Source organism: Streptomyces sp. NPDC101152, assembly GCF_044768275.1.
In the GTDB taxonomy this organism is placed as follows: Bacteria; Actinomycetota; Actinomycetes; order Streptomycetales; family Streptomycetaceae; genus Streptomyces.
In genome coordinates this window covers 1-54,144 of record NZ_JBIWPO010000024.1, presented here as the reverse complement: position 1 = coordinate 54,144, position 54,144 = coordinate 1, and the positions used below count along the sequence as shown (strand labels likewise).

Here is a 54,144-nt window from a genome sequence, read left to right as displayed (position 1 = left end):
GAGCCGCTTCACGGGTTTGCCGAGCGAGGCCCGCCCCGGTTCGGTGGCGTAGCGGGTCTTCTTGGCGGCCTTACGGGCCTGGTGCAGGGCCCTGTCACGTTCCGTGCCCGGAGGCAGCTCCAGGACGTGTGCCACCCGGGCCGCCAGCCTGTCGTACTCCTCGAGGACCGCCTTCGCCAGGACCTTCTTCGGCTTGCGGGCGGCCTTGCGGCGCAGTGGGGGCCGCTCGGTGAGCTCGGCCAGCGAGCTGAGCAGCGCCAGGTAGCGGGGGGTGTGGAGGGCGTCGAGGGAGCGCTGGTGCGCCGTGGCGCTCTCGGCGACGTTCCATGCCTTCAGCCGGGCGGCGACGGGACCGAGGACGAGTTCCCGGGGCGCGACCGCGAGGCGGGTCTCGAGCCGCTGCATGAGGACTTCCTGGTCGCGCTCCGCGCCCAGTTCGCCGCCGAGCCACTTGAGGTCCGCGCGGATCGGATCGGTGACCTCGCGGTCGAGCACCGAACGGTAGGTGCGCAGGGTGCTGCGCATCCGCCGGCAGGCGACCCGCATCCGGTGCACCGAGTCGGGCACGTCGCGTCGCACCGCGGGATCGAGGTCCACCAGGGTGCGTACCTGCTCGTCGAGGTACGTGAGGATCTCGTCGCCCGCCGAACCGGCCACGACGCTCTCGGCGCGGGCGTCGGGCAGGCGCGGTGCGCCGACTCCGGTCTCCGCCAGGGCCCGGCCGAGCTTCGAGGGGTGTGCCGCACGTTCGATGCCGTTCTTGCGCAGCGTCTTGTCCACGGCGTCCAGCAATGCGGGATCCGCGCCCTCGGCGAGTTCGACCTCCATCTCGCTCCAGGCGGCCCGGGTGGTCGCGGCGCCCAGGGAGTCGGCGCGGACGCCGTCGACGGTCACCTCGGCCAGGACCGTGCCGTGGTCGTCGACGAGTTGGTGTGTGCGGCGCGTCGACCGGATGCGGACGACCGGGGTCAGGTCCGCGTCCCGGGTGCGGGAGAGGGCCAGCGCGCGCAGGCTGTCGGGAACGCTGTCGGACAACGGGGCCCGCACCTCCTCCCGGCTGTCCCCGGCCAGGGGCAGCTTGAGGTGCCAGCCCGCGTCGGGGCCGCCCGTCCTGCGCCGCAGCGTGGCCGACGCACCCGCAAGGCGCAGGTCCTCGGTGTCGTAGTAGAGGGCGTCGAGTTCTTCGGTGCCCTGGTCCACGACCGACGCGATGCCCGCCACGCCGGTGAGCTCCGCGAGCCACGAGGTGTCGTCGGCCGGCGGGGCTTCGTACTTTCGTTCTGTCTCACGTTGGGACTGGGTCATGTCCACCGCGTACACACCTGGACGACACTCAAACACCCAGCAATAATGAAGTAAGTTCAGTTCAGGTGACGCGGAGCTCGGGAGTCGACTCATGATGGGTTCCTTGGACGGCAAGACAGGGCTCGTCACCGGCGCGGGGCAGGGCATCGGGCGGGCGATCGCCGTGCGGATGGCCCGGCAGGGCGCGTCCGCGGTGGCCGTCGCCGACCGGAACGAGGAGACGGTCACCGAGACCGCGGAACTGGTCCGCGCCGCCGGGGCGCGGGCCGAGGCGATCGTCTGCGACCTGCGCGTTCGGGACAGCGTCGCCGACATGGTCACGGGTGCCGCCGAAAGCCTCGACGGACTCGACGTCCTGGTCAACAACGCCGGGGTGATCGAGACAGCGTTCACCACCGCGGCGCGACGCGGGGTCGACTCGCTCTCCGAGGAGGTCTGGGACGCCGTCTACGAGGTCAACCTCAAGGCGGTGTGGCTGACGACCAAGTTCGCCGCCCCGTATCTGCGCCGCTCCACGCGCGGGCCCGCCATCGTCAACACGGCCTCCGTCTCCGGCCTCACCGGCTTCCCCAACGCCCCCGCCTACGGCGTCACCAAGGCCGGCGTCATCCAGCTGACCAAGGTCACCGCCGTCGACCTGGCGCCGGTGCGCTGCAACTGCTTCTGCCCCGGCGTCATCGAGACCCCGCTCGCCCGCGACTACATCGCCGCCGCCGAGGACCGTGACGCCATGGAACGCGAGCTGACCGCGCCCCAGTTGGTGGAGCGGCTCGGACGACCCGAGGAGGTGGCCAAGCTGGCGTGCTTCCTGGCTTCCGACGACGCCGCGTTCATCACCGGCTCGTCCTATGTGATCGACGGCGGTGCCCTCGCCTGGCTCGGCGTACGGGACTGAAGAACACCGGAGGAGATGCGTATGCAGTCGAGGCTGGCCGGGAAGACGGCGCTGGTGACGGGTGCCACGGGAGGCATCGGCGAGGCCGTCGTGCGGCGCCTCGCGGCCGAGGGCGCGGCGGTCGTGGTGACCGACCTGGACGCCGACCGTTGCCGCAAGCTCGCCGAGGAGGTCGGCGGCGGTGCGCTCGGGCTTCCCCTGGACGTCTCCGACGAGTCGGCGTGGCGCGAGGTCGTCGCGTCGGTGACCTCAGCCCTGGGTGAGCTGTCCGTGCTGGTCAACAACGCCGGCATCGCCACCATGCACACCGTGGAGACCGAGACCAGGGAGTCCTGGGACCAGGTCCTCGGCGTGACCCAGACCGGTGTCTGGCTCGGCATGAAGTACGGCGGCCCCTCCATCGAACGCTCCGGCGGCGGCTCCATCGTCAACGTCGCGTCGATCTTCGGCACCGTCGGCGGCTTCGGCGCCCAGTTCTCGTACCACGCCGCCAAGGGCGCCGTACGCCTCATGACGAAGAACGCCGCCCTGCACTGGGCGGAGCGCGGCGTCCGGGTGAACTCGCTGCACCCCGGTTTCATCGAGACGCCCCGGTCCCGCGAGCTGTGGCGCGGCACAGCCCGGTTGACCGCGATGGTCGAGGGGACGCCGCTCGGCCGGCTCGGCACGCCCGAGGAGGTCGCCGCCGCCGTGGCCTTCCTCGCCTCCGACGACGCCGGCTTCATGACCGGGTCCGAGCTCTACGTCGACGGAGGCTGGACGGCTCGGTGAGCGCCGCCGGACCTGTCTCAGGCAGCCAGGTACCGGTTGACCCCGTCGGCCTGCGTGCACGCGGCCCGTCCACGGGCCACCAGTACGTCGAGGTGTGCCGCGGTCTCGTTGACGGCGAGCATCTGGTCGAAGGCGCCGAGCTCGGAGAACGACACCTTGCGGCGGGTCCAGCCCAGCTCCGTCGCGACCTCGTGCGCGGTGCGCGTACGGCCGCCGAGAGCGGCGAGCGTCGCGGCGAGCCGGTCGTCGTGGTGGGCCAGGAGCTCACCCACCCGCGCGTGCACGCTGTCGCCGACCGGGCCGTGCGCGGGCAGCAGTTGCGTGTCGGCGAACGTGGTCATCAGGTGCAGTGAGTCGAGGTAGTCGCCCAACGGCAGGGCGGGGCCGCCGAGTTCGAAGCCGATGGACGGGGTGATGTGCGGCAGGACGTGGTCCCCGGAGAAGAGCAGTCCCCGCGCCCGGTCGAGGTAGACGACATGGCCCTGGGTGTGGCCGGGAGTGGGAACGACCGTCAGTCGTGTGTCACCGAAGCGGAGTTCCTCCGCCTGGAGCCAGCGGTCGGGGGCTTCCCAGACGGTGGGGTCGAAGCCGCCGTCGTACATGCCGGCGACACGCTCGGCGAGGTCTTGGGCGCCGGCCCGGCGCAGGGTGTCCAGCGAGCTGACCGGCTCGTCGGTGCGCACCTTCCCCAACTGCTCCAGGCCGCGTCGCTCGCCGGCGCCGAGGTAGACCCTGGAGCCGAGCAACCTGCGCAGTTCGACGGCCTGGGTGTAGTGGTCACGGTGGATGTGGGTGACCAGGACATGGCTGATCTCGGCGAGGTCGTGGCCGAGGTGGGCCAGGGCGTCCTCGAGTGCCTTGCGGGACTCGGGGATGGACCAGCCGCCGTCGATGAGGACCAGCCCGTCCGTCAGCCCCTCCAGCGCGTAGACGTTGACGGCCCGCAGCCCGTCCTCCGGCAGCGGGAGCGGGATGCGGTGGACGCCGGGACGGACGGTCTCGGGTCCCGGGTGTGCCCATCGGCCGCGGTCGAGACGGGGGGTGTGGGTCGTGGGGGTGGTCATGCATCTCCTTGCCGGCGCTGTCGGGGCTGTGCGGCGAGCCGCGCGTGCAGGTCGTGGGCGAGCGTGCGGGCTCCCGAGCGGTCGAGCTTGCCGACGGTGGTCTGCGGCAACTCGCCTACGGTGAAAGCGAATTCGGGCCACTTGGCCTTGGACAGGCCGGTGCGGGCGAGGTGCTCGGTGATCTCGTGCAGGCCGAGTTCGGCGCTGCCGTCCTCGACCACGAGGAGCACGGCGGCGCGTTCCCCGAGGAGCGGGTCCGGCACGGGTGCCACACAGGCGCGGGCCACCGCCGGATGGGTGGCGACGGCACGCTCGATCTCGGTGATGTCGAGGTTGCGGCCGCCACGGATGATCACGTCCTTCTCCCGGCCCATGATCGTGACCGTGCCGTCGTCGCCGGTCACCAGCAGGTCGCCGGTGGGGAAGAAGCCGTCCGGGGTGAGGGCGGGCGGTTCGACCTTGCCGTCGCGGGCGTAGCCGAGGAAGAGGGACGGGCCGCGGACCTGGGCGCGGCCCGTCGCGCCGGGCCCGAGGACGGTTCCGTCGGCGGCGACGGCCCGCAGGTCGGTGCCCGGGAAGGGGCGTCCGTCGCGGCCGAGCCGGATCTCCTCGGGGTCGTCGGGCCGGGGCGAGGTGTGGCCCAGACACTCGGACATGCCGAAGACGCGCAGGATCCGCGTCCCCAGGGAGCGCTCGGCGCGGGCGAGGGCGCCGCGGTCCATCGGTCCGCCGCCGACGGTGACGGAGCGGACGGAGTCGAGGACCTTGGAGCCGGCCGCGGCGGACCCCATCTGCAGGGCCATGGTCGGCACGCACATGGTCCAGCGCACCTCATGGGCGGCCATCCGGGCGAGCGCCTCCTCGCGGTCCCACCGGCCGGACAGGACGAGCGGTCCGCCGAGCATGAGCGAGAGGCAGACCCCGAAGCAGTAGGCGGCGGTCGAGGAGAGCGGGACGACGGCGGCCACCGCGTCCCCCTCCCGCAGGCCGTTGATGTCGACCGTGCAGGAGCACGCGTAGCGCAGGGCGCTCTCGGACTGCACGACACCTTTGGGCCGTCCGGTGGAGCCGGAGGTGAGGCCGATGAGGGTGCCGCCGGACCAGCGGGAGACATCACGGGGACCGCGGCCGGCCAGCACGGTCCAGCCGTCCAGAGACTCGGCCGTCCGCGCCCCCGGCAGGGACGCGGCGCCGTCCCATTCCCGCATCGCGGACGGTTCGGCGATCACCACGTCGGGCCGGATGTCCTCCATCGCGGCGGTGAACTCGGCACGGGTCGTGTGCCGGTTGACCAGGGCGAGGACACCTCCGGTCAGCCCCACGGCGAGGGTCGCCGCGACGGTCCGCCACGAGTTGTCGGCCTGGAGCAGCACCGTGCCACCCGGTGTGCCGTCCGGGGTCATCGCTTCGGCCAGTTCCGTCGCGCGGCGCAGCAGGTCGCGCGCGCCGTGGCGTCCGTGGTCGTCGACGACGGCTGTGAAGTCGGCCTGTTCGGACCGTTCGTGGAACTCCCGCACTGTCTGTCGCATCCGCTTCCTCGCCTCGTTGCGAAGGGGGCTCGGCGCCCCGCCGTGCTCAGTCCGCGTACATCTCCAACTCGCCGCCCATGACGGCGATCCGGCGTCCGCGCATGTCGCCGACCTGGGCGACGGCCGCCGCCCACTCGGGGCTCTGCAACGCCTTGCGCAGGTCCTCCGCGCTGTCGAAGCCCAGGACGGAGACGCCGTCCCAGCCCTCCGAGCGCGGTTCGAGGGCCGCGTCGACATCCGTGTGCCGCCAGGACCTGAGTCCGGGCAGCCGGCGGGTCAGTTCGGCGTGTTCGCCGCGCCACCAGGCGATGAACCGCTCGTGGGTCCACTCGGGCGGCCTGGCCGCCAGCAGGACGAGGTTGTACATCGCGCCTCCTCGGGCATCGCACTGCCTCAGGTGAACAGGACCGCGGGCGAACGCCCGATCAGCAGCCGGCGTACCCGGCCGTCGTCGTCGAGCCGGGCCGAGGCCACGAAGGTCGCTTCCGGTGCGCCCGACCTGCGTACCTCGCCGAGATACAGCTCGTCTCGGCCGACGGTGGAGGCGGTGAGCAGGTGGTGGGTGCGGACGCCGACCTCGCGCTGGGCGAGGTAGCCCTCCATCTCGGCCCGGCCGCCGTGGAAGTCGGTGCCGGCGTCGCCGCCGGTCGAGAACAGGATGGAGAAGGAGAAGTCGTCGCTGATGAGGTCGAGGATCCGGTCGGCGTCGTCGCTGTCCAGGATCCCGAACCAGGTGGTCAGGAACGGGGCGGCGGAGGTGGACGGCGCGCTCATGGCCGGTCCACGAGGTCGAAGTCGGTGGTGAAGAAGGACTGGTAGCGCGCCATCAGACCGGCCGGCGACACCTGTGCGGCGGACAGGAAGGCCCCCGTCGTCACACCCTCGTCCACGACGAAGCCGTACGCCGTCTCGACGTCGCCGTCCGCCGAGTAGCGCACGATCTCGTGCCTGCGGTCCACCGCGTTGCGCCCGGCGATGTACCCGGCGAACTCCTCGCGGGAGCTGCCGGTCCGCTGACCGCCCGGGAGGGCGATCAGGAACCGGAAACCGGGTTCCAGCAGTTCGAGGGCCTTTTCCGGATCCTGGCCGTCCATCCTGGCCATGTATTCGCGAAGCACCATTGCCGATCGCTCTCCCTCAGCGCCATTCACCATCATGACATCAGCACTATGAAACAACCTGAGTTCAGTTCAATTTGACTGTAAGCGAGTCGCCCCGCCGCCGACAAGGGGCGGGGCGTGACCTCGAGTGGCGCTACTCCGCGACCATCCGCACCACACACCCCTCGATCATCTCGCTGATCTCCGGCAGGGGGATCGCGCCGGTGGGGCGGTACCACCGCCAGACGCTGACGATCATGCCGAGGACCGCGAGCCCCAGCGTGTGCGCGTCGCGTACCGGGAAGGCGCCCGTCGACATGCCGCGCATCAGCAGGCTCGTCCAGTCCCGCTCGACCATCTGGACCAGCTGGCGGGCCGCGACGCGCTCGGTCTCCTCGCGCTTGGACTTGCGCGGGGTGGCGAGCAGGGACATGTTGGCCTGCAGGATGCGCATCTGGCGGATCTCCTGCTCGCTCACCGCGAACGCGGCCCTGACCGCGGCACGCAGTTCCTCCACCGGGTCGGTCGGCTCGTTCGTGGCCTCGACGAACTGGTCGTGGGAGCGCTGGAGTTCGAGGCGCATGATGGTGAGCAGGCAGTGGGCCTTGGACTCGAAGTAGTGATACAGGGCGGTCTGTCCGATGCCGACCCGGTCGGCGACCTCCGACCACTTGGTGTTCTCGTAGCCGTCCTCGCCGAACCGCTCCACGGCGGCCACGAGGATCGCGCCGCGCTTCGACCGGGGCCCCTCCTCCGGATCCACGATCCGCGCCCTCGCCATCGTCTCTCCCTCTCTGTGCGGGCGGCGTCGATCACCGTCCGGTCGTCCGAGAGTAGACCCAAGTTCAAGTCGGGTACGAATCAGGGATCGGGCGTGGTCCCTCCCCCAGCTCCGCGAAGTCGGGCCGCCGCCCTTGGAGGAACGCCGCCACGCCCTCGCGGCCCTCCGTGGACACCGCGGCGGCGACCAGGTGGCGGGCCTCGGTGTCGAGGTGGTCGGCGAGGTCGGCGCCGAGCGCCCCGCCGACCAGCCGCCGCGTCGCCCCGTATGCGGCCGTGGCCCCGCGGGCCAACGCGCCCGCTGTCCGCTCGGCCTCCTCGTACAGGTGCTCCGGCGGGACGAGCCGACTCACCAGACCCATCTCGAGGGCCTCTGCGGCCCCGACGCGCCGGTTGGTCAGCAGCAGGTCCAGGGCCCGTCGCGGTCCGACGAGCCTCGGCAGGGACCAGCTGACCCCGGCGTCCGGCGTGTAGCCGATGGCGGTGTACGCCGCCGTGAAACCGGCGTCCGTCGCCGCGAGCGCCACGTCCGCCGCGGCCAGCAGCCCCAGCCCGGCCCCCGCGACGGATCCCTGTACGGCCACCACCAGCGGGGCGTCCAGTCCGGAGAGGATCCGCAGCGCGCCATGGAGCGCGTCGGTGACCTCCGCGAGATGCCCTGCCAGGCGTTCCCCGTCGAGTTCGGCGAACTCCTTCAGATCGCCGCCGACGCAGAAGGACCGTCCCCGTCCGGTCAGCAGCACCGCCCGCGCCCGCGCCTTCTCGCACTCCCGGGCGGCGGCCAGCAGCGACCGGGCCGTCGCCAGGTCGATCGGGTTGCCCGATCCACGGCAGAGCTCGATCCGTGCCAGTCCTTCGTCGCCGATCCCGACGCTCGCCCTCATCGCGCAGTCCAACCGCCGTCGACGGTCAGGACGTGTCCGGTGCAGTACGACGAGGCGTCCGAGGCCAGGTAGAGCAGGGCTCCGTCCAGTTCCCCGCGCACACCGCCCCGGCCGAGCATCGTTCCGCGTTCGACCCAGCGCCGGGCCCTCTCGTCGGAGAACAGTTCCTCGGTCATCTCCGAGCGGAACCAGCCGGGCGCGAGAGCGTTGACCCGCACTCCCGCCCTCCCCCACTGTCCGGCCAGCTCACGGGTCAGGCCGATGAGCCCGGCCTTGGAGGCCGCGTAGGCCGCCCCGCCCAGGGGGGCGCCGGAGACCAGTCCGAGGACGGAGGAGACGTTCACGACCGATCGCGTCGCACCGCCGGTCGCGTCGGACGTCGGCGCCTCCGCCAGCAGGCGGGCGAGATGGAAGGGGGCCACCAGGTTGACGCCCAGGACGCCGGTGAAGTCGTCGGCGCTCTCCTCCTCGGCACGTACCGCACCGGACGCGCCCGCGTTGTTGACGAGGATGTCGATCCGGCCGGTCGCGTCGAGAGCCGTTGCCATCAGCCGCACCCGGTCATCCTCCAGGGAGACGTCGCAGTCGACCGGGTGGATGCGTGAGTCGCCGTCGGCGAGTTCCTTGAGCTTCTCCAGCCGCCGCGCGGCGGCCACGACGGTGGCGCCGGCCGATGCCAGCACCTTGGCGAAACGCGCCCCGAGCCCGGACGACGCCCCGGTGACGACGGCGGTCCGGCCCCGCAGCGAGAACAACTCGGCCACCTCGGTCACTGCTCCACCCCGATCGGCAGCACCGTCGCCCCGCCGTCCAGTACCAGCGTCTGCCCCGTCATCCAGGACGAGGACTCGGAGGCCAGGAAGAGCGCCGCGTTCGCCACGTCCTCGACTGTCCCCAGCCTGCGCAACGGCAGTTTCGCCGTCAGGATCGGCTCCCTCGGCTCCCATACCGCCCGGGCCAGCTCGGTCTTGATCAGTCCGGGCGCGATCGCGTTGACGCGTGCCCTCGGCCCGAGTTCGTAGGCGAGTTGCCGGGTCATGTGCAGCATGGCCGCCTTGGTGGCGTTGTACCAGCCGATGTGGGGATCGACGATCAGCCCGCCGACGGAGGCGATGTTGACGACCGCTCCCCCGTGTTCGCTCATCCACGCCCGCCAGGCGCACCGGGTCCAGGCGATCATGCCGTACTGGTTGACCCGGACGGTCTTCTCCGCGCGCGGCAGGTCGAGGTCGAGGAGATCGCCCATGTAGGGGTTGGTGGCCGCGTTGTTGACCAGGAGGTCGAGGCGGCCGAAGCGGGAGACGGTCTCCGCGACGCAGCGCTCGGCGTCCTCGGGTTCACCGACGTTGGCGACCACTTCGTGGACCTCGCCGTCGCCCTTCACTCGCAGCAGTTCCTCGCGCGCGGAAGCCAGTCCCCCCGGCTTCCGCGCGGCGATGACCACATGGGCGCCCGCCTCCCGGTACGCCTTGGCGATTCCGAGGCCGATGCCCCGGGAGCCGCCGGTGATCACGGCGACCCGGCCGTCCAGTTGCTGACCCATCACGCCTCCTCCTCCGGGTACTTGGCCAGTTCACGTCGTGCGACGGTCCGCAGATGCACCTCGTCGGGCCCGTCGGCGATCCGCAGCGCCCGGGTGATGGCGTACAGCCGGGCCAGTACGGTGTCGTCGCTGACCCCGGCCGCGCCGTGCGCCTGGACGGCGCGGTCGACCACCCGGTGGGCCACCTCCAGCGCGGCCACCTTGATCGCGGCGACCTCGGTGCGCGCGGCCGCGTTGCCGGAGGTGTCCATCAGCCAGGCCGACTTGAGGACCAGCAGCCGAAGTTGCTCGATCTCGATACGGCTGCGGGCGATCCACTCACGGACGACCCCGCGCTCGGCGAGCGGTCCTCCGAAGGCGGTCCGGGTCAAGGTACGGCGGCACATCAACTCAAGTGCGCGCTCGGCGAACCCGACGGCCCGCATGGCGTAGTGCATGCGTCCCGGGCCCAACCTCCCCTGTGCCAGGGCGAATCCCTCTCCCTCGCCGCCGAGGAGGGACGAGACCGGCACGCGTACGTCCTCGAAGAGCACGTCGCCGTGGCCGCAGCGGTCGGTGTAACCGAACATGGGCAGGTCGCGCAGGACGGTGACGCCAGGGGTGTCGCGCGGGACGAGCAGCATGCTCTGCTGCCGGTAGGTCGGCGCGTCCGGGTCCGTGACGCCCATCAGGATGATCAGCCGGCAGTCCGGGTCGAGGATCCCGGAGGTGTACCACTTGTGGCCGTTGACGACGTACTCGTCGCCGTCGCGGGTGATGCGGGTACGGATGTTGCGCGCGTCGGAGCTGGCGACCTCCGGCTCGGTCATCGCGAAGCACGACCGGATGTCGGCGGCCAGCAGGGGCCGCAGCCAGCGGTCCTGTTGCCCGGGGGTGCCGAAGAGGGCGAGCAGTTCCATGTTGCCGGTGTCGGGGGCGGAGCAGTTGAACACCTCGGGCCCGATCACGGAGCGTCCCGCCAGCTCGGCGAGCGGCGCGTACTCGAGGTTGGTGAGGCCGGCACCCCAGTCGCCGTGGGCGAGGAAGAGGTTCCACAGTCCCTCGGCTCGCGCCTTCTCCTTCAATTCCTGCATGATCTGGGGTAGTTGGTGTGGGTCGTCGGCCTCGGCGAGCTGTCGGTCGTAGACGGGCTCGGCGGGCAGGACGTACTCCTGCATGAACACGGCCATCCGCGTGCGGAGCTCGTCGGCCCTCGGGGAGAGTCCGAAATCCATGGGTGGCGCTCCTTCAGGGCCGTCGGGCGAGGATGTCGTGGGCCGTGCGGATCATCGCGGCGATGGTCGGCGGCAGCCGCTCCTGGTCGGGGTCGTGGTGGGTGCCCTCGCGGTGCCGGCGCAGGTTGTGGCCCATGATCGCGGCCATCTTGGTGCGGGCCAGGGCACGGAACCAGTCGAAGGCGGGGGGTTCGGGACGGCCGTCGAGGTAGGCGTCGAGCAGGTCCCGCTCGGTGGGCAGGCCGGGGACCGGGCGCCCGAGCCGGGGGAAGTTGCGGTGGTCGGCGAAGAGGAGGAACCAGGCGAGGTCGATGCGCGGATCGCCGTAGCCCCAGATCTCCCAGTCGACGACGGCGGCCGGCCGCTCGCCCCGGCACAGGACGTTGCCGAGGCGGAAGTCGCCGTGGGTGAGTACCGGGGGAATCCTGTCGGGGACGCGTGAGCCCAGAGCGTCCAGCACGTCCTCAGCCCCGGGCCGCAGTTCGGCCGGCACCGCGCGCATGGTGCGGCCCCACCTGTCCAACTCGCCAGCCGGGTCGAGTGGTTCGGCGGCCTCCACACTCGCTGTGCCGTGCAGGTCGCGCAGGACGTCGGCCAGGGCCAGCATCCGCCTCCGGCACAGCCCCGGGTCGAGCCGGTGCTCGTCGAGGACCGGCTCGATCGCCTCTCCGTCGACGAACTCCATGGCGAACCAGGCGGGTTCGCTCTCGTCGACGGCGACGATCTCCGGCACGGGCACGGTTGATCCGGCGAGCGCGCGCAGGACACGGGCCTGGCGCAGGACGTCGTCGCGGCCGACGGGCCGCCGACCGGGCGGCACCGCCTTGATGACGTACGAGACCGGGCCGGCCGTGATGCGGTAGGTGAGCCCCGAGTGGCCACCGGGCAGGGTGCGCAGGTCACCGAGGGGCGTACCGGGGTGGCGTACGGCCAGTCGCCCGCGGACCCGTCCGGCGAGTTCGCCCGCCTCTGTCGTGGTGTTCAACGCCCGGCTCACTTCGGCTCCTTGGGCAGTCCGAGGACACGTTCGGCGAGGATGTTGCGCTGGATCTCGTCGCTGCCGCCCGCGATGCGGTAGCCGGGTGCGCCGAGCAGGTGCTCGGTCCAGGCGTAGGTGCCCCACGCCCCCGTGTCGGCGGCGAGGCTCGGTCCGAGGAGTTGCTGGACGAGGTCGGTGGTGGCGCGCATGGTCGCGGTGGCGTGGAGCTTGCCGACCGAGGCCTCGGCACCCGGTTCGCGTCCGGCGGCCAGGGCGGCGGTGACCCGCAGCCCGATGAGCCGCTGGACGAGGGCCCGGACGAACAGGTCGGCGGCCTGCTGCCGTTCGCCGCCGGTCAGGGTGCGGGACAGGTGCCGGGCCAGGTCGAGGGCTCGGTCGGCGTTGTCGAGGCCGAGGGAGCCGGAGTCGAGGCGCTCGGCGGCGAGCACGGTGAGGGTGACCCGCCAGCCCTGGCCGACGGGGCCGAGCCGGTCGCTGTCGGGCACCTGGACGTCGTCGAGGTACACCTCGTTGAAGCTGGCGCCGCCGGTCATCTGGCGGATGGGCCGGACGGTCACTCCAGGGGCGTCCATCCGGACCAGGAAGACCGTGATACCGGCGTGCTTCGGAGCCTCGGGGTCCGTGCGGCAGACGGCCACGCCCCAGGTGGCGACCCGGGCGCCGGAGGTCCAGAGCTTGTGGCCCCGCAGGATCCAGCCGTCGCCGTCCCGTTCGGCCCGGGTGCGGACGGCGGCGAGGTCGGAGCCGGCCTCCGTCTCCGAGAACAGCTGGCAGGCGAGTTCGTCGGTGCGGAGCATCGGGCGCAGCCAGCGCCGCTGCTGCTCATCGGTTCCCCAGATGCGGATGGCGGGGGCGACGAGCTGCTGGGTGACGGGGAAGATCTCGGTGCGCCTCGGCACGTCGAAGGCGGCCTCCTCGGCCCGGTACAACTGCTCGTAGTACGGCGGCAGTTCGCGGCCTCCGTACTCCGCCGGCCAGGCGAGGGCGCCCCAGCCCTGGTCGTGGCGGAGGCGTTCCCATGCCCGTGTGCGGTCGGTGTGGGCGCGTTCCTCGGCTTGTGTCCAGTTCTCGAAGACGGCCACCGAGTCGTCGCCACGGCCCCACTCCCGGCGTTCGGGGCGCGCGGTCGCCACGCTCTTCAGCCAGCGCCGGGCCTCGGCGCGGAACTCGTCCGGGTCGGGTGTGCCGTTCATGGTCCTCCTCTCAGCGAGTCAGCACGGTGCAGGCGCTGACTCCGGGCGCCCCGTAGACGTGGGTGAAGCCGGCCGCCGGCTGGTCGGGCACCTGCCGTTCGCCGGCCCGGCCGCGCAACTGCTGCACGATCTCGTGGACCTGGCGCAGTCCTGAGGCGCCGATGGGTTCGCCGTTGGCGATGCAGCCGCCGTCGGTGTTGACCGGCAGCGAGCCGTCGATGCCGGTCGCGCCGAACGAGATGAGCGACTCCTGTTCGCCGTGTTCGCAGAACCCGCACTCGGCCAGGTGCATCACTTCGGCGCCGCTCTCGGTGTCCTGCACCTGGCACACGTCGATGTCCCGCGGCCCCAACCCGGCTTCCTCGAAGGCGGCTTGTGCGGCGTCGGCGCTCACGCTGGTCGGTGTCCCGGTCGGCGCCCACGGGCTGAAGACCTCGAAGGAGCCGAACCGGCGGGTGCGGACGACCGCCGCGCGCAGGGCGACGGACGTGACGCCGAGCTCACGGGCCACCGCCCGGTTGCACAGCACGAGGGCGACCGCTCCCTGGCCGGGTGAGCAGAACATGTAGCGGGTCAAAGGGTCGTTGACCATTCCGGACGCCAGGATCTCGTCGGCACCGAGCGGTTTGCGGCGCCAGGCGTGCGGGTTCAGCACCCCGTTGGCGTACGCCTTCTCGGCGACCAGTGCGAGGGTGCGGGCGCTGATGCCGTGGTCGTACATGTACCGCTGGATCTTCATCGCGAAGAACTGGGTGGTGACCATGAGGCCGTCACGCCCGTAGACCTCGTCGAGGCCCCAGTCGGCGGGCCGTGGGTCGAAGGCGCCCCGCGGGTGCTTGTCGAAGCCGACGGCGAGCGCCACGTCCGCGGCTCCGGACCGGATGGCGCCCACCGCTGAGACCAGCGCGCTGCCGCCGGTCGCGCAGCCGTTGCGTACGTTGACGAACGGCACGCCCGTCAGGCCGAGTTCGGTGACGAGGGTGTCGGCGTTGCCGGCGGCGTCGCTGCCGCCGTAGGCGGCCCGCACCCGGGACCACGGCAGCCCCGCGTCGGCGAGGGCGGCCCGGACTGCCTGCACCGCGAGGTGCCTGCCGCTCGCCTCCGTGCGGGCGAAGGAGGTGATCCCGGCACCGCAGACGAGCACGTCGTCGGCGCTCATACGGCGGCTCCCGTCGCCCTGGGCACCCCGTCGCCGGCCGTGAGGGTCACCGGCATGCCGATCTCCACGTCCTCGGGCCGGATGTCGAGAGCGGCCAGCACCCTCACCCCGTCCGGCAGTTCGACGTATCCGACGACGAACGGCGAGAAGCCGGCGGCGGGCGGGGCGTAGGGCGGTGACTTGGGCGCGTACCGCTGCACGGTCCAGGTCCACAGCGTGCCCGTGCCGGAGAGCAGAACCGGCTCGGCCGGTCCGCCGCAGCGCGGACACGCCGGGTCGGCGGGGTAGCGGGCCACCGCGCAGTCGGCGCACCGGGAGCCGCGCAGCCGGCTCCCGCTGGCCGGCACCGCGCTCAGCGGCCCTTCCACTGCGGCTCCCGCTTCTCCAGGAACGCCGACACACCCTCCGCCGCGTCCTCGGAGTTGAGCATCACACCGACCGCGAGGTGCTCCATGACCATGAGGGACTGGATGTCGGCGTCCAGGCTGCGGTCGATGGTCATCTTGGTGATCCACATGGTGAACGGGCTCTTGTCGACGAGCTGGTCGGCGAACTCCTCGACGGTGGCGTCGAGTTTGTCGGCGGGGGCCGACGCGTTGACGAGGTCGAACTCGGCGGCCTCGACGCCGGTGAGCAGCTTGCCGGTGAGCATCAGCTCCTTGGTCTTGCGGACGCCGATCATGCGCGGCACCCGGTAGATGGGGCCCGCACCGCCGAACAGCGCGCGCCGGATGTGGAAGTCGCCGATCAGGGCGTCGTCCGCGGCGATCGCGAAGTCGCAGGAGATCATCAACTCGAAGCCACCCGCGGTGACATGGCCCTCGAGGACGGCGATCGACGGCGTCCTCATCGAGTACAGCCGGTCGCAGACCTTCGCCGACAGCACGGCGACGTCGATGGCGTTGGACCTGCCGACGAAGTCGGCCTTCAGGCTGTCCAGGTCGAACCCGGAGCAGAAGGTGTTGCCGCGTCCGCGCAGGATCAGCACGCGCAGCTCGGGGTCCGCGTCGACCTCGGTGATGATCTCGTCCAGCCGGTTCAGGATCGGCACGGTCACGCAGTTCTTCTTGTGCGGGCGGTTGAGCCAGACCCGCGCCACGTGACCGTCCCGCTCGAACTGGATCTCGTCCTCGACTGCCATGAGCTCCTCCAAACTGAACTGAATTGAGTTCGATTCTGCGGGCAGCGACTGCCCCTGTCAATGGACCGGGAAGCACGGGCCACCGGAAAACGGGACCCGGGCGATCAGCGAGTGCTGCCGGTGAGCCCGAGCAGACCCGCGAGGCGCAGCCGGTGGTCGTCACCCGTACCGAACAGCGCCTCGTCCGCGCGCGCCCGGCGCAGATACAGATGGGCCGGGTGCTCCCAGGTGAAGCCGATCCCCCCGTGGAGCTGGACGTGTTCCGCGGTGGCGAGACGATACGCGCCCGTGCACGCGACGGCCGCTGCGCTGGCGGCCACGGGCAGTTCCGGGGCACCCGTGGCGAGGCAGGCGCTCGCGTACGCCGACGCCGAGCGCGCACCCTCGATCTCGACCAGCAGGTCGGCCAGCCGGTGTTTGACCGCCTGGAAGGAGCCGATCACCCGCCCGAACTGGCTGCGTTGCGAGACGTAGGCGAGCAGGGCGTCCAGGGCGTGGGCGGTGCCGCCGACGTGCTCCGCGGCCAGCGCCACCCGTCCGGCGTCCAGGACGGCCTCGACGGCCGCCGCCGTCTCCTCCGGCACACCGATCGGTTCGGCGGGCGCTCCCCGGAAGCGCACGAGCGCCTGGCGTCGGGTCGTGTCCAGGACGCGCCGTGCGATGCGCTCGCTGGTCGCGGGTTCGGGTTCGACGGCGAACAGCCGCTGCCCGTCCGGCGCGCGGGCCGCGACCAGCAGCAGGTCCGCCCCCTCCCCGTCCGGCACGAGGTCGGCCTCTCCGCGCAGCACCCAGCCCTTGGGGCCGCGCTCGGCGGTGACCTCGGCCGGGTGCACGATTCCGGCGACCGTCGCCGTGAGCGCACCGGCGGCGATGTCCGGCAGCCAGCGCGCGCACGCCCCCCGGTCGCCGCCGGCCATGAGCCCGTATCCGGCGAGGACGACGGTGGTCAGCAGCGGCACGGGACACAGCACCCGCCCGGTCTCCTCCAGGGCCACGGCGAGTTCGGCGAAGGTGTAGCCGGCGCCGCCGTACTCCTCCGGAACGGCGAGCCCGTGCACCCCGATCTCACCGGCGAGCCGGTCCCAGAGGGCCGTGTCGTGTCCGCGAGGTGTGTCGGCCTGTTCGCGGACCCCGTCGGGCCCGCACGTTTCGGCGAGCAAGTCCCGTAGAATCGAACGGAGTTGACGCTGCTCCTCGCTCTCCAGCAGCAGCGTGGGATCGGCATCGAGCCGGAACATCCAAGCCTCCTCAGGTAGTGAAGCGTCCGCCGTTGGCCAGCAGCACCGCCCCGACGAGATTGGCCGCCGCCTCGCCCGCCAGGAACAGCGCGATGTCGGCGATCTCCTCGGGTGTGGCATACGGCCGCACCCGCGGGTCGGCGAAGCCGCGGCGCAGTGCCGTGGGGGTCCGGGCCGCCATGCCGGTCTCCGTCGGACCGGGTGCCACTGTGTTGACGCGGACGCCGAACGCGATCGCCTCCTTGGCCACGGACTGGCTCAGCGCGTGCGCGCCGGCCTTGGAGGCCGCGTAGTGCGGATAGCCGGCCTGGGTGTCGAAGGCCGATGAGGAGCCGACGGTGACGACGGCACCGCGGCGGCGGGGTGCCATGACCCGCAGGGCGGCGCGCAGGACGTGGAAGGTCCCGTCCAGGTTGACGCGCATGACCCGCTTCCACGCCTCGTCGCCGAGGCGCGCGGTCACCTCCGGAGGCCGGTCCGCCACCAGGGCCTCCGCGATCCACTCCTTGGCCGCGGGGTCGTCGACCCCGGCCGCGTGCACCACGACGTCGAGCCGGCCGAGCCGCCGTACGACCTCCTCGAAGGCCCGGTCCACCTGCGTGGGTTCGGCCACGTCGACGGTGAGCGCGTGCCCACCCGCCAACTCCTTCGCGACGGCTTCCGCCGACGGGCCGTCCACGTCCACGGCGAACACCTCGGCGCCCTGCGCGGCGAGGCGGCGAGCGGTCGCCGCACCGATGCCGGATCCCGCGCCGGTGACGAGTGCGACCTGTCCCTCGAAGCGTCCCGTGCGCTCTTCGCCCATGCGGTCACCGTCCCGGTAGCAGTCTACTGAACTGACTTCATTTTTGTTAATGTCCTGAGTATGTCAACACGCAGGACGAGAGCGGTCCGACTGACCCGTTGGGGCGGCCCGCCGATGCTCAGCGAGGTAGCCAGGCCCACCCCCGCGGGCGAGGAGGTGGTGATCGAGGTGGAGGCGGCCGGCGTGTGCCGTTCGGATCTCCACGTGATCGACGCGGAGCCGGGCCGTCTCCCCTACCGGATGCCTTTCACGCTAGGGCACGAGGTCGCCGGGCGGGTGGTTGAGTGCGGCCCGCTGGCCGTGGGGCCGGCGGTCGGCGAGCGCGTGGCGGTCCACGGCCCCTGGGGTTGCGGGAGCTGCGCACGGTGCTCGGCCGGAGCGGGCAACTACTGTGACCGGCGGGCTGCTTTGGACGCGGACCGTGCCGGTACGGGCGCGGGCCTCGGCCGCGACGGCGGGATGGCCGACGTGATGGTCGTGCCGTCCGGGCGGCTGCTGGTGCCGGTGGGCGACCTGGCAGCCGTCCAGGCGGCACCGCTGACGGACGCCGGGCTCACCGCGTACCACGCCGTGAACACGGTCCGGCGCGCGCTGGGGGACGACGCGAGCGTCCTCGTCCTCGGCGTCGGCGGCCTCGGCCATCTCGCCGTGCAGATCCTGCGCGCCACCACGGCCGCGCAGGTGCTGGCCGTGGACGTGCGGGACGAGGCGCTCAGCCTGGCCGACCGCTGCGGCGCGCATTTCGGCACGCTTCTGCGGCCCGACACGGCAACGGTGCTGCGCGGTCGGACCGGCGGAGCCGGGATGACGGCCGTGCTCGACTTCGTCGGCAGCCGGTCCAGCCTTGCGTTGGCGGTGGACGTGCTGCGGGCGGGCGGGGAGCTGGCCGTGGTGGGCAGCGGCGGCGGGGAGCTGACGGTTCGCAAACCGGGCGCGCTTCCCGCCGGTACGCGCGTCTCGTTGCCGTTCTGGGGCACCTCGCCCGAACTGGAGGCGGTCGTCGCCCTGGCCCGCGAGGGTGCCCTGACGGTGGAGGTCGAGCGGTTCCCGCTGTCGAACGCGCTGGAGGCGATCGGGAGGCTCCGCTCCGGTCGGGTACGCGGGCGAGCGGTTCTGGTCCCGGACTGATCCGGACGCCCCGACCGTTCCCACGGCACGGCCGAAACCGATGCGGTCATACCCGTCCCGTCACACCTCTCGACTCCAGAAGTGAGTTCAATTAGCTTCTTGTCCCGTCAGTGAAGCGAAGGCGGTGGGACCCGCTATGGGTGCGGAGACAGTGGATCTGCTGGTGATAGGCGGCGGGATGGCCGGTCTCTCGGCCGCCGCCCGGGTGGCGGCCGAGGGCGGCTCGGTGGTGCTGGTGGAGAAGGCGGGACGCACCGGCGGCTCCGCGCGCTTCGCCGGTTTCGTGTGGACGGCCCCCACCACGGAGGTGATACGCCGGGTCAATCCGGACGGCGACCCGGACCTCGCCTCCGCCCTGGTGGACGGCTTCGCCGACGGGGTGGCTTGGATCCGGTCGCTCGGCGTGGAGTGCAGTCCACCCGTGCCCGTGCTGGGCTTCGGCCGCGGACACCAGGTCGACACCAACCACTACCTCGACACCTGCGAGCGGCTGCTGCGCGACCACGGCCAGGGCGTCCTGACGGGGACCCGGGTCCGCTCGCTCCTGATGGAGAACGGCGTGGTCAAAGGCGCCGACTGCCTGCTGCCCGACGGGTCCGCGCACCGTATCGAGGCCACCTGGACACTGCTGGCCACCGGCGGTTTCCAGGGCGACCCCCAGCTGCGCGCCGAGCACGTCCACCCCCAGGCGGCGCACATCGGACTGCGGGCCAACCCGCACAGCCGGGGTGACGGCCTCGCGCTCGGGCGCGCGGCCGGCGCGGCCTTCGGCAGCAAGGACGCCGGCTTCTACGGGCACCTGATGCCGGCGGGTGTCTCCCCGGCCGACCCGGCGCGCTTCGTCGACCTGGCGCTCTACTACAGCGAGCACGCCCTGCTGTTCGACACCACGGGCGAGCGCTTCACCGACGAGACGGCCGGGGACCACCTGACCACCATGGCGCTGCTCGAACGACCCGAGGCGCGGGGCCTGTTGGTCGCCGACGCGCGGGTGCACCGCGAGTGGATCAGCGCCTCCTACGTGGAGGGCATCCCCGGCGTCGACAAGTTCCAGCTGTGCCATCGCGCCGGTGCCCGCGCGGCGGTGGCGGACAGCCTGGAGGACTTCGCGTCGATGCCCGAGGAGTGGGGCTATCCCGGAGCCACGATCCGCGACCGCGTCGAGGAGTTCAACGCCGCCATGAGCACGGGCGCCGTCACGACACCAGGCCGGCAGCTCGACCGGCACCCCCTCGACGAGCCGCCCTACTACGTCGTCGAGGCGGCCCCGGCGATCACCTTCACCTTCGGCGGTCTGCTGATCGACGCCGACGCGCACGTCCTGGCGGCCGAGACGGACGGACCCGTGCCGGGACTGCTCGCGGCCGGCGCGGACGCGGGCGGGCTGTACCGGCGGGCATACGCCGGTGGGCTGGCCCCTTCGCTGGTCTTCGGTCTGGCGGCGGCACGGACCGCGCTGACCGGGACACCGTCGGCCACGGGAAGCTGAGTCCGGCCGTGCGCTCGGCACAAATCCCATGCACGAGGCTTGCCCGCCGTGCACCCGAGTGCCTAGCGTACTGAATTGAGTTCACTTTAACTTCATGGTCCGTGAGGTGATCATGCTTCTCGCACGCGTGGCGCGAACGCGCTCTTTTCCGAGGGAGGGACTGTGAGTCAGTTCCTGCTTGTCCTGATCAGCGGAGTGGCGAGTGGAGCCGTGTACGGCCTCATGGGGCTCGGGCTGGTCATCATCTACCGGGCCACGGACGTCGTGAACTTCGCGATGGCCTCGCTCGCCACCCTGGGCCTGTACGTGGCGGTCTCGCTGCACGACCGCGGGGTGGCCACGGTGCTCGGCCTCCTCGCCGCCGTCGCGATCACCGTGGCTGCCGGCCTGCTGGTGCGGGAGACGGTGATCCGTCCGCTGGGGCAGGGACAGTTGTTCTCGGCCCTCGTCGTGACGATGGGCGTGTCGCTGATCGCGGAGAGCACGGCCGGATCGATCTGGGGCGACCAGCCGAAGGCCTTTCCCAACCTGGTCGGCGGCACGGTGCGCTGGTCCGGCGCCGCGGTCCCCGTCCAGAGCCTGGTGACGATCGCTGTCGCCGCCGTGGCGATGGCGCTGGTGGGCTACCTGTTCGCCCGCACCACGCTCGGCTCGGCCATGCGTGCGGTGGCCGAGTCGGCGGACACCGCCCGCGTGGTCGGCCTCGGCGCGCAGCGCCTGGCCAGGATCTCCTGGGCGCTCGGCCTGGGCCTCGCCGCGCTCGCCGCCTGCCTGTACGCACCGCGCTCCGGGCTGGTGCCCACCGCGCTGGTCGCGCCCCTGTTCCGAGCCTTCGCCGGCATCTTCCTGGGCGGCCTGACCAGCATGTACGGCGCCGTCCTGGGCGGGCTGACGATCGGCGTCCTGGACAACCTCGCGGCGAACTACGTCTCCGCGAGCTTCCGGGACACGTTCGTCTTCTCGTTCACCGTGCTCGTGCTGCTGATCCGTCCCCAGGGCATGTTCGGCACCCGAACCTTCCAACGGGTCTGAGGGGTCGCCTCCATGGTCTTCAACCGTTCCCTCCTGGCACGGGCCGCCCTGGGCCCGGCCGCCGGCGCGCTGCTGCTGGCGCTCATGGCCTCCGGTGCGCTGCCCGCCTACCAGATGTACTCGGTGGGACTCGCGGCCGTGTACACGATCGTGGTGCTGTCGGTCGGCCTGCTCGCCGGCTGGTCCGGCATCTGGTCGGTGGGCCACCCCGCGTTCTTCGCGGTCGGCGCCTACTTCGCGGCGTACGGCAGCGCCCACGACTGGCCCCTGGAAGCGGTGATCGTGGGCGCCGTCGCCACCGGTGCCGTCCTGGGGGCGTTCCTCGGGTACGCGGGTGCCCGGTTCTCGGTGCTGTACATCGCCCTGCTGACCCTCGCCTTCACCACGGTCACCCTGGAGCTGGTCAACCGGTGGAGCAGCGTGACCGGCGGCGACCAGGGCGTCCCGGTGCTCCAGTTGCGCAGTGCGCTCGGCCTGGGCACGATCCTGGGCGGGGGCGCCGAGGCCCAGTACCTGGCGGTCGGGGCCGCCGCCGTCGTTCTGGCGCTGGCCGTGCCGGCCGCCGCCTCCGGGCTGCGGATGCGCCTGGTGGCCGCCAAGTCGCACCCGCTGGCCGCCCGTACGATCGGCATCGCCCCGGAGGCGCAGTCGTCGCTGTCGTTCGCGGTGAGCGGGGCCTGCACCTGTTTCGCGGGCGTCCTGCTCGGTCTGCTCACCGGGTTCGTCAGCCCCGAGCCCTTCTCCCTGGCCTTCGGCATCTCACTGATCGCGGCCTGCGTGCTCGGCGGGACCGGCACCGTCCTCGGCGCCGTGGCCGGCGGCGTCTACCTCACCTGGAACCCCTCCCTCTCCTCCGCCGTCGGGCTCCCGCAGCCCGTCGTCCAGGGTCTCGTCCTGATCGCGGTGCTCCTCTTCCTCCCCGGCGGTGTCGTTCCGTTCCTCGCCGGGCTCGCGCGCCGGGTGCTGCGACGGCGGGAGGCCGAAGTTCCCTTGCCGGTCGAGGCGTCGGCGGACCCGGCGCCCGTCCCGCCGGAGTCCGGGGCCCGGGGCGACGGGCCGGTGCTGCTGGAGCTGGAGCACGTGTCGGTCTCGTACGGCGGGCTCAAAGCTCTGGAGGACGCCTCGCTGTCCCTGCGGCAGGACGAGATCCTGGCGGTGATCGGCCCCAACGGGGCAGGGAAGACAACCCTGTTGAACGCCCTGTCGGGGCTGACGGGCAACGGCCGGGTGAGCGGGCGCGCCGACTTCGCCGGCCGGCCGCTGCTGGAGGCCAGGGCGACCGCGCGCCGGCGGCTGGGCATCGGCCGCACCTTCCAGCACGCCGAGGTGTTCTCCGAACTCACCGTCGCGGAGAACGTGTTGTGCACCCGCCGCTGGATCACCGCCCGGGACCGCGCCGAGGTCGCCCGGCTGCTGCGCTCCGTCGGCCTGGCGGAGGTGGCCGACCGCCGTCCCGCCCAGCTGCCGTTCGGTCTGCAGAAACGCCTCGACCTGGCCCGCGCGATGGCGGAGAAGCCCAAACTGCTGGTGCTGGACGAACCGTTCGGCGGCCTCGACGCGGGCGAACGGGACCTGCTGGCAGGGCACATCAGGCGGCTGCACGCCGAGGGCACCGCCGTGGTCGTCATCGACCACGTCCTCGACGACCTGTTCTCCGTCGCCCACCGGGTGCTCGCCTTCGACTTCGGCCGCACGATCGGCGAGGGCAGCCCGGACACCGTGCTGCAGGATCCCGAAGTGCGCTCGTCGTACCTGGGATCGGTCGACACCAGGACGCGCCCGCCGGAGCACGTGGGCGACCGGAGCATGGTCCGCCTGCACGGGGTGGGCCACACCTACGGCGGTGTGGTCGCGCTGCGGGACGTCGACCTCGACGTCCGTCAGGGAGTCGTGCTGGGCGTCGCCGGGGCCAACGGAGCGGGCAAGAGCACGCTGGCCGGCATCCTGCACGGCTCCCTCGCACCGGCCCGGGGCGAACGCGAGACGGGCGGATCCGTGCGAACCAGCCTGGCGCCCGAGGGACGCGCCCTGTTCAAGACACTGTCCCTGCGCGAGAACCTCGAAGTCGCCGCCTACGCGGCCGGCATCACCGGCACGCAGCTGCGCGAGCGACTCGACGAGACCGTGCAGTGGCTGCCGTCCCGGCTGCGCGACCGGATGTCCGCCTCCGCCGGCGCGCTGTCCGGCGGGGAGCAGCAGATGCTCGCCATCGCCCGGGCCCTGATCGTCGCTCCCGACGTCCTGATCGTCGACGAACCGGCGCTCGGGCTGGCCCCCGCCCTGGTCGATGAGGTCTACGACCGGCTGGCCCGCCTCGCTCACGACGGCCTGACGGTCGTCCTGCTCGAACAACTCCTCAGCCGGGCCCTGTCCGTCTGCCACGAGGTCGCCGTCCTGCACGAGGGCGTCATCGCCGCCCACGGGCGGCCCGGCGACCCGGCGTTCGCCTCCCTCGCGGAAGCGGCGTACTTCGGCGGCGGCCTCGAAGCCGCCCCAACCGCGGCGCCCGACGCCCGCACTACCCCCGTCAAGTGACAATCCGTTGTGAACGAGGTGGACCGTGTTCCGGACCATGAGAAGATTCCGCCGCGCCGCGGGAACGGCAGCCGTCCTGGCCGTGGTGGCGCTGACCGCCAACGCGTGCGCCGGCCAGGACTCCGCCGGATCCGCCGGCGGCAACTCCTCCGAGATCCACATCGGCGCGTGGCTGCCCCTCACCGGTGCCACCGCTTCGTACGGCGTGCCCGAGAAGGCGGGTGCCGACGCTTACTTCAAGATGGTCAACGCCCAGGGCGGCGTCAACGGACGCAAGATCCGGTGGACGGTCAAGGACAACGCGGCCGACCCGCAGCAGACCGTGCAGATCGCCCGCGAACTCGTCGGCCAGGACAAGGTCGTGGCGATCGTCGACGCCAACGGCACCTCCCAGGCGGAGGCGGCCTTCCCGTTCGTCCTCAACCAGTCCAGGGTGCCGGTCCTCAACGAGGTCGGCGGCGCCGAGAACTGGTACAAGCCGCCCCGCCCCGGCCTGTTCGGCACCCAGACCCTCTACGAGGACCAGGCCGCGGCGGTCGCCGCGTGGGCGGTGCAGGACGGCGCGCGGAAGATCCTCGTCGTGCACAGCGATCCGGCCGCGTTCGTGAACGTGGCCAAGCAGGTGGAGCCCGTCGCCAAGAAGGTGAACCCCGCCGTCCAGGTCGACCGGCTCTCGGTCAAGTACCAGACCACCGACTACACCCCCGTGATCAGCAAGGTGAAGGCCGCCGGACCCCAGGCGGTGATCCTGATCCTCACCTCCCCCGAGGCGGCCGCCTTCGTCAAGGAGGCCAAGCTCCAGGGACTCTCCCTGCCCACCTACGCCTACGCCCCCGTCGCCGCCGAGTCGACGATCGCGCTCGCCAAGGACGCCGCCGAGGGCGTCAAGGCGGTGCAGCTGGTCAAGGCGCCCTCCGACAAGGACCCCGCGGTGCAGGAGTTCCGGACCGCGATGGCCAGGTACGAACCCGGTCAGAGCGCCGGATTCCTCGCCCTGTGGGGCTGGAGCAACGCGAAGGTGTTCGCCCAGATCGTGAAGACCATAAAAGGACCCGTCACGTCCCAGGCCATCACGGCGGCGTACCAGAAGGCGTCCTCGGTGGACCCGGGGGTGTCGCCGGTGATGAGGTTCAGTGCGAGCGACCATCTCGGCACGCGCAGTGTGCAGCGGGTGGAGGTGAAGAACGGCGCCTGGACGTCCGTCGGTGACTTCTACACCCCGCCGGCCCGCGGCTGAGCGCTCTCGCCGGGCACGTCGTGGACCAGACGGCCGTCACGGCACGGAGGTCTCGTCCACGGCGTGTTCCGCCGCTCACCCGCACCGCACGGCCGACGCCGAAGCGGCGTCAGGGTCGCTGCGGGCCATCTCCTGGCGGAGTCGAACGAGTGCGCGGTGCAGGGTGCTCTTGACCGTCCCCGGGGCCATGCCGAGCGTGGCGGCGGTCTCGTACGTCGTCATCTGCTCGCAGTACCGCAGCACGACGACGCTGCGCTGTCTCGGCGCCAGACCGCCCAGGACCTCCGTCAGCAGGGCCCGGTCGGCGTGTTGGGCGCTGGAGACTCCGACGGACGCCTCGGGCAACCGCTCGGTCGGGACCTCCTCCAGCCGCCGTGCCCGCCACCACTCCGTGCGCGTGTTGATCACGACGCGGCGCAGGTAGGCGTCGGCGAGCCGTTTGTCGGTGACGCGGTCCCAGCGGCGGTACGTGCGTAACAGGGCGGTCTGCAGGAGGTCCTGGGCGCCGAGCGGGTCGCGGACCAGGCGCCGGGCGCTGCGCAGCAGAGCATCGTGGCGGGTGCGGACGTGATCCTCGAATTCCAGCGCCGTGGCGGGATGCTGGTGCGGGTTCGTGTGCGGGGCTCCTTTCGGACAAGCCGGGCCGGGCTGCCGGCCGCTCCCCTCGCGCCGGCCGGCAGTCCGGCCCCGGATCCGGTGACGACTGTGGCAGCGAGAGGCTGTGGGCAAGCTGAAGACCGCTGCGGGGCTCGCCCCGGCTCTCGGACGCCGTGCGGTTCTTCAGGTTGGCCACAGGCCGACTCCCGCGTGCTGGAGCCATGCGCTTACTGGTGGTCGAGGACGACTGGCGAATGGCGGAACTGCTGCGGCGCGGCCTCGCCGGTGAGGGGTGGGCGGTGGACGTCGCCCACGACGGGCCGTCAGGGCTCGAACGGGCGGGCGAGAACCCGTACGACGCGATCCTGCGCACCCCGCTCGCCTGCCTGCGCGCCGAACTCGAACTGGCCCTCGCCCCCTCCGGGGACGCCCGCTGGCCGGACGCGGCTCGCGAGGCCTGCAGGACACGCTGCATGTCCAGGACATCACCACGAACCTGCTGCTCCTGGGCCGCCTCGACGCCCGGGCCTCGCGCTCGAATACCCCGCTGACCAGGCAGGTCGACCTGTCCGACCTGGTCCGCGAGGCCGTCACCGGCCGTGCTGTGCCCGATCACCTGGGCCTGGTCGTCACCGCACCGGACGAACCGGCGCCCGTGACCGGCCACCCGGGCCTGCTCGCCCGTGTGCTGGCCAACCTTCTCGACAACGCCGAACGTCACGCGGCCACCACGATCACCGTCGCTCTCGCCCTGGACCACGAGCGCGGCCAGGCGGTCCTCGAGGTGGCCAACGACGGGCCGCCCATTCCGCCCGAACACCGGGAGACGATCTTCGAGCGCTTCAGCCGGCTCGACGACGCCCGCTCACGGGACGCCGGGGGCACCGGCCTCGGCCTGGCCATCGCCCGCCGCATCACCACGCTCCACCACGGCACCCTCGCCCTGGCCGCCGACGACGAGGAGCGGGCGGGCGCCCGGTTCACCGTACGGCTGTCCCTGGCCCGCGCGGACGTCCTGCCGCTGGCGACGGAACTGCTGAACGCGTGGGACCAGCCCGACGACATCCCGGTACTCCTCACCCACAACGTCGGACACCACCCCCTCGAAGACGTCGTCCCCGACCTGGCACGCGCCCTCGTCACAGCAGGCCGCGACCACCATCTCCACGCACTGCTCCGGCACGTCGCACGGCAGTCACCCGCCTGGGAAGTCACCGGTCTCGCCGACATCCTCCGCGCCGAGGATCTGCCCGCAGCCGCCGAGGAGTTGCTCGCCGCCCGCACCGCACAGGGCGGGCCGGCACGGGGCGCCCGTACTCGTTGAACCGAGCGCTCAGGGCAGAGGCGGCCGGTCGCACTGCTCGACGAGCCGCCAGACCTCTTCGGCCGTTGCGCGGGTCAGGGCCACGGCGGACAGGGAGGCACAGTCGTCGCGGCGGAGCCGGCGGACGCGGGCGCGGACCTCGTCGAGGGCGGCGGGGCCGACCGAGAGGCTGTCGCAGCCGAGGCCGATGAGGAGGGGGATCACGAGCGGGTGTGCGGCGGCGTCACCGCAGACGGAGACCTGGCGGTCGTGACGGTGGGCGGCGTCGACGACGCGGGCGATGGCGTCGAGTACGGCGGGGTGTGCGGCCATGGCCGGGGTGGCGGTCGGGTCACGCCGGTCGAGGCCCAGGATCTGGCAGGTGAGGTCGTTGCTGCCGATGGAGAAGAAGGAGGCCTCGCGGGCGAGTTCATCGGCCGCGGCGACCGCTTCGGGGAGTTCCACCATGATGCCCAGGGGTGGTGTGGGAGCGCCGGTCTCGGTGGCCGCGGCCTCGAGGAGGCGCCGGCAGGCGCGGAGTTCGTCGACGCTCGCCACCATGGGGATCATGATGCGCAGGTCTGTGTCGGCTCCGGCGCCGAGCAGGCTGCGGAACTGGTCGGCGAAGGCGTCCGGCCGGGCGAGCATGAGGGGGAGGCCGCGCCCCAGCCGTCCGCCCGCACGGCCCGTGGCGAGGAACGGCGGCAGTTTGTCGTCGGCGAAATCGAGTGTGCGAGCCGTGACGGCCTGCCCGGTGAGGGCGCGCAGGACGGGGGCGAGGGTGGCCGCGTGCTGTTCGCGGGTGGGCCAGGCGGGATGGTTGAGGAACGGCAGCTCGGTGCGGAGCAGGCCGGCACCTTCGGCGCCCGCGGTCAGGGCCGCGCGGGCCTCGGCCGGGGTGGCCACGTTGGCGCGGAGAACGATGCGATGCCCGTCGAGCGTCTCCGGGGGCAGGTGACGCTCCTCGGCCAGGGCGAGCCTGCGGGCCCGGGCGGTGTCCATCGCCCGCAGCGCCTTGGCGCGTTCCTCGTCGTCGGGGTGGGCGACCGCGCCGGCCTGTTCGGCGTCGAGCAGGATCTCCTGCCCGTCCGGCAGTTCGAGCAGTTGGGGGTCGACGGCCAGCAGCAGGGGGATGCCCAGCGAGCGGGCGACGATCGCGGCGTGGGAGTTCGGGCCACCGGTCACGGAGATGGCGGCTGTCACCGTCCGGCCCGGTTCGAGCAGGTCGGCTGCGCCGATCTCGTGGGCGACCAGGATTAGGGGCCGGTCGGGGACGGGGCCCGTGTCGCCGTGGAGGTGCGCCAGGACGCGGCGGCCCACCTGCCGGACGTCCGCGGCGCGTTCGGCGAGGGTGGGATCGTCGAGCGCGGCGATGGTACTGGCGTAGGCATCCACGGCCTGGCGGACGGCGACGGGCACCGGCCTGCCGCCGTGAGCCCGTGTGACGGCCTGCTCCCGCAGATCCTGGTCCTGGGCGAGGTAACCGTTGACCTCCATGATGTCGGCCTGTTCGTCCCTCCCCTGTTCGCGCAGTGAGGCGGACAGGGCGAGGAGGCGGGCCGCGACGGCGTCGAAGGCGTCGGTGATCTGCCGTGCGGGGTCGCCGCCGGTGCGGTGGGGCAGCGCCGTTCTGGCGGGTGGCCGGTCGGTGCGGTGGACGAAGCCGAGGGCGGTGCCCGGCGCGGCGGCGTGACCGGTGTACGTGCGGCGGGCGGTCATCGCGCACCCAACGTCTCGGCGAGGGCGCGGAAGACGAGGGCGGTGGAGGTGGCGCCCGGGTCCTGGTGCCCGATGCTGCGGGCGCCGAGGTAGGAGGCGCGGCCCTTGCGGGCCTGCATCGGGGTGGTCGCCCGCATGCCCTCTTCGGCGGCGTCCGCGGCGGCCACGGCGGCGGCCGCCAAGTCGGCTCCGGCGTCGGCCTGTTGCTGGAAGGCGGCCAGTGCCGGCGCATAGGCGTCGATCATGGTCTTGTCGCCGGGCGCGGCCGCACCGAGCTTCTGGACGCTCGCGAGGCCTGAGGCCAGCGCGGCGGCGAACTGCCGGGGGTCGGCCGTGGGCGTGTCCAGGGCCTTGCCGATGGCTCGGAAGGCGCCGCCGTACAGGGGTCCGGAGGCACCGCCGACCGTGGAGATGAGCGTGGTGCCGGTCTTGACCAGTACGGCCCCCACGGTGTCCGGTGCGTAGTCGGCGAGGGCCGTGCGGGCGGCGGAGAAGCCGCGGTGCATGTTGGTGCCGTGGTCGGCGTCGCCGATGGCCGAGTCGAGTTGGGTGAGGTGGTCCTTGTGCTGGTCCACGGCGGCTGCGATGGCCTGCACCCACGTGCGGGCGAGGTCGGTGTCCACGGGATCTCCGATCATGGTCGGTACGGGGCTGGTCGGCGGTGGGTGAGCCGGGGGCGGGGGGAAGACGCGGAGGATGCGGTCGGGGCCGGTCGGCGGACAGCGGGAAGGACCCGGCCCGCACCTCGCGCCGCGCGTGGCCCCGCCCCCGGCTCGGTCAGATGCCCCAGCGCAGGGCCGGGGTGTTCACAGGCGCGTCCCACAGGGACAGCATGTCGGCATCGGCGTTGCACACGGTGAGGGAAACACCCGCCATGTCGAGGCTGGTCACGTAGTTGCCGACGAGGCTGCGGGCGACGATGACGCCCCTCTCCGCGAAGCTGGCGGCGACCTCGTTGAAGACCACGTACAGCTCGATGAGCGGGGTGCCGCCCAGTCCGTTGACCATGACGATCGTCTGGTCGCCGGCCGTCAGTGGCTGGTCGGCGAGGATCGCGTCCAGCGCGGTCGCCACGATGGCCTTGGCCGGCTGGAGCTTCTCGCGGCGGCGGCCGGGCTCGCCGTGGATGCCGACGCCGACCTCCATCTCGTCCTCGGGCAGGTCGAATCCGGGCTTGCCGGAGGCGGGGGTGGTGCAGGAGGTCAGCGCCACCGCGAAGGACCGGGAGGCGGCGTTGACCCGCTTTCCCATCTCGGCGACCTCACTGAGGCTGCCGCCCTGTTCCGCGAGGGCTCCGGCGATCTTCTCGACGAAGACGGTGGCTCCGGTGCCGCGGCGCCCGGCGGTCCAGAGGGAGTCCTGGACGGCCACGTCGTCGTCGACCAGGACCGTCTCCACCGTGATGCCCTCCTCGGTGGCCAGTTCGGCGGCCATCTGGAAGTTGAGGACGTCTCCGGTGTAGTTCTTCACGATGAACAGCACGCCCGCGCCGCCGTCGACGGCCTGGGCGGCGGCCAGCATCTGCCCCGGTACGGGTGAGGTGAAGACCTCGCCGGGGCAGGCCGCGTCGAGCATGCCCCGGCCGACGAAGCCGCCGTGCAGGGGTTCGTGCCCGGAACCGCCGCCGGAGACGACGGCGACCTTGCCCGGCCTGGTGGCCGAGGCACGGGCGATCACCTTGTTCTCGGCGTCGACCTTCAGGCCGGGGTGGGCGGCGGCGATCCCGGACAGTGCCTCGGCCAGTACCGCTTCGGCGGCGTTGATCAGCTTCTTCACGACAGGACTCCTTGAGCGGCGGTGACCGGCTCGGTCGCCGCCTCGGTGGGGGTGGTGGCGCCGCGGCGGGCGTTGAGGGCGACGTACAGGAAACCGGCGGCGACCGCGCCGATCACTTCGGCGGCGAGGTAGACCGGCAGCTGGTCCCAGTGGACCGTGCCGCCGAACAACTGACCGGTGATCATCGGACCGAGCGTCCTTGCCGGGTTGATGGAGGCCGCGGTGGCCGGGGCCACCGGGATGATGATCGCGAACACGCCGAGGCCGATGGCCAGACCGGCGAAGCCTCCGGCGGCGCGGCGGTCGATGGCGCCGAAGACGATGAAGGCGAGGATGAAGGTACCGACGGCTTCGGCGAGGAACGCCTGACCGGCGCCGACTCCGCTGCCGTAGGCGGCGATGCCGAGGCCGACGTCGACGGCCTTCCTCCCCAGCACGCCGACGATCGCGAGGGCGCCGAGCACCGCCCCGGCCAGCTGGGCGGCCACGTATCCGGGAACGTCCCGCCAGGGCATCTTCCCCGTCGCTGCGAGCGCGAGGGTGACGGCCGGATTGATCTGACACCCGGAGATGTGGCCGATGGCGTAGATCATGGCGATGACCACGGTGGCGAACGCCAGCGAGATCATGCCCAGATCGGCGAAGGTGAACGGTGCCTCGCCGTTGACGATGAGGGTCGCCGGGACCGAACCGACGCCGATGAACACCAGCATCGCCGTGCCCAGCGCCTCGGCCAGCAGCTTCTGTGAATGAGTGTTTTCTTCCATGGAAGGCGCCCGGAGCCGAGCGGCGGCTCGGGCGTCTCACCTCCTCCGCGGGGAGCGGGCTGTGAAGGGAGGTGGCCGCCAGGTGTGTCGGTGTCGGGCGCTGGCGGCCGCTCGGGGAAGCCGGGCGGATGTGAAAGCTCCGGCTGTGGGTCGTTCGTCATGGATGAACGTTGTTCCGGAAATTAAGGCTGGGTTTCCGGCCCTGTCAAGAGGTTCGACCGGCTCGGCGTTCCGCCGACCCATGAAGAAGGCCCCGGGGCAGGGTGCCGAGGGGCCTGGACCGGACGGAGGACGGGCGGCCGGACGACCGCCGCACCCTCGCGGCGAGGAGTCAGGGCATCGCGGTGCGTGCGGCGGCTCCCCGCGGGGCGCCCAGGTCGCGCGAGAGGTTGCGGGCGGTCTCCCGGACGGCGACCGCGAGCTCCTGCCGTGCGTCCTCGGCCAGCAGACGCTCCACGGGGCCGACGATGCCGAGGGCGCCGACCACCTCGCCGGAGCGGTCGAAGACGGGAGAGGCTACGCCCGCGTCCCCGATGGCCGACTCCTGGTCCTCGACGGCATAGCCCGTCCTGAGGACCTCCTTCAACTGGCCCGCCAGTTCCTGCGGGTCGGTGATGCTGGCACCGGTGAGCACTGCCGGCTCCTCCGCGAGCAGCCGCTCACGCTCACCGGGCGGCAGGAAGGCCACGATGGCCTTGCCCAGGGCGCAGGTGCTCCACGGGATGCTGGCGCCGACCTCGAGGATCTGCACAGCCCCCTCGGGCCGGAACGCATGGTGCACCACCAGGACGTGGTCACCGGTGAGGACGGCCACCCAGACCGCCTCGTTGGTCCGGTTCGCCAGCTGGTCCGCCCAGGTCAGCGAGCGGGTCCGCAGCTCCTGGGTGTCCAGGTAGGCATTGCCCAGCTGCACGAGTTCCGGGCCGAGCTGGTACTTCGAGCTGTCCCGGTCCTGCACCACCAGCCCCTCGGCCTCCAGCGTGCGCAGCAGGGCGTGGACGGTGGGCTTGGCCACGCCCAGGCGGTCGGCCAGCTCGGTCACCCCGAGCCGGGGACCGGTGGACGCGAGCTCCCGCAGTATCTGCACAGCGCGCTGCACCGCCTGCACCATCGAAAGATTCCCCTCGGTTCACTATTGCTGAACAGTGTTCCGACATCTACGGTACCTGTTCATGAGCACATCTGTCGGCATCGTACTCGTGTCCCACAGCGCCGAACTCGCCTCGGGCCTGCGCCTGCTGGTGGAGCAGATCGGCTCGGACACCGTCCCCCTCGCCACCGCCGGAGGCACCGACGACGGCCGGGTGGGCACCAGCTACGACCTCGTCCTCACCGCCATCCGCAGCGTCGACCGGGGCGGAGGCGTCGTCGTCCTGCCCGACCTCGGCAGTTCCGTCCTCACCGCCCGCACCGTCCTCGAAGACAACCCCAGCCCCGACGTGCTGATCGTCGACGCGCCCTTCGTCGAAGGAGCCGTCGCCGCCGTCGTCACCGCCGCGTCCGGCGCCGACCTCAAGACCGTCGCCGAAGCCGCCCAGGAGGCCCGCCATGTCCGCAAGCTCTGAGTCCACCACCGTGAACGCCGCGACCGTGTCCGGGCACGAGAGGACCGTCGTTATGCCCGCCGCTCTCCACGCCCGGCCCGCGGGCCGGCTCGCCCGCGCGGCAGCCGGATTCACCAGCACCGTCCAACTGGAGCACAACGGCCGCACCGTCAACCCGACCGGCGTCCTGGCCGTGATGGGACTCGGCGCCACGGCGGGAAGCAGCGTCACCGTCCGTGCGCAAGGCCAGGACGCCGAGCAGGCCGTCGCCGCCCTGACCGAGATCCTCGCCACCGCCGAGTGACCACCAAGACCCCCTGGAGGTGGTCGGGTGAGCCCGCCCGCCGCAAGCACGTCCACCGCCCCGCCGGGTCCGCCCGCGCGGGTGGAGCACGTCTGCACACTGCCGCACATCCCCGAGGCCGTTTGCGCTGTACGCCGCCGGGCACGCACCGTTCTCACCCAGTGGCGCGTGCCCCCTCCGGCCATCGACGACGCCCTCCTGGTGATTTCGGAACTCACCACCAACGCGATCGTCCACGCACTGCCGCCGACGGTGCTGCGGTTGTCCCTGCCCGAGGGTGGCGGCGACCGCACCCTCCGCATCGAGGTCGCCGACGCGGGTCCTGCGCCCCGCCGACGCCCTCGGCACGGCTACCCCGGTCATGGCGAATACAGGGAAAACGGCCGCGGGACCGCTGTCGTCACGGCCCTCTCCGCCCGCCAGGGCGTGTCCCACCAGCGCGAGAGGGCCACCCGATGGGCCGTCCTGCACCTGGAGGCCTGACCGTGCGGCAGCTTCGAACGGAGGATCCCGCCCTTGTCGCCTCGCGGTACCGAGCCTAGCCTGACTTTGTGCCGCCAATAAACAAATCCCGAACGCACAGCGTCGTGCCGGGCCGCCACAGCGACGACCTCAGCCGACTCCGCGTCGCCCTGACCGTCTTCTTCGCCCTCGACGGCTTCGTCTTCGCCGGCTGGGTCGTCCGCATCCCCGCCATCAAGCACCAGACCGGGGCCTCCGCCGGCGCCCTCGGCCTCGCCCTCCTCGGCGTCTCGGCCGGCGCCGTCGTCACCATGATGTTCACGGGACGGCTCTGCCGCCGCTACGGCAGCCACCCGATGACGGTGGTCCTCGGCGTCCTCCTCTCCCTGAGCGTCGCTCTCCCGCCCCTCACCCACTCCGCCGTCGCCCTCGGCGCCGTCCTCTTGGTGTTCGGCATGGCCTACGGCGGCATCAACGTGGCCTTCAACAGCGCCGCCGTCGATCTGGTGGCCGCCCTGCGGCGTCCGGTCATGCCCAGCTTCCATGCCGCCTTCAGCCTGGGCGGCATGGTCGGCGCGGGTCTCGGCGGGCTGGTGGCGGAGCACGTCTCGCCGACCCGGCATCTGTTCGGGCTGACGGTGGTCGGCCTGGTCGTGACCGCGCTCGCGGGACGCACCCTGCTCCGTCACGAGCCGCCCCGCGTACCGGAGCGCGCCGAGGGCGTCCCGCAGGACGGTCCGCGCCGTCTCGACGGCCGGACCCGCGGGCGGGTCCTGGTCTTCGGCCTCATCGCCCTGTGCACCGCCTACGGCGAGGGCGCCATGGCCGACTGGGGCGCCCTGCACCTCGCGCAGGACCTGCACGGCTCGCCGGGGACCGCGGCCCTTGGTTACTCCTGCTTCGCGCTTGCCATGACGGTCGGACGGCTGACCGGCACGACGCTCCTGGAACGGCTCGGCCGCACTCGTACGGTCGTCGTGGGCGGTGCCACCGCGGCCGTCGGCATGCTGGCCGGGTCCCTCGCGCCCTCGCTCTGGGCGGCCCTGATCGGTTTCGCGGTCACCGGCCTCGGGCTTGCCAACCTCTTCCCGGTCGCCGTGGAACGCGCCGGGACGCTCGCCGGGCCCAGCGGCGTCGCGACCGCCTCCACCCTCGGCTACGGCGGCATGCTCCTCGGCCCGCCGGCGATCGGTTTCATGGCGGAATGGTTCTCTCTGCCCACCGCCCTGACCAGCGTCGCGCTCCTGGCGGCGGTCGCCGCCCTCATCGGCTTCGTGACCCGTCACACGACCACACGATGAGGTGCGGACCTTTCAGCGCAGGTCGAGACGCATGAGGACGCGACGATGGCCGGCGAGCACCGAAGTGGTGTAGGCGACGTGGACGAAGCCGGCGCGTTCGAAGTTCCTCCTGAGACCGGCGTACGCCATCGTCGTGTCGACCCTGGCGTCACCGCTGTCGAGGGGGTACGCCTCGACGACGGGAGCGCCGTGCTCGCGGGCGAACTCCACGGCGCCGGCGATCAGCGCGTGCGAGACTCCCTTGCCACGGTGGCCCGGACGCACCCGGACGCACCACAGCGACCAGACCGGCAGGTCGTCCACGTGGGGGATCTGACGGCTGCGCGCGTACGTGGTGTCGGCACGCGGTGCCACGGCCGCCCATCCGGCTGGTTCGCCACCGTCGTAGGCGAGCACCCCCGGAGGAGGCACCGAACGGCACAACTCGGCCACGTACGCCCCACGGGCCGGCCCCCGCAACTCCTTCTCCAGCCTGGACGGGAGGCGATGACTCAGACACCAGCAGACACTGGCCGCAGGCGCCTTCGGCCCGATCACGACGGCCACGTCCGCGAACTCCGAGGCCGGCCGCACTTCGATACTCATGCCGCCACGATGCCACGCGACCAGCGGATGAAGGCCGGTCTCCCACCCGCGAGCGCGGCCACGACGACGAACTCCACGATGGTCCCGGAGCGCCTGGGCTGCTCCGGCAAATATCCGTTGAGTTGCGCGCGGCGGTCCGGGAGAGTCCCGGAGCATGGAGTTCTTCTGCTACCACCGGGACCGGGCCGGATCCCTGGCGCTGCGCGAGGAGTTGTTGGAGGCGCACCGGTCATACATGGACGGGTACGCGGAGGAGATGATCGCCCGCGGGCCGACCTTCGCGGGCGACGGTGGGACGCCTTCGGGGAGTGTGCACATCCTCGACCTGCCGGATCCCGCCGCCGCCCGTGCGTTCGCCCTCGACGAGCCCAACCACCAGGCCGGTGTGTACCGGGATGTGTTGCTGCGCCGGTGGCGCAACGTGCTGGGGCGGACCATGTGGGAGTTCCCGGGCGGCCGGGCCGGTGGCGACCGCTACCTGGTGCTCGGCCTCGGCTCCGGGCCGGCCGTCGACCTCGAACCGCCGGCCGACCGGGACGAACTCATCGCCTACGGCCCGTTGTCGTCGGACGACGGCGCTACCTGGCTGGGTACCGCGGTGCTGCTCCGGGCCCCCGACCGGGACGCGGCCCGTGCCGTGTTGAGCCCGGGCGCCTACGATCAGGTCGAGGTCCACGACTGGCGGTTCGGCGGGCGGGCGTGACAGGAGACCTCGGATCAGCTTCCCTCCCTGCGCATCGGGCCCCAGGGGCCCTCCTGGTCGACCACCGCCGAGACGGCGTCCTCGATGACCTTGTCGTCGATCCAGCCGACGGGCTCCACGTCGGTGACCAAGGGCTCGTTGTCGGGGCCGCGGCCCTCGACGCGGCCCCGCAGGATCCAGGGCCGTACGCCCGTGCCCTTCTCGCGCGGCAGGTGGGAGTAGTCGTACAGGCGCCGGGCCACCCACAGCTCGACCGGGCGGTCCTGCCACCAGGGTTCGACGTCGAGGGGGTTGGCGGACAGGCCCGACATGGGTACGCCGGTCAGGGCGTCCCGGCTATCGGACAGGTCCTCGTCGGCGCGCGGACCGCGGGACCAGCGCACGAAGAGGCGGGGGATGCGCTGCACCAGGTCTGCCAGCTCGTCGAGGCTGTGCAGCACGGGCAGTTCGCGGGACGCGCCGTTCATACGGTGCTCACTCCTTGCCGAGTTGCCCGGTGGTGTAGAAGCCGATCGAGCCCGGCCCCCGCTCGTCCAGCAGTTCCTTGGTGCGGGCCACGACCTGGCCCATGGCGTGCTCCCAGTCGCATTCCACGAGCCGGCCGCCCTCGCGCACCAGCGGCCGGGTCAGCCGGTCCGGCGACGCACCGGCCTGCCAGCCGTACAGGTCCTTGGGTCCCAGCCGGCCACGGTTGAACCGGTCCACCGCGCGTCCGCGCACCCCGACCATCCGGCCGTCGCGCACCGCGATGTCCATGGCGTCACCGTTGGAGTGCAGCAGTGAGGCCGCCGGCACCCACCGCTCGACCATTTCCTCGGTGACACCCTCGGAGAGGTGGGTGTCCGTACGGGCGGCCCATGCGCTGCCCGGCGCGTAGGGCGTCCGTCCGCCCCAGGGGTCCGCGATCCGGTCGCCCGTAACGTCCACGACGACACCTCCACGATCACCGGCGGAGCCACCGGGTACCCGGTGCGCCGGGTGCCGAACGTGCCGTGATCCGCCGGCGATCACTGTGCCTGCGGCCGGCGGCCGGCCCCGGAAACCGCAGGTCACGGCATGCCGCCAGCCGACCGGCGGTGTCGTCGTCTTCGCTCCGTGGGGCACACTCACCCCATGGAGACAGCCGCATTCGTGGAGATCGTGGAGCGTGAGGGGCTGCTGCTTGCGGCGGCCGGTGAGGAGGCGGGGGTCGATGCCAAGGTGCCGACCTGTCCGGGCTGGCAGGTGCGGGATCTGCTGCGGCACACCGGGATGGTGCACCGGTGGGCGGCCGCTTTCGTCGCCGAGGGACACACCTCGCGCCACCCCGACGCCGGGCTGCCCGACCTGGACGGCGAGGAACTGCTGACCTGGTTCCGGGCGGGACACCGGTACCTGGTCGACACCCTTGCCTCCGCCTCGCCCGACGTTGAGTGCTGGCACTTCCTGCCCGCGCCCTCGCCGCTCGCGTTCTGGGCACGGCGCCAGGCGCACGAGACGACCGTGCACCGCTTCGACGCCGAGTCCGCGCGGGGCGGAACGCCGTCCGCGATCACCGCGGACTTCGCCGTGGACGGCATCGACGAACTGCTGCGGGGCTTCCACGCCCGCCAGAAGAGCAGGGTGCGCACCAACCCGCCCCGGGTGCTGCGGGTGCGGGCGACGGACGCGGAGGACGCGGTGTGGACCGTACGGCTGTCCCAGGAGCCGGCCGTGGCCCGGCGGGACGCCGAGGGGGAGGCCGACGGTGAGGTATCCGGGGCGGCTGCAGAGTTGTACCTGGCCCTGTGGAACCGTCAGTCCTTCCCGGCGGTGAAGGGGGACGCCTCCCTCGCCTCGCTCTGGCGCGAGACGTCGGCCGTCACCTGGAGCTGAGCATCCGGGTCAGGACCGCACGCTGCACGGGCAGCACCTCGCCGTGCAGCGCGCGTCCCTTGTCGGTGAGCGCGACACGCACGCCCCGCCGGTCCTCGGGACACATGGCACGCTCGACCAGCCGGTCCTTCTCCAGCCTGGCGATGAGCCGCGACAGGGCACTCTGGCTGAGATGGACCCGCTCGGCGATCTCCTGCACGCGGTAGGCGCAGGAGTCGCCCGACAGCACGTCCAGCACCTCGAAGTCGCTGGCGCACAGGCCGTGTTGGTGCAGCGCACGGTCGAGTTCGCACTGGGTGCGCGCATGGAGTGCCAGGATGTCCCGCCACTGGTCCACGAGTTCCTGCTCGGGCTTCTTCGCCGCCATCCGCGCACCGTAGCAGAGAAACAACTTTATTGCATGAACATTAAATGCACTTGCATTCGATGCATGCGCATGTAGTGTCTGCGGCATGACCTCTCCGCTCACCACGCCCGCGGCCCCGCTCTCGGCGGTCCGCTGGACTCCCCGGCTCTGGGGCACCCTGCTGGTGCTCTGCGCCGCGATGTTCCTGGACGCACTGGACGTGTCGATGGTCGGCGTCGCCCTGCCGTCGATCGGCTCCGCCCTCGCCCTGTCCACCTCGACGCTGCAATGGATCGTCAGCGGTTACATCCTGGGCTACGGCGGTCTGCTCCTGCTCGGCGGACGCACCGCCGACCTGCTCGGCCGGCGCCAGGTCTTCCTGGTCGCCCTCGGCGTCTTCGCGGTGGCCTCACTGCTCGGCGGCCTCGTCGACTCGGGTCCGCTGCTGATCGCAAGCCGCTTCATCAAGGGCCTGAGCGCGGCCTTCACCGCACCGGCGGGCCTGTCGATCATCACCACGACCTTCGCCGAGGGCCCGCTGCGCAACCGCGCCCTGTCCATCTACACCACCTGCGCCGCAACCGGCTTCTCCATGGGCCTGGTCCTCTCCGGCCTGCTCACCGAGGCCAGTTGGCGCCTGACCATGCTGCTGCCCGCGCCCATCGCCCTGATCGCCCTGCTGGCAGGCCTGAAACTGCTGCCGCGCAGCGAACGGGAGAAGGACCACAACGGTTACGACATCCCCGGCGCCGTGCTCGGCACCGCCTCGATGCTGCTGCTCGTCTTCACCGTCGTCCAGGCACCCGAGGTCGGCTGGGCATCGGCGCGCACGCTGCTGTCCTTCCTGGCCGTCGCCGTCCTGCTCACCGTGTTCGTCCGGGTGGAGCGGCGTTCGCCCGGTCCGCTGATCCGGCTCGGCGTGCTGCGCTCCGGCAACCAACTCCGCGCCCAATTCGGCGCGGTGGCCTTCTTCGGGTCCTACGTCGGCTTCCAGTTCCTGACCACGCTGTACATGCAGTCGCTGCTGGGCTGGTCGGCGTTGCACACCGCGCTCGCCTTCCTTCCCGCCGGCGCACTGGTCGCCCTCTCCTCGACGAGGGTCGGCTCGGTCGTCGACCGGTTCGGCACCCAGCTGCTGATAGCGGTGGGCTTCGCACTGATGGTCGTCGGGTACGCCCTGTTCCTGCGCGTCAGCCTCGACCCGGCGTACGCCGCCGTCGTCCTGCCCTCGATGCTGCTGATCGGCGCGGCCTGCGCGCTGGTGTTCCCCTCGCTCAACATCCAGGCCACCAACGGCGTCGAGGACCACGAGCAGGGCATGGTCTCCGGACTGCTCAACACCTCGGTCCAGGTGGGCGGCGCGATCTTCCTTGCCGTGGTCACGGCCGTGGTGACCGCCGGAGCACCCGAACACCCCACTCCGCAGGCCGTGCTGGACAGCTACCGGCCCGGGTTCATGGTCGTCACGGGGGTCGCGGTGGCCGGCCTGCTGATCACCCTCACGGGCCTGCGCCGCCGTCGTACGCGGCAGTCGGTGGTGGTCGCCAAGTCCACCTCCCTGGAGGCGGATCGCGTGCCGGTGCGGGACTAGCCGGACGCCTCCGTCCGTGCGCCCGGCGGGAGTTGGTTGCCCCGCCGGGTGCACGACTGTGACACTGGGCGAATGGACGGCTATGGGGGACGGCGCAACAAGGCCGAGCAGGACGCCCTGACCGTGGAGGTCGGCTACGCGCTGGTCAGCGCGGTGTTCGCGGCGGCGGTGGTCTTCGGTGCCGTCGCCGGACCTGCGCTGCTCTTCGCCCTGCCGAGTCCGCTGCCCCGGGTGCTGCTGCGCGTGGGCCTGACGCTCGCGGGCATCGTCTTCGTCGTCCGGGTCGTCAGTGTCCTGGTGCGTTTCCGGCGTGCGGCTCAGCCCAGCCAGCCCGGCCGGACCAGTCCCGACTCGTAGGCCAGCACGACCAGTTGGGCCCGGTCCCGGGCACCGAGCTTGACCATTGTGCGGCTCACGTGGGTCTTGGCGGTGAGGGGGCTGACGACCAGGCGGCGGGCGATCTCCTCGTTGGACAGGCCCAGACCGACCAGCGCCATCACCTCCCGTTCCCGCTCGGTGAGTTCGGCGAGGGCGCCCTCGGTGGCCGGTTCCTTGGAACGGGCCGCGAACTCCGCGATGAGACGGCGGGTGACGCCGGGCGAGAGCAGCGCGTCGCCGCCGACCACCGCCCGCACGGCGCGCAGGAGTTCGTCCGGTTCGGTGTCCTTGACCAGGAAGCCGGAGGCGCCCGCGCGGATCGCCTCGAAGACGTACTCGTCGAGTTCGAAGGTGGTGAGCATGACCACCTTCACCTCGCTCAGCGCCGGGTCCCCCGTGATCCGGCGGGTCGCGGCCAGCCCGTCGAGCACCGGCATGCGGATGTCCATCAGGACGACGTCGGGGCGCAGTTCACGGACCTGGCGCAGCGCCTCCTCCCCGTCCGCGGCCTCACCGGCCACCTCGATGTCGGACTGCGCGTCCAGCAGCGCCTTGAAGCCCGCCCGCACCAGTGACTGGTCGTCGGCGAGCAGTACGCGGATCACCGGTCGTCCTCCTTGGACCTGACGTTCAGCGGCAGTACGGCGAGCACCCGGAACCCCCCGTCCGGACGCGGGCCCGCCTCGATCGTGCCACCGAGGGCGGCGGCCCGCTCCCGCATCCCGGCCAGCCCGTTGCCGCTGCCGCCCGCGTCCGCGCCGGTGGCGGGCCCGTCGTCGTCGATACGCAACCGCAGCGCCCGGCCGTCGTGCTCGAGGAGCACGCGCGCGTGGCGCGAACCGGAGTGCCGTACGACATTGGTGAGCGCCTCCTGGACGATGCGGAACGCGGCGAGGTCCGTGCCGGGCGCGAGCCGCGGTGGCCGGCCCTCGACGTCCACCGCCAGTCCCGCGCTCGCCGCCTGCCGCACCAGTTCGGGAAGCCGCTCCAGGCCGGGGGCGGGCGCGCGCGGGGCGTCTCCCGGTGTGCGCAGGGTGTCGAGGACCTGACGGACCTCGCCAAGGGCCTCCTTGCTGGCGGCCTTGATGGTGGTGAGCGCGGTGCGGGCCTGCTCGGGGTCGGTGTCGAGCAGGGCGAGGCCGACGCCGGCCTGGACGTTGATGACGGAGATGCTGTGCGCGAGGACGTCGTGCAGTTCCCGCGCGATCCGCAGCCGCTCCTCGTCGGCCCGCCGCCGGGCCGCCTGCGCCCGTTCGGCGCGCTCGCGGGCCCACTGCTCGCGCCGGGTGCGGGCGAGTTCCGCCACCGCCAGGATCGCGACGACCCAGGCGGCGATCACCGCCTCCTGCGCCCAGGAGGCCGCCGAGTCGCCGGACGGCGGCAGCCACCGGTACAGCCAGTGGGCCACCAGCATGTGCCCGGCCCACAGCATGCCGAGCGCCGCCCACGCCGCCTTCCGGTGCCCGGCGACGACGGCACTGAAGCACGCCACGACGACGGCGAGGAAGACCGGCCCGTACGGGTAACCGGCGCCGAGGTACACCATCGCGGCCGCCGCCGTACCGAAGACGACCGGCACCGGGTACCGCTGCCGCCCGAGCAGCAGCCCCGACCCGACCAGGAGCAGCATCCCGGCGAAGGCGTCCAGCGGGGCACGGGTGCCGTGCTGCTGGTGGCCCGCGAAGTGGGAACCGGCGAGCACGATCGCGGTGACCACCACGGTGGACCGCCAGGGCCACCGGTACCCCCGTCGCTCCTCGCTTTCGGGGCGCCCGGGCCACGGCGGCCCGTGCCGTAGCCACTGCGGCGGCCCGCCCCCGCGTGCTCGCTGCTCGTCCATGTCCGCCACGCTAGACGCCGGGCGGCGCGCACAGCGTCCGCCGGGCGAGGTGATCACCCGTACTCCGTGGGAAGTACGTCTGACTCCCCGGGAAGTCCGTCCGACCTCCCGGGATGTACCTCCGACGGCACCTCGCCCCGCCTGCCGGGCGCTCCCGCTCAGGGAGCCTCGTCGGGCCTGAGCCCCACTCCCCTGGCCAGTTGGCGCGCCGCGTGCCGGAAGAACCTCTCACGGTCCTCGATGACGCGGTTGAACTGTCCGAACAGTTCGAAGCCGATCAGCCCGAACAACTGGGCCCAGGCCGCGACCAGGGCCGCCGAAACCTCCGGCGGGAGGTCAGGGGCGATATCGGCGGCGAGGCGCTCGGCCTCGGGGCGCAGGTCGGCGGGGAGCGGGGGGAAGGTGACGCCCGGGCCCTTGATGGCGTCGCGGAGGATGCCGATCAGCACGAGACCGACGCGGGCGGCCGAGGGGACGGTGGTCTCGGGGGCGGTGTAGCCGGGGACGGGGGAGCCGTAGATCAGGGCGTACTCGTGGGGGTGGGCGAGGGCCCAGGCACGGACGGCCTCACAGACGGCGACCCAGCGCCGGGTGGGGGTGGCGTCGGCGGTGGCGTCCCGCGCCGCCTCGGCCGCGGCGCCCACGGAGTCGTAGGCGTCGATGATGAGTGCCGTCAGGAGGTCGTCGCGGCTGGGGAAGTAGCGGTACAGCGCGGAGGAGACCATGCCGAGTTCGCGGGCCACGGCGCGCAGCGAGAGCTTCACGGCACCCTCGGCTGCCAGATGTCTGCGCGCCTCGTCCTTGATGGCGGCGGTGACTTCGATCCTGGCTCGGGCGCGGGCGCTGTGTGCGGTACTCATGGGGAGCAGTGTCCCATGAAAAGAGAGCACTGCACACAGTAGTGAGCGGTGCACCGGAAGGAGAGCGTCGCACCTGATCGAGATCACCGAACACGCAGGAGATCAGCGCACTCGCATGAGATCAGTGCACACGTGCGAGATCATCGCACAAAAAAGAGAGCACCGCTCTTGCCTTGGATCCCCGACCTGGTGCAGACTCTTCATCAAGCGAGAGCAGTGCTCACAAAAGCGAGCGACGCTCTTCAAACGATGGGGGTTCCCAATGTCCACGCACGTCCAGAAGCCCGGCTGGTTCACCGTCAACGTCTTCAACCGCGCCGTCGCCTGGATGACCCGCCGCGGCATCAGCGTCTGGGGCTCCCGGGTCCTCGCCGTCCGCGGCCGCAAGAGCGGCGAGTGGCGGACCACCCCCGTGAACCTGCTGACGGTCGACGGACAGCAGTACCTGCTCGCCCCGCGCGGCCACGTCCAGTGGACGCACAACATGCGCGCGGCCGGCGGCGGCGAACTGCGCCTCGGCAAGCACGTGGACGTGTTCACCGCCACCGAGGTCGCCGACGACGACAAGGTCCCGCTGCTGCGGGCCTACCTCAAGCGCTGGAAGGCCGAGGTCGGCGTCTTCTTCAACGGCGTCGGCCCCGACTCCCCGGAGGCCGACCTGCGCCGCATCGCCCCCGACCACCCGGTCTTCCGGATCACCGTCAGGAACTGACCTCGCCGGCCGGGACGGCCCCGGGGGCCCCGGTGGCCTGGCCGTCGCCGTCGACCTGTCGGCGGTCCAGTGCGGTCAGCGCGCGCTGGGCGAACGGGTGGGTGCGCACGAGTTCGCCCAGGGACGTCGCCCCCTGGGTGATCTCCCTGAACGCGTTCCACGCGGGCCGGAAGCCGGTGAGCGCCGCGTGGAACAGACCGGGCCGGCGCTCGAAGAGCATCAGCATCCGCTTGCCGACGCTCATCTCGACGCCGAGCCCCGCCTTGATCGCGAACGCATAGTTCAGGGCCTGGCGCCGGGCGTCCACCGCGTCGTGCGCCTCGGAGATCCGCACGGCCCACTCCCCCGCGAGCCGCCCCGAGCGCAACGCGAAGGAGATGCCCTCGCGGGTCCACGGCTCCAGCAGCCCCGCCGCGTCCCCGCACACCAGCACCCGCCCGCGTGAGAGCGGCGAGTCGTCGGCCCGGCAACGGGTCAGGTGGCCCGAGGAGACGCTCGGTTCGAACCCGGCGAGACCGAGCCGGCCGACGAAGTCCTCCAAGTACCGCTTGGTGGCCGCGCCTTCGCCCCGTGCCGAGATCACGCCCACGGTCAGCGTGTCCCCCTTCGGGAACACCCACCCGTAACTCCCGGGAATCGGCCCCCAGTCGATCAGCACCCGCCCCCGCCAGTCGTCGGCGACCGTCTCCGGAACCGGGATCTCCGCCTCCAGACCGAGGTCCACCTGGTCGAGCTTGACCCCGACGTGCGCCCCTATCCGGCTGGCACTGCCGTCCGCGCCGACGACGGCCCGCGCGAGCAGCGTCTCACCGCCCTGCAGGACCACCGCGACGGTTCGCCGGTCCGGCACCGCCGAGCCGTGCTGCTCGACCCGCTGCACGGTGACGCCCGTGCGCAGCTCGGCGCCCGCCTTCTGCGCGTGCTCGACCAACTGCTGGTCGAACTCGGGCCGGTTGATCAGCCCGAACAGCATCTGCCGGGAGCGGCGGGTACGGGTGAAGCGGCCGTTGTTGGAGAACGTGACCGCGTGCACCCGGTCCCGGAAGGGGAGTTCGAAGCCGGGCGGCAGCGCGTCGCGCGAGGGGCCGATGATGCCGCCGCCGCAGGTCTTGTAGCGCGGCAGCTCGGCCTTCTCCAGCAGCAGGACGCTGCGCCCCGCGACCGCCGCCGCGTAGGCGGCCGAGGCCCCCGCGGGTCCCGCGCCCACCACGACGACGTCCCACACCCGTTGCACGTCGTCCGCCGAAGAGTTCTCGCCGCTCACGATGGTCCGCTGCTCCGATCAAGGCTAGGCCGCACCTGTCCCCCGCATCCTACGGCGGACGTCGCCGCAGGCCGCTGTGGGAGGATCCCGATATCCACCTGTACAACGTCGCACCCACGAGGAGCGTGCCCATGTCGTCGAATCCGGTCGCCGAGACCGTCGCCTCGCTCATGCCGAGGGCGAGGGCCGAGCTCGCCGAGCTGGTGGCCTTCAGGTCGGTGGCGGACTTCGACCAGTTCCCCAGGAGCGAGAGCGAGGCCGCCGCGAACTGGGTCGCCGACGCCCTCACCGCCGAGGGCTTCCAGGACGTGGCCGTGCTCGACACCCCCGACGGCACGCAGTCGGTGTACGGCTATCTGCCCGGCCCGGCGGGCGCGAAGACCGTCCTGCTCTACGCTCACTACGACGTCCAGCCCCCGCTGGACGAGGCCGCCTGGACCAGCCCGCCCTTCGAGCTGACCGAGCGCGACGGCCGCTGGTACGGGCGTGGGGCCGCCGACTGCAAGGGTGGCCTGATCATGCACCTGCTCGCACTGCGGGCCCTCAAGGCGAACGGCGGCGTCCCGGTGCACGTCAAGGTGATCGCCGAGGGTTCGGAGGAGATGGGCACCGGAGGCCTCGAGCGGTACGCCGAGCAGCACCCGGACCTCCTCGCCGCCGACACCGTCGTCATCGGCGACACGGGCAACTTCCGCGTCGGACTGCCGACCGTCACCTCCACGCTGCGCGGCATGACCCTGGTCCGCGTGCAGATCGACACCCTCGAGGGCAACCTGCACTCCGGCCAGTTCGGCGGCGCGGCCCCCGACGCGCTCGCCGCGCTGATCCGCGTCCTCGACTCGCTGCGCGCCGAGGACGGCTCGACGACCGTCGACGGACTGACCGCCCGGAACCGGTGGGAGGGCCTGCAGTACGACGAGGAGCAGTTCCGCCAGGACGCCAAGGTGCTGGACGGTGTCGAGCTGATCGGCTCGGACTCGGTCGCCGACCGCATCTGGGCCCGCCCGGCGGTCACCGTCCTGGGCATCGACTGCCCGCCCGTGGTCGGAGCCACCCCGTCGGTGCAGGCCGGCGCCCGCGCACTGGTCAGCCTCCGCGTCCCGCCGGGGGTGGACGCGGCCGAGGCGACGAAGCTGCTGCAGGCCCACATCGAGGCCCACACCCCGTGGGGCGCCCGGGTGGGCGTCGAGCAGGTCGGCCAGGGCCAGCCCTTCAGCGCCGACACGACCAGCCCGGCGTACGCGGCGATGGCGGAGGCCATGTCCGTCGCCTACCCCGGCCAGGAGATGCAGTACGCGGGCCAGGGCGGCTCCATCCCGCTGTGCAACACCCTCGCCTCCCTCTACCCGGACGCGGAGATCCTGCTGATCGGCCTGAGCGAGCCCGAGGCCCAGATCCACGCGGTGAACGAGAGCGTGTCCCCCGACGAACTGGAGCGCCTGTCGGTGGCGGAGGCCCTTTTCCTGCGCAACTACGCGGCGAGCTGAACGACTCCGCGTCCTGCCCGGTCGGCCTCGTACGGGATCACGGCGTGGGAACACCGGCCTCCAGATACATCGCCGCTCCCCGTTCCCGCGCGCGCAGCGCCCAGCGCAGCCGTTCGTAGCGGACCGGCGGGAGGAGGTCGGCGGCCTCGTCCTCGCTGACGAACCGGCAGGCGCGCAGCTCGGGCCCGGGCAGGAGCAGGCGGGCCGCCTCAGCGGAGTCGAGGCGGCCGCCGTCGAAGAGGAAGCGCAGCCCGCCGTATCCGGGTGGCGCGGGCGCCTCCCAGTCGACGGCCAGGAGGCGCGGTACGTCGACGAGGTGGATGCCGGTCTCCTCGGCGACCTCGCGCATCCCGGCGCGGGCGGGCGCCTCGCCGGGTTCGACGACGCCGCCGGGGAACTCCCAGCCGGGCTTGTAGGTGGGGTCGACGAGGAGGAAACGGTCCTGCTCGTCGAAGAGGAGCACGCCGGCCGCGAGGGTCTCGGTGGTGGGTTCGGGGGTCTGTACTATGTCACATACCACAGCCTCCCCCGTGCTCACCGCTCCCGCGATCCGCACCGCCGTCTCGTACGGCGTCAGCGCGCTGCTGTCGACGGGATAGGCGTCCGCACTGAGCCACGAGTCCAGCGCGTGCCGGTACGGCTCGATGTGGTCGTACGACCACTGCCGTACGCGCATCTCACCGTCCGGCAGGTCCGGCGGTATCTCCCGGCCCGCTATTCGCTCACGCAGGATCGTTTCCGCCGGGGCGAGGAGGACGTGTCGGACGCTGATGCGGCGGGCGGCGAGGCCGCCGAAGATCTCGTCGCGGTACTCCTGGCGCAGCAGGGTCATGGGCACCACGAGGGTCCCGCCGAGCTCGGCGAGCATGGCCGCCGCCGTGTCGATCACCAGACGCCGCCAGATCGGCAGGTCCTGGTAGTCACCGACCTCGGCGAGGTGCTTGGCCGGCAGCAGGTGTGTCAGTCCCCCGCCGATGACCTCGGGGTCGAAGAGCGTGCTGTTCGGGATCAGTTCGATCAGTTCCCGTGCGGTGGTCGTCTTCCCCGCACCGAACGCGCCGTTGATCCAGACGATCACGGACTCCCCCTCTTGTGTTGGCCCCCTGAGGCTTGCCCGCTCCACCCTGCCACGGAAACCAGCCCCAGTTGAGGGCGCGCATACGACGGCGTCGGTACCCCTGTCCCACGGGGCACCGACGCCGTGACTGCGGGCCGGTCAGCTGTTCTGCCCGAGCGCCTTGTGGGCGTCGTCGGCGAAGCTGTCGTCGCTGATCGTGTGGCTGACGGTGCCCAGGGTGTTCTCGACGTTCAGGTCGCCGAGCACCTGGTGGTCACCCAGTACCTGGTGGTCGGCGCCGTGCGAGGGGCTGATCGCCGCGACGACGAACCCGGTGGCGAGGGAGGCGATGGCCATCATGCTGCGCTTTTTCATGCCCGGCTCAACTGCCGGACCCTGCCCGGAGTCACGCATGGCGGACACGCTCGGCACGTAGGCCCCCTGGGAGCGAACCGCTGACCGGGGCCCACCGCCCCTTCCCGCGAAACCCACCCGACGCGCTCGCCACGCGACCTCACCGAAGGTCCGCGAACCCCGACCGCGACCCACCGCCCCTGCCCGCAGGGCCCAGGCGCCCGCATGCACGACACGCGACCTCGCCGGAAGGTCCACGGACCGCGGTCCGCAGCGCGCCACCCTGCCCACAGAACCACGCACCCGACACGCTCGGCACCTGACCTCACCGCGAGGCCCCGCGAACCCCTGACCACGGCCCGCGGCCCTGCCCGGCGAACCCACGAGTCCGACTGGGTCGGCGCGTAACCTCGCCGAAAGATGCGCAGGCCGCCACCGCTGCCCACAGAACCCCGCACCCGACACGCTCGGCACCTGACCTCACCGCGAGGTCCGCGAACCCCTGACCACGGCCCGCGGCCCTGCTCGGGGAACCCACAAACCCGGCAAGCAGGGCACCTGACCTCACCGGGGGGGGATCACGGCCCGCCGCCCCTGCCTGCCCGGCGGCCCACCCGCACGTTCCTGCCGCCCGGGCCCCGAGGCGAGGGCCGGGGGCGTCACACCGCCGCCGTGTCCGCCCGTTTGGCGAGCGCGGCGGCGGCCGCTCCGACCAGTCCGGCGTCCGTGCCCATCTGGGCCGGGGTGATCTCCAGGCGCTGCACGAAGGAGAGGGTCGCGTAGTCGCCCAAGGCTTTGCGCAGCGGCGTGAACAGCACGTCGCCCGCCTTGCCCACGCCCCCGCCGATCACCGCGATGTCGATCTCGACGAGGGTGGCCGTCGCCGCGATCCCGGCGGCCAGCGCCTGTGCGGCCCGCTCGAAGGAGGCCACGGCGACCGGATCGCCGGCGCGCGCGGCGGCGGCCACCGCTGCGGCCGAGGTGTCGCCGTCGGGACCGGGACGCCAGCCGTTGTCCAGCGCGCGGCGGGCGATGTTGGGCCCGCTGGCGATGCGCTCCACGCAGCCGCGCGAGCCACACGGGCACGAGTCTCCGTCGAGGTCGACGCTGATGTGGCCGATGTGACCGGCGTTGCCGGTGGGTCCGGGGTGCAACTGGCCGTTGAGGACCAGCCCACCGCCCACCCCCGTCGAGACCACCATGCACAGCGCGTTGTCGTGGCCGCGGGCGGCGCCCTGCCAGTGCTCGGCCGCCGTGATGGCCACGCCGTCACCGATCAGCTCCACGGGGAGACCGCCGGCCGCGTCCCGCACCCGCTGGACGAGGGGGTAGTCGCGCCAGCCCGGCACGTTCACCGGACTCACCGTGCCCGCCGAGGCGTCCACGGGCCCGGCGCTGCCGATACCGAGAGCCGTGGCGCGCCCCCACAGGGGCGAGACGGTGAGTTCGCCGAGGACCTCCTCCACGGCACCCATCACGGTGTCGCCGTCCTCCTGCGCGGGCGTCGCGCGCTGCGCGCGCACCACGATCTGGCCGTGGCCGTTCACCAGCGCCCCGGCGATCTTGGTGCCGCCGATGTCCAGCGCGGCCACGAGGTCGGTGTGCATCTGTGTCGGATCTCCCCGAAAACCATCGGTTCCCCGTCGGCCGGGAGGGAGGAGTTCCCCTTCGACGACGGAGAAAGCGGGCCGGTCTCGCGGTGGGGGCGCAGGCCGGAGATTGTGGTGGAAAGTCTCTCGCGCATATGACAACGTTGTCCAGGCTCTATGCTCGACGCCACATCCTCATACAAACTCATGGTCCGACGCACCCCCGTGAACGAGACCCGTGGACGAGACAGGACAGGACGCCGCATCGTGCCCGAGACCGCCCGACGCACAGACCGCCTCTCCGGGAGCCGTTACGGCAACCGTCCGACGATGAAGGATGTGGCCGCGCGTGCCGGTGTCGGGCTGAAGACCGTCTCGCGGGTGGTCAACGGCGAGCCGGGCGTCACCCCGGAGACGGAGCGCCGCGTCCAGGAGGCCATCGACGCGCTGGGCTTCCGCCGCAACGACAGCGCGCGCGTGCTGCGCAAGGGCCGCACCGCCAGCATCGGACTCGTGCTGGAGGATCTCGCCGACCCGTTCTACGGTCCGCTCAGCCGCGCGGTCGAGGAGGTGGCTCGCGCGCACGGCGCCCTTCTGATCAACGGCTCGAGCGCGGAGGACCCGGACCGCGAGCAGGAGTTGGCGCTGGCGCTGTGCGCCCGGCGGGTGGACGGGCTGGTGGTGATCCCGGCCGGGGACGACCACCGTTATCTGGAGCCGGAGATCAAGGCGGGCGTCGCCACGGTGTTCGTGGACCGTCCGGCCGGGAAGATCGACGCCGACGTGGTCCTGTCGGACAACTTCGGGGGCGCCCGGGACGGGGTCGCGCATCTGATCGCCCATGGCCACCGCCGCATCGGGTTCATCGGCGACATGCCCCGCATCCACACGGCCGCCGAGCGCCTGCGCGGCTACCGGGCCGCCATGGAGGACGCGGGCACCGAGGTGGCGGGCTCCTGGATGTCCCTGGGCGTCACGGATCCGCAGCGGGTGCGGCGGGCGGCCGAGGAGATGCTGTCCGGCCCGGAACCGGTGACGGCCATCTTCGCGGGCAACAACCGCGTGACGGTGACGGCGGTCCGGGTCCTCGCCGAGCACGACCGCCCCGTCGCCTTCGTCGGCTTCGACGACTTCGAGCTGGCGGACCTGCTCCAGCCGGGGGTCACCGTCGTGGCACAGGACGCCGCGGCGCTCGGCCGTACCGCCGCCGAGCGGCTCTTCCGCCAACTGGACGGCGACCTGGTCACCCCGGAACGCATCGAGCTGCCGACCCGGCTGATCACCCGCGGCTCGGGCGAGCTGCCGCCGGCGGACTGAGCCGCCCGTGCGGGAACGAACCCTCGAAGAGCTGGGCCTCGCCGCGGCGCCCCGCGACCATCCGCTGCTCTATCCCGGCGTGTGGCCGGCGGAGTCGGGGCTGCTCGACGGCGACCGGCTGCTGCCGCTCGACCGGCTGGTGCACGAGGACCGCGTCCCCGTGCTGGCGGTCGGCTCCAACGCCTCCCCGGGCCAGCTGCGGCACAAGATGGCCGAGTCCGGGATCACCTCTCCCGTTCCGATGGTGAAGGCGTACGTCACCGGGATCGGCGTGGGCGTGTCCGCGCACGTCAGCCGTATGGGATACATCTCCGCCTCACCGTTCGCAGACCCGGACGCGGCACGGGAGCTGTTCGTGACGTGGCTCGACGCCGAGCAGCTCGCCGTGATCGACGCGAGCGAGGGCGCGCCGCTGCCCCATGGCAACTACCGGCGGGCCTGGCTGCCCTCGCCGCAGGTTCGGGTTCGGTTGGCGGACGGCACCCGGCTGCCGGGCGTGTACCTGTACGTCAACCGGCGTGGGGTCCTGCGCAACGGCAGCGAGTCGCCGCGCACGCATCCGGGCCAGCGGAGGTTGCTGACCGAACTCCTCGTCGGGTCCGCCCGGTTGCGGGAGCTGTTCGGTGTCACGCCGGAGGAGTTCTGCGCGCGGGCCCGCGTCGACGCCGGACTGTGCGAGCGGGGCAGCCGGGTGCTCGCGGAGGAGAAGCTGGTCACGGCCTCGGGGCTGGAGCGGTTCCTACGGGGTCGGAGGGTGTTCCCGGAGACCACCTGATCGCTTGCTACTGCGCGGAGACGGTCAGGTCGGCGCGCCGGGGCGCCGCGAAGCCCTCCAGGTCGGCCCTGGTCAGGCCGGTCAGGTGGGCCACCTCGGCGGTGTCGAGGGCGCCGCAGTCCAGGCCGCGCAGCAGATAACCGCTGAGGGCCTTGGCGGTGGCGGGTTCGTCCATGACGTCGCCGCCGGTCCGGTTGGCGTACCGGGCCAGGCGCGCGGCCGCCTGTTCGAAGCCCTCACGGTAGAAGGCGAACACGGCGGCGTACCGGGTGGGGAGGTGCCCGGGATGCATGTCCCAACCCTGGTAGTAGGCGCGGGCGAGGGCGCGCCGGGTCAGGCCGTAGTGCAGCCGCCAGGCGTCGTGGACCTTGGCCGTCGGGCCGACGGGCAGCACGTTCGTCGAGCCGTCCGACACCCGCACGCCGGTGCCGGCCGCCGCGACCTGCATGACGGCCTTCGCGTGGTCGGCGGCCGGGTGGTCGCTCGCCTGGTGGGCGGCGGAGACGCCGAGGCAGGCGCTGTAGTCGAAGGTCCCGTAGTGCAGTCCGGTGGCGCGGCCCTCGGCGGCCTGGATCATCCGGGCGACGGTGGCCGTGCCGTCGGTGGCGAGGATGGACTGGCTGGTCTCGATCTGGATCTCGAAACCGATCCGCCCGGCATCCAGGCCATGGGCCTTCTCGAAGGCCTCAAGGAGCCGCACGAACGCGCCGACCTGCTGGGCGTACGTGACCTTCGGCAACGTCAGCACCAGTCCCTCGGGCAGCCCGCCGGCCTGCATCAGACCGGTGAGAAAGACGTCGAGGGTGCGGATGCCCCGGTCGCGCACCGGAGCCTCCATGCACTTCACGCGGATGCCCATGTACGGGGCGGCGGTTCCCTTGTCGTACGCCTCGGCGATCAGGCGGGCCGCGCGGGCCGCCGTCTCGTCCTCCTCCGCGTCCGGGCGCAGACCGTAGCCGTCCTCGAAGTCCACCCGGAGGTCTTCGATCGGCTCACGCTCCAGTTTGGCGCGCACGCGCGCGTGGACGGGCCCGGCGAGCTCGTCGGACAGGCCGAGGACGGCGGCGAAGGAGGCGGCGTCGGGGGCGTGTTCGTCGAGGGCGGCCAGCGCCCGGTCACCCCAGGAGCGGACGGTGTCGGCGGCGAAGACGTCCCCGGGGACGTACACGGTGTGGACGGGCTGGCGGGTGCCGGGGTCACCGGGGTAGCGGCGCTCCAACTCGGCGTCGACCGGCGCGAGGGAGGCGCTGATCTCCTCGCTGACGGCGCCCGCGAGGCTCCTCGCCACCTTCTCCTGCTGGCCCTGACCCATCCCTCACCCTCCTGTTTTCCGCTGTACGGAATCAACAATCCGTAGAACGAAGGTATCGGCGCACCTGGGGATGGTCAACACCATGTCCACGAGCCGGCCGTTCCGCCACCTCGGCATGTTCACGGCCCACTCATCGGCGGGTATCACACTGCTCGACGCCCGACTCGCCTGACGCGCGACTCGTCCGGCCCGTGCGACCGAAGGAGCCCCCGTGCCGATGCAGCTCCGAGTCACCCGCCGTCTGGGCCTGAAGGCCTTGCTGGCCGCGGCGGTCACCCTCCCCCTCTCCAGCGCCGCGGCGGTCTCCGCCCCGCCCGCTCTGGCCGGGGCGCCCGAGGTCCGCCGCGCCACAGTCGCCGGGCACCGCTCCCCTGAACTGCGGGTGATGACGTTCAACTTGCGGTATGCCAGCACCGAGGAACCCAACAGCTGGTCCGACCGCCGCCCCGCCATGAGCCGGCTGTTGCGCGGGGCCGTGCCCGATCTCTTCGGCACACAGGAAGGGCTCTACGAGCAGTTGCGCGACATCCAGGCCGATCTCGCGCCCCACTACGCGTGGATCGGCACCGGCCGTGAGCAGATCAGCGGCGACGAGTCCACGGCCGTCTTCTACGACATCCGCCGCCTCTCCCCCGTCGAGCACGGCACGTTCGCCCTCTCGGACACTCCCGACGTGCTCGGTTCGGAGACCTGGGGCGGGGACACGCCGCGCACGGCGACCTGGGTACGGTTCCGCGATCTCAGCGACCTCGACCGCGAGTTCCTCGTCCTCAACACCCACCTGGACAACGCGAGTCAGTACGCCCGCGAGCGCGCCGCCTCCCTCATCGCCCAGCGGATCGGCCGGCTCCGCCGTGCGCTGCCGGTCGTGGTGACGGGCGACTTCAACGCCTACGCCCATGCCAACCGCGCCTACGACACCATGCTCGGCACCGGTCTCGTCGACGCCTGGGACGCGGCGGGCCGGCGTGGGCCGCTCTACGGGACCTTCCATTCCAGATACCGGCCGCCGCAACCGAACGGCAAGCGCATCGACTGGATCTTCGTCTCGCCCGGGGTCGAGGTGGAGCGGGCGTCGATCGACACCTCCGCGCTGAACGGTCAGTACCCGAGCGACCACTTTCCCGTCCAGGTCTCCCTGCGCCTGGGATGAGCCGAGGCCCCCGACGACCGTCCGTGCGGTCGCGGGGGCCTCGCAGAGCCGCCGAGTGATCAGCCCTTGCGGGTGTTGATCTCCTCGGTGAGCTGGGGGACGACGTCGAAGAGGTCGCCGACCACGCCGTAGTCGACCAGGTCGAAGATCGG

General features: G+C 72.2%; 57 protein-coding genes and 1 pseudogene (1 of these 58 only partly in view). 22 read left to right on the top strand and 36 right to left on the bottom strand.

The window, feature by feature from the left end:
- On the bottom strand, positions 1–1,305 hold the 5' portion of the coding sequence (locus ACIRVK_RS27335) for a CHAD domain-containing protein (RefSeq protein WP_404251497.1). It extends 234 nt beyond the left edge of the window; 1,305 of the gene's 1,539 nt are visible here — the first part of the coding sequence; the start codon lies at positions 1,303–1,305; the stop codon falls past the left edge of the window.
- A gap of 91 nt (positions 1,306–1,396) precedes the next feature.
- On the opposite strand from ACIRVK_RS27335, the gene ACIRVK_RS27330 reads away from it, so the two are divergent.
- Entirely contained in the window at positions 1,397–2,200 is an 804-nt protein-coding gene (locus ACIRVK_RS27330; protein WP_404251495.1) for an SDR family NAD(P)-dependent oxidoreductase, read from the top strand.
- Between the two features lie 21 nt (positions 2,201–2,221).
- Positions 2,222–2,971: an SDR family NAD(P)-dependent oxidoreductase gene (locus ACIRVK_RS27325; protein WP_404251493.1), complete on the top strand. Its 750-nt coding sequence runs from the start codon at positions 2,222–2,224 to the stop codon at positions 2,969–2,971.
- Positions 2,972–2,988: 17 nt separating this feature from the next.
- Here the strand turns inward: ACIRVK_RS27325 and ACIRVK_RS27320 are convergent, their stop codons facing one another.
- The 17 genes from ACIRVK_RS27320 to ACIRVK_RS27240 form a co-directional block, all read right to left on the bottom strand.
- The gene (locus ACIRVK_RS27320) at positions 2,989–4,035 is read right to left on the bottom strand and encodes an MBL fold metallo-hydrolase (RefSeq protein ID WP_404251491.1); all 1,047 of its coding nucleotides are present in this window, start codon (positions 4,033–4,035) and stop codon (positions 2,989–2,991) included.
- A complete protein-coding gene (locus tag ACIRVK_RS27315) occupies positions 4,032–5,564 on the bottom strand; it encodes a class I adenylate-forming enzyme family protein (protein ID WP_404251489.1) in 1,533 nt (510 codons plus the stop codon). The genes ACIRVK_RS27320 and ACIRVK_RS27315 overlap by 4 nt, the downstream gene beginning before the upstream one ends.
- 46 nt (positions 5,565–5,610) lie before the next feature.
- A complete protein-coding gene (locus ACIRVK_RS27310) occupies positions 5,611–5,931 on the bottom strand; it encodes an EthD family reductase (RefSeq protein ID WP_404251487.1) in 321 nt (106 codons plus the stop codon).
- Positions 5,932–5,957: 26 nt separating this feature from the next.
- On the bottom strand, positions 5,958–6,338 hold the full coding sequence (locus tag ACIRVK_RS27305; protein ID WP_404251485.1) for a nuclear transport factor 2 family protein: 381 nt from the start codon (positions 6,336–6,338) through the stop codon (positions 5,958–5,960).
- Positions 6,335–6,685, bottom strand: a complete 351-nt coding sequence (locus ACIRVK_RS27300; protein WP_404251483.1) for a nuclear transport factor 2 family protein — start codon at positions 6,683–6,685, stop codon at positions 6,335–6,337. Before ACIRVK_RS27300 ends, ACIRVK_RS27305 begins: the two co-directional genes overlap by 4 nt.
- A gap of 133 nt (positions 6,686–6,818) precedes the next feature.
- On the bottom strand, positions 6,819–7,445 hold the full coding sequence (locus tag ACIRVK_RS27295; protein WP_404251481.1) for a TetR family transcriptional regulator: 627 nt from the start codon (positions 7,443–7,445) through the stop codon (positions 6,819–6,821).
- 64 nt (positions 7,446–7,509) lie between these two features.
- The gene (locus tag ACIRVK_RS27290) at positions 7,510–8,328 is read right to left on the bottom strand and encodes an enoyl-CoA hydratase/isomerase family protein (RefSeq protein ID WP_404251479.1); all 819 of its coding nucleotides are present in this window, start codon (positions 8,326–8,328) and stop codon (positions 7,510–7,512) included.
- Positions 8,325–9,101 (bottom strand): SDR family NAD(P)-dependent oxidoreductase, encoded by a 777-nt coding sequence (locus tag ACIRVK_RS27285; protein WP_404251477.1) that lies wholly within the window; start codon positions 9,099–9,101, stop codon positions 8,325–8,327. The genes ACIRVK_RS27290 and ACIRVK_RS27285 overlap by 4 nt, the downstream gene beginning before the upstream one ends.
- A complete protein-coding gene (locus ACIRVK_RS27280; protein ID WP_404251475.1) occupies positions 9,098–9,871 on the bottom strand; it encodes an SDR family oxidoreductase in 774 nt (257 codons plus the stop codon). The genes ACIRVK_RS27285 and ACIRVK_RS27280 overlap by 4 nt, the downstream gene beginning before the upstream one ends.
- Entirely contained in the window at positions 9,871–11,085 is a 1,215-nt protein-coding gene (locus tag ACIRVK_RS27275; protein ID WP_404251473.1) for an acyl-CoA dehydrogenase family protein, read from the bottom strand. The genes ACIRVK_RS27280 and ACIRVK_RS27275 overlap by 1 nt, the downstream gene beginning before the upstream one ends.
- 13 nt (positions 11,086–11,098) lie before the next feature.
- A complete protein-coding gene (locus ACIRVK_RS27270) occupies positions 11,099–12,082 on the bottom strand; it encodes a phosphotransferase family protein (protein WP_404251471.1) in 984 nt (327 codons plus the stop codon).
- Positions 12,079–13,278 (bottom strand): acyl-CoA dehydrogenase family protein, encoded by a 1,200-nt coding sequence (locus ACIRVK_RS27265; RefSeq protein WP_404251469.1) that lies wholly within the window; start codon positions 13,276–13,278, stop codon positions 12,079–12,081. Before ACIRVK_RS27265 ends, ACIRVK_RS27270 begins: the two co-directional genes overlap by 4 nt.
- A gap of 10 nt (positions 13,279–13,288) precedes the next feature.
- Entirely contained in the window at positions 13,289–14,437 is a 1,149-nt protein-coding gene (locus tag ACIRVK_RS27260) for a thiolase family protein (protein ID WP_404251467.1), read from the bottom strand.
- A complete protein-coding gene (locus ACIRVK_RS27255; RefSeq protein ID WP_404251465.1) occupies positions 14,434–14,805 on the bottom strand; it encodes a Zn-ribbon domain-containing OB-fold protein in 372 nt (123 codons plus the stop codon). Before ACIRVK_RS27255 ends, ACIRVK_RS27260 begins: the two co-directional genes overlap by 4 nt.
- Positions 14,790–15,578 carry an enoyl-CoA hydratase/isomerase family protein gene (locus tag ACIRVK_RS27250; RefSeq protein WP_404251463.1) on the bottom strand — a complete coding sequence of 263 codons (789 nt, stop codon included), beginning with the start codon at positions 15,576–15,578 and terminating at the stop codon, positions 14,790–14,792. Before ACIRVK_RS27250 ends, ACIRVK_RS27255 begins: the two co-directional genes overlap by 16 nt.
- Positions 15,579–15,682: 104 nt before the next feature.
- The gene (locus ACIRVK_RS27245; RefSeq protein ID WP_404251461.1) at positions 15,683–16,816 is read right to left on the bottom strand and encodes an acyl-CoA dehydrogenase family protein; all 1,134 of its coding nucleotides are present in this window, start codon (positions 16,814–16,816) and stop codon (positions 15,683–15,685) included.
- Positions 16,817–16,826: 10 nt separating this feature from the next.
- Complete coding sequence (locus ACIRVK_RS27240) at positions 16,827–17,621, bottom strand: SDR family NAD(P)-dependent oxidoreductase (protein ID WP_404251459.1); 795 nt, start codon at positions 17,619–17,621, stop codon at positions 16,827–16,829.
- Positions 17,622–17,681: 60 nt separating this feature from the next.
- On the opposite strand from ACIRVK_RS27240, the gene ACIRVK_RS27235 reads away from it, so the two are divergent.
- The 5 genes from ACIRVK_RS27235 to ACIRVK_RS27215 all read left to right on the top strand — a co-directional run bounded on the left by ACIRVK_RS27235 (position 17,682) and on the right by ACIRVK_RS27215 (position 25,042).
- Positions 17,682–18,749: an NAD(P)-dependent alcohol dehydrogenase gene (locus tag ACIRVK_RS27235; protein WP_404251457.1), complete on the top strand. Its 1,068-nt coding sequence runs from the start codon at positions 17,682–17,684 to the stop codon at positions 18,747–18,749.
- A 136-nt stretch (positions 18,750–18,885) separates the two neighbouring features.
- Positions 18,886–20,238 (top strand): FAD-dependent oxidoreductase, encoded by a 1,353-nt coding sequence (locus ACIRVK_RS27230; RefSeq protein ID WP_404251455.1) that lies wholly within the window; start codon positions 18,886–18,888, stop codon positions 20,236–20,238.
- Positions 20,239–20,400: 162 nt separating this feature from the next.
- Entirely contained in the window at positions 20,401–21,270 is an 870-nt protein-coding gene (locus ACIRVK_RS27225) for a branched-chain amino acid ABC transporter permease (RefSeq protein ID WP_404251453.1), read from the top strand.
- A gap of 12 nt (positions 21,271–21,282) precedes the next feature.
- Positions 21,283–23,805 carry an ATP-binding cassette domain-containing protein gene (locus ACIRVK_RS27220; protein ID WP_404251451.1) on the top strand — a complete coding sequence of 841 codons (2,523 nt, stop codon included), beginning with the start codon at positions 21,283–21,285 and terminating at the stop codon, positions 23,803–23,805.
- A 37-nt stretch (positions 23,806–23,842) separates the two neighbouring features.
- Positions 23,843–25,042: an ABC transporter substrate-binding protein gene (locus tag ACIRVK_RS27215; RefSeq protein WP_404251449.1), complete on the top strand. Its 1,200-nt coding sequence runs from the start codon at positions 23,843–23,845 to the stop codon at positions 25,040–25,042.
- Between the two features lie 75 nt (positions 25,043–25,117).
- Here the strand turns inward: ACIRVK_RS27215 and ACIRVK_RS27210 are convergent, their stop codons facing one another.
- Positions 25,118–25,627 carry a SigE family RNA polymerase sigma factor gene (locus tag ACIRVK_RS27210; RefSeq protein ID WP_404251617.1) on the bottom strand — a complete coding sequence of 170 codons (510 nt, stop codon included), beginning with the start codon at positions 25,625–25,627 and terminating at the stop codon, positions 25,118–25,120.
- A gap of 233 nt (positions 25,628–25,860) precedes the next feature.
- On the opposite strand from ACIRVK_RS27210, the gene ACIRVK_RS27205 reads away from it, so the two are divergent.
- Both ACIRVK_RS27205 and ACIRVK_RS27200 read left to right on the top strand, forming a co-directional pair.
- Complete coding sequence (locus ACIRVK_RS27205; RefSeq protein WP_404251447.1) at positions 25,861–26,190, top strand: hypothetical protein; 330 nt, start codon at positions 25,861–25,863, stop codon at positions 26,188–26,190.
- Positions 26,191–26,243: 53 nt separating this feature from the next.
- On the top strand, positions 26,244–26,963 hold the full coding sequence (locus ACIRVK_RS27200; protein ID WP_404251445.1) for a sensor histidine kinase: 720 nt from the start codon (positions 26,244–26,246) through the stop codon (positions 26,961–26,963).
- 9 nt (positions 26,964–26,972) lie between these two features.
- Here the strand turns inward: ACIRVK_RS27200 and ACIRVK_RS27195 are convergent, their stop codons facing one another.
- From ACIRVK_RS27195 to ACIRVK_RS27175, 5 genes are all read right to left on the bottom strand, one after another.
- Positions 26,973–28,661 carry a phosphoenolpyruvate--protein phosphotransferase gene (locus ACIRVK_RS27195; RefSeq protein ID WP_404251443.1) on the bottom strand — a complete coding sequence of 563 codons (1,689 nt, stop codon included), beginning with the start codon at positions 28,659–28,661 and terminating at the stop codon, positions 26,973–26,975.
- The gene (gene dhaL / locus ACIRVK_RS27190) at positions 28,658–29,299 is read right to left on the bottom strand and encodes a dihydroxyacetone kinase subunit DhaL (RefSeq protein ID WP_404251441.1); all 642 of its coding nucleotides are present in this window, start codon (positions 29,297–29,299) and stop codon (positions 28,658–28,660) included. The genes ACIRVK_RS27195 and dhaL overlap by 4 nt, the downstream gene beginning before the upstream one ends.
- Before the next feature lie 139 nt (positions 29,300–29,438).
- Complete coding sequence (dhaK, locus tag ACIRVK_RS27185; RefSeq protein ID WP_404251439.1) at positions 29,439–30,437, bottom strand: dihydroxyacetone kinase subunit DhaK; 999 nt, start codon at positions 30,435–30,437, stop codon at positions 29,439–29,441.
- Complete coding sequence (locus ACIRVK_RS27180; protein ID WP_404251437.1) at positions 30,434–31,204, bottom strand: MIP/aquaporin family protein; 771 nt, start codon at positions 31,202–31,204, stop codon at positions 30,434–30,436. Before ACIRVK_RS27180 ends, dhaK begins: the two co-directional genes overlap by 4 nt.
- 331 nt (positions 31,205–31,535) lie before the next feature.
- Positions 31,536–32,315, bottom strand: a complete 780-nt coding sequence (locus ACIRVK_RS27175; protein WP_404251435.1) for an IclR family transcriptional regulator — start codon at positions 32,313–32,315, stop codon at positions 31,536–31,538.
- A 61-nt stretch (positions 32,316–32,376) separates the two neighbouring features.
- On the opposite strand from ACIRVK_RS27175, the gene dhaM reads away from it, so the two are divergent.
- The 4 genes from dhaM (at position 32,377) to ACIRVK_RS27155 (ending at position 34,815) form a co-directional block, all read left to right on the top strand.
- Positions 32,377–32,769, top strand: coding sequence for a dihydroxyacetone kinase phosphoryl donor subunit DhaM (dhaM, locus tag ACIRVK_RS27170; protein ID WP_404251433.1), 393 nt, complete (start codon positions 32,377–32,379; stop codon positions 32,767–32,769).
- Positions 32,753–33,052 (top strand): HPr family phosphocarrier protein, encoded by a 300-nt coding sequence (locus ACIRVK_RS27165; protein WP_404251431.1) that lies wholly within the window; start codon positions 32,753–32,755, stop codon positions 33,050–33,052. Before dhaM ends, ACIRVK_RS27165 begins: the two co-directional genes overlap by 17 nt.
- A 27-nt stretch (positions 33,053–33,079) precedes the next feature.
- Complete coding sequence (locus tag ACIRVK_RS27160; RefSeq protein ID WP_404251429.1) at positions 33,080–33,535, top strand: ATP-binding protein; 456 nt, start codon at positions 33,080–33,082, stop codon at positions 33,533–33,535.
- Between the two features lie 104 nt (positions 33,536–33,639).
- Complete coding sequence (locus ACIRVK_RS27155) at positions 33,640–34,815, top strand: MFS transporter (RefSeq protein ID WP_404251427.1); 1,176 nt, start codon at positions 33,640–33,642, stop codon at positions 34,813–34,815.
- A gap of 12 nt (positions 34,816–34,827) precedes the next feature.
- On the opposite strand, the gene ACIRVK_RS27150 is transcribed toward ACIRVK_RS27155, so the two are convergent.
- The gene (locus tag ACIRVK_RS27150) at positions 34,828–35,400 is read right to left on the bottom strand and encodes a GNAT family N-acetyltransferase (RefSeq protein ID WP_404251425.1); all 573 of its coding nucleotides are present in this window, start codon (positions 35,398–35,400) and stop codon (positions 34,828–34,830) included.
- A 154-nt stretch (positions 35,401–35,554) separates the two neighbouring features.
- Here ACIRVK_RS27150 and ACIRVK_RS27145 point away from each other — a divergent pair, with 154 nt between their 5' ends.
- Positions 35,555–36,103 (top strand): YciI family protein, encoded by a 549-nt coding sequence (locus ACIRVK_RS27145; RefSeq protein WP_404251423.1) that lies wholly within the window; start codon positions 35,555–35,557, stop codon positions 36,101–36,103.
- Between the two features lie 14 nt (positions 36,104–36,117).
- On the opposite strand, the gene ACIRVK_RS27140 is transcribed toward ACIRVK_RS27145, so the two are convergent.
- Both ACIRVK_RS27140 and ACIRVK_RS27135 read right to left on the bottom strand, forming a co-directional pair.
- Positions 36,118–36,570, bottom strand: a complete 453-nt coding sequence (locus ACIRVK_RS27140) for a DUF6098 family protein (protein WP_404251421.1) — start codon at positions 36,568–36,570, stop codon at positions 36,118–36,120.
- Positions 36,571–36,589: 19 nt separating this feature from the next.
- Positions 36,590–37,030 (bottom strand): annotated as a pseudogene (locus ACIRVK_RS27135) (nitrate reductase); the annotation flags it as partial.
- 186 nt (positions 37,031–37,216) lie between these two features.
- Between ACIRVK_RS27135 and ACIRVK_RS27130 the strand changes: the two are divergent.
- Complete coding sequence (locus ACIRVK_RS27130) at positions 37,217–37,957, top strand: maleylpyruvate isomerase family mycothiol-dependent enzyme (RefSeq protein WP_404251419.1); 741 nt, start codon at positions 37,217–37,219, stop codon at positions 37,955–37,957.
- Here ACIRVK_RS27130 and ACIRVK_RS27125 read toward each other — a convergent pair.
- Positions 37,944–38,324 carry a MarR family winged helix-turn-helix transcriptional regulator gene (locus ACIRVK_RS27125; RefSeq protein WP_404251417.1) on the bottom strand — a complete coding sequence of 127 codons (381 nt, stop codon included), beginning with the start codon at positions 38,322–38,324 and terminating at the stop codon, positions 37,944–37,946. The genes ACIRVK_RS27130 and ACIRVK_RS27125 overlap by 14 nt on opposite strands.
- Before the next feature lie 85 nt (positions 38,325–38,409).
- Here ACIRVK_RS27125 and ACIRVK_RS27120 point away from each other — a divergent pair, with 85 nt between their 5' ends.
- Both ACIRVK_RS27120 and ACIRVK_RS27115 read left to right on the top strand, forming a co-directional pair.
- Positions 38,410–39,894, top strand: a complete 1,485-nt coding sequence (locus ACIRVK_RS27120; protein WP_404251415.1) for an MFS transporter — start codon at positions 38,410–38,412, stop codon at positions 39,892–39,894.
- A gap of 72 nt (positions 39,895–39,966) precedes the next feature.
- A complete protein-coding gene (locus tag ACIRVK_RS27115) occupies positions 39,967–40,251 on the top strand; it encodes a DUF6332 family protein (protein WP_404251413.1) in 285 nt (94 codons plus the stop codon).
- On the opposite strand, the gene ACIRVK_RS27110 is transcribed toward ACIRVK_RS27115, so the two are convergent.
- From ACIRVK_RS27110 to ACIRVK_RS27100, 3 genes are all read right to left on the bottom strand, one after another.
- Positions 40,212–40,877, bottom strand: a complete 666-nt coding sequence (locus ACIRVK_RS27110; RefSeq protein WP_404251411.1) for a response regulator — start codon at positions 40,875–40,877, stop codon at positions 40,212–40,214. The two genes, ACIRVK_RS27115 and ACIRVK_RS27110, sit on opposite strands and share 40 nt — an antisense overlap.
- Positions 40,874–42,112 carry a sensor histidine kinase gene (locus tag ACIRVK_RS27105; RefSeq protein WP_404251409.1) on the bottom strand — a complete coding sequence of 413 codons (1,239 nt, stop codon included), beginning with the start codon at positions 42,110–42,112 and terminating at the stop codon, positions 40,874–40,876. Before ACIRVK_RS27105 ends, ACIRVK_RS27110 begins: the two co-directional genes overlap by 4 nt.
- 158 nt (positions 42,113–42,270) lie before the next feature.
- Complete coding sequence (locus tag ACIRVK_RS27100) at positions 42,271–42,972, bottom strand: TetR/AcrR family transcriptional regulator (RefSeq protein ID WP_404251407.1); 702 nt, start codon at positions 42,970–42,972, stop codon at positions 42,271–42,273.
- A gap of 262 nt (positions 42,973–43,234) precedes the next feature.
- On the opposite strand from ACIRVK_RS27100, the gene ACIRVK_RS27095 reads away from it, so the two are divergent.
- On the top strand, positions 43,235–43,684 hold the full coding sequence (locus tag ACIRVK_RS27095) for a nitroreductase family deazaflavin-dependent oxidoreductase (protein ID WP_404251405.1): 450 nt from the start codon (positions 43,235–43,237) through the stop codon (positions 43,682–43,684).
- On the opposite strand, the gene ACIRVK_RS27090 is transcribed toward ACIRVK_RS27095, so the two are convergent.
- Entirely contained in the window at positions 43,674–44,948 is a 1,275-nt protein-coding gene (locus ACIRVK_RS27090; RefSeq protein ID WP_404251403.1) for a geranylgeranyl reductase family protein, read from the bottom strand. The genes ACIRVK_RS27095 and ACIRVK_RS27090 overlap by 11 nt on opposite strands.
- Positions 44,949–45,079: 131 nt before the next feature.
- Between ACIRVK_RS27090 and ACIRVK_RS27085 the strand changes: the two genes are divergently transcribed.
- A complete protein-coding gene (locus ACIRVK_RS27085) occupies positions 45,080–46,435 on the top strand; it encodes a dipeptidase (protein WP_404251401.1) in 1,356 nt (451 codons plus the stop codon).
- 37 nt (positions 46,436–46,472) lie between these two features.
- On the opposite strand, the gene ACIRVK_RS27080 is transcribed toward ACIRVK_RS27085, so the two are convergent.
- From ACIRVK_RS27080 to ACIRVK_RS27070, 3 genes are all read right to left on the bottom strand, one after another.
- Entirely contained in the window at positions 46,473–47,513 is a 1,041-nt protein-coding gene (locus ACIRVK_RS27080; RefSeq protein ID WP_404251399.1) for an NUDIX domain-containing protein, read from the bottom strand.
- Positions 47,514–47,651: 138 nt separating this feature from the next.
- Positions 47,652–47,867 (bottom strand): hypothetical protein, encoded by a 216-nt coding sequence (locus ACIRVK_RS27075; protein WP_404251397.1) that lies wholly within the window; start codon positions 47,865–47,867, stop codon positions 47,652–47,654.
- A gap of 638 nt (positions 47,868–48,505) precedes the next feature.
- Positions 48,506–49,453, bottom strand: coding sequence for an ROK family protein (locus tag ACIRVK_RS27070; protein ID WP_404251396.1), 948 nt, complete (start codon positions 49,451–49,453; stop codon positions 48,506–48,508).
- Positions 49,454–49,642: 189 nt separating this feature from the next.
- On the opposite strand from ACIRVK_RS27070, the gene ACIRVK_RS27065 reads away from it, so the two are divergent.
- On the top strand, positions 49,643–50,752 hold the full coding sequence (locus ACIRVK_RS27065) for a LacI family DNA-binding transcriptional regulator (RefSeq protein WP_404251394.1): 1,110 nt from the start codon (positions 49,643–49,645) through the stop codon (positions 50,750–50,752).
- A 7-nt stretch (positions 50,753–50,759) separates the two neighbouring features.
- Positions 50,760–51,527 carry a hypothetical protein gene (locus ACIRVK_RS27060; RefSeq protein ID WP_404251392.1) on the top strand — a complete coding sequence of 256 codons (768 nt, stop codon included), beginning with the start codon at positions 50,760–50,762 and terminating at the stop codon, positions 51,525–51,527.
- Between the two features lie 7 nt (positions 51,528–51,534).
- Here ACIRVK_RS27060 and ACIRVK_RS27055 read toward each other — a convergent pair whose 3' ends face one another.
- Positions 51,535–52,839: a DUF6986 family protein gene (locus tag ACIRVK_RS27055; protein WP_404251390.1), complete on the bottom strand. Its 1,305-nt coding sequence runs from the start codon at positions 52,837–52,839 to the stop codon at positions 51,535–51,537.
- Between the two features lie 211 nt (positions 52,840–53,050).
- On the opposite strand from ACIRVK_RS27055, the gene ACIRVK_RS27050 reads away from it, so the two are divergent.
- Positions 53,051–53,992 (top strand): endonuclease/exonuclease/phosphatase family protein, encoded by a 942-nt coding sequence (locus tag ACIRVK_RS27050; RefSeq protein WP_404251388.1) that lies wholly within the window; start codon positions 53,051–53,053, stop codon positions 53,990–53,992.
- Positions 53,993–54,144 lie beyond the last annotated feature (152 nt).

Coding starts and splice junctions, on each gene's coding strand:
- ACIRVK_RS27055 (WP_404251390.1), bottom strand. CDS start 52,839: ATGGGTCAGGGCCAGCAGGAGAAGGTGGCGAGGAGCCTCGCGGGCGCC.
- ACIRVK_RS27095 (WP_404251405.1), top strand. CDS start 43,235: ATGTCCACGCACGTCCAGAAGCCCGGCTGGTTCACCGTCAACGTCTTC.
- ACIRVK_RS27130 (WP_404251419.1), top strand. CDS start 37,217: ATGGAGACAGCCGCATTCGTGGAGATCGTGGAGCGTGAGGGGCTGCTG.
- ACIRVK_RS27300 (WP_404251483.1), bottom strand. CDS start 6,685: ATGGTGCTTCGCGAATACATGGCCAGGATGGACGGCCAGGATCCGGAA.
- ACIRVK_RS27115 (WP_404251413.1), top strand. CDS start 39,967: ATGGACGGCTATGGGGGACGGCGCAACAAGGCCGAGCAGGACGCCCTG.
- ACIRVK_RS27175 (WP_404251435.1), bottom strand. CDS start 32,315: ATGGTGCAGGCGGTGCAGCGCGCTGTGCAGATACTGCGGGAGCTCGCG.
- ACIRVK_RS27240 (WP_404251459.1), bottom strand. CDS start 17,621: ATGGGCGAAGAGCGCACGGGACGCTTCGAGGGACAGGTCGCACTCGTC.
- dhaM (WP_404251433.1), top strand. CDS start 32,377: ATGAGCACATCTGTCGGCATCGTACTCGTGTCCCACAGCGCCGAACTC.
- ACIRVK_RS27220 (WP_404251451.1), top strand. CDS start 21,283: ATGGTCTTCAACCGTTCCCTCCTGGCACGGGCCGCCCTGGGCCCGGCC.
- ACIRVK_RS27265 (WP_404251469.1), bottom strand. CDS start 13,278: ATGAACGGCACACCCGACCCGGACGAGTTCCGCGCCGAGGCCCGGCGC.
- ACIRVK_RS27315 (WP_404251489.1), bottom strand. CDS start 5,564: ATGCGACAGACAGTGCGGGAGTTCCACGAACGGTCCGAACAGGCCGAC.
- ACIRVK_RS27290 (WP_404251479.1), bottom strand. CDS start 8,328: ATGAGGGCGAGCGTCGGGATCGGCGACGAAGGACTGGCACGGATCGAG.
- ACIRVK_RS27165 (WP_404251431.1), top strand. CDS start 32,753: ATGTCCGCAAGCTCTGAGTCCACCACCGTGAACGCCGCGACCGTGTCC.
- ACIRVK_RS27305 (WP_404251485.1), bottom strand. CDS start 6,338: ATGAGCGCGCCGTCCACCTCCGCCGCCCCGTTCCTGACCACCTGGTTC.
- dhaL (WP_404251441.1), bottom strand. CDS start 29,299: ATGATCGGAGATCCCGTGGACACCGACCTCGCCCGCACGTGGGTGCAG.
- ACIRVK_RS27120 (WP_404251415.1), top strand. CDS start 38,410: ATGACCTCTCCGCTCACCACGCCCGCGGCCCCGCTCTCGGCGGTCCGC.
- ACIRVK_RS27070 (WP_404251396.1), bottom strand. CDS start 49,453: ATGCACACCGACCTCGTGGCCGCGCTGGACATCGGCGGCACCAAGATC.
- ACIRVK_RS27280 (WP_404251475.1), bottom strand. CDS start 9,871: ATGGGTCAGCAACTGGACGGCCGGGTCGCCGTGATCACCGGCGGCTCC.
- ACIRVK_RS27320 (WP_404251491.1), bottom strand. CDS start 4,035: ATGACCACCCCCACGACCCACACCCCCCGTCTCGACCGCGGCCGATGG.
- ACIRVK_RS27250 (WP_404251463.1), bottom strand. CDS start 15,578: ATGGCAGTCGAGGACGAGATCCAGTTCGAGCGGGACGGTCACGTGGCG.
- ACIRVK_RS27150 (WP_404251425.1), bottom strand. CDS start 35,400: ATGAGTATCGAAGTGCGGCCGGCCTCGGAGTTCGCGGACGTGGCCGTC.
- ACIRVK_RS27235 (WP_404251457.1), top strand. CDS start 17,682: ATGTCAACACGCAGGACGAGAGCGGTCCGACTGACCCGTTGGGGCGGC.
- ACIRVK_RS27180 (WP_404251437.1), bottom strand. CDS start 31,204: ATGGAAGAAAACACTCATTCACAGAAGCTGCTGGCCGAGGCGCTGGGC.
- ACIRVK_RS27205 (WP_404251447.1), top strand. CDS start 25,861: ATGCGCTTACTGGTGGTCGAGGACGACTGGCGAATGGCGGAACTGCTG.
- ACIRVK_RS27215 (WP_404251449.1), top strand. CDS start 23,843: ATGAGAAGATTCCGCCGCGCCGCGGGAACGGCAGCCGTCCTGGCCGTG.
- ACIRVK_RS27325 (WP_404251493.1), top strand. CDS start 2,222: ATGCAGTCGAGGCTGGCCGGGAAGACGGCGCTGGTGACGGGTGCCACG.
- ACIRVK_RS27275 (WP_404251473.1), bottom strand. CDS start 11,085: ATGGATTTCGGACTCTCCCCGAGGGCCGACGAGCTCCGCACGCGGATG.
- ACIRVK_RS27260 (WP_404251467.1), bottom strand. CDS start 14,437: ATGAGCGCCGACGACGTGCTCGTCTGCGGTGCCGGGATCACCTCCTTC.
- ACIRVK_RS27085 (WP_404251401.1), top strand. CDS start 45,080: ATGTCGTCGAATCCGGTCGCCGAGACCGTCGCCTCGCTCATGCCGAGG.
- ACIRVK_RS27065 (WP_404251394.1), top strand. CDS start 49,643: ATGGTCCGACGCACCCCCGTGAACGAGACCCGTGGACGAGACAGGACA.
- ACIRVK_RS27100 (WP_404251407.1), bottom strand. CDS start 42,972: ATGAGTACCGCACACAGCGCCCGCGCCCGAGCCAGGATCGAAGTCACC.
- ACIRVK_RS27125 (WP_404251417.1), bottom strand. CDS start 38,324: ATGGCGGCGAAGAAGCCCGAGCAGGAACTCGTGGACCAGTGGCGGGAC.
- ACIRVK_RS27245 (WP_404251461.1), bottom strand. CDS start 16,816: ATGTTCCGGCTCGATGCCGATCCCACGCTGCTGCTGGAGAGCGAGGAG.
- ACIRVK_RS27310 (WP_404251487.1), bottom strand. CDS start 5,931: ATGTACAACCTCGTCCTGCTGGCGGCCAGGCCGCCCGAGTGGACCCAC.
- ACIRVK_RS27105 (WP_404251409.1), bottom strand. CDS start 42,112: ATGGACGAGCAGCGAGCACGCGGGGGCGGGCCGCCGCAGTGGCTACGG.
- ACIRVK_RS27295 (WP_404251481.1), bottom strand. CDS start 7,445: ATGGCGAGGGCGCGGATCGTGGATCCGGAGGAGGGGCCCCGGTCGAAG.
- ACIRVK_RS27230 (WP_404251455.1), top strand. CDS start 18,886: ATGGGTGCGGAGACAGTGGATCTGCTGGTGATAGGCGGCGGGATGGCC.
- ACIRVK_RS27195 (WP_404251443.1), bottom strand. CDS start 28,661: ATGACCGCCCGCCGCACGTACACCGGTCACGCCGCCGCGCCGGGCACC.
- ACIRVK_RS27330 (WP_404251495.1), top strand. CDS start 1,397: ATGATGGGTTCCTTGGACGGCAAGACAGGGCTCGTCACCGGCGCGGGG.
- ACIRVK_RS27145 (WP_404251423.1), top strand. CDS start 35,555: ATGGAGTTCTTCTGCTACCACCGGGACCGGGCCGGATCCCTGGCGCTG.
- ACIRVK_RS27140 (WP_404251421.1), bottom strand. CDS start 36,570: ATGAACGGCGCGTCCCGCGAACTGCCCGTGCTGCACAGCCTCGACGAG.
- ACIRVK_RS27075 (WP_404251397.1), bottom strand. CDS start 47,867: ATGAAAAAGCGCAGCATGATGGCCATCGCCTCCCTCGCCACCGGGTTC.